The organism is Mesorhizobium sp. M0051 (genome assembly GCF_040323235.1).
Taxonomy (GTDB): domain Bacteria; phylum Pseudomonadota; class Alphaproteobacteria; order Rhizobiales; family Rhizobiaceae; genus Mesorhizobium.
This window is the reverse complement of sequence record NZ_JAMYUT010000001.1, coordinates 339,656-385,468: the sequence shown is the minus strand read 5'-3', so window position 1 is coordinate 385,468 and position 45,813 is coordinate 339,656. Positions and strand designations below refer to the sequence as shown.

Here is a 45,813-nt window from a genome sequence, read left to right as displayed (position 1 = left end):
CCTCGACGCGGGGTGGAGCAGCCCGGTAGCTCGTCAGGCTCATAACCTGAAGGTCACAGGTTCAAATCCTGTCCCCGCAACCAAACTTCAAACGCAAACGGCCCGCTCAACGCGGGCCGTTTGCGTTTTGAAGCCGCGCAGGCCATGGCACCTCGACATCAAAAGCCCGTTGACGTGCTCCCCTGAATATCCTGCAAGAGGCCACTAAAGGCCTCACGCCATGGCGACGCCGCGTGATCGCTTTCTCTCGGCCGCCGCGAGAAGATCGACGAAGGCGCGCACCTTGGCGGGCCGGAACCGGGCCGGTGGAAAGACGGCGTGGATGCCGCCTGTCGGTAAGCTCCAGTCGGCAAACACCGGCACCAGCCGCCCCTCGGCGATATCGTCGTTGACGCTGTAATCCGGAAATATGCCAAGCCCGATGCCGGCCAGCACGCAAGCCAGGGCAGCGGGGCTCTTGTCGCACATGATGATCGGATTGAGTTCGGTCAGCACCGTTTCAGCATCCCTGGAAAACAGCCATTGGCCGATGCCGCGCAACTGGGCGTTGCCGACCCAGGCCAGCGATCTTGACTGGCGCGGCGTCACATCGGGCGGCATGCGCGCTGCGAAACCAGGGCTTGCCACCACGGTCTGCCGTATTGTGCCCAGTCGCCGCGCCTGGTTCGAGGAATCGGCAAGCCAGCCGACGCGAATGCCGAGATCGATCTGCTCGTCCACCAGATTGCTCACCGCGTCGTCGAAGATCGCATCGACGCGCATATGCGGAAAGGCCCTGAGATAGGCCGCCATGACCGGGGCCACCATTTTGGCGCCGTAGTCGAGCGGCGCGGTCAGCCTCAGCGTTCCGCTCGGTTCGATCGCCCCTTGCGAGATTTCGCCATAGGCCGCCTCTGCTTCCCTCAGGATAATCATCGCGCGGTCATAGAACAGGCGGCCTTCTTCGGTCGGCGTGACACGCCGTGTCGTGCGCTGCAGCAGCGTTGCGCCCAATTCCTCCTCGAGCTTGCCGATCTGGTGGCTGACCACGGCCTTGGCGACGCCAAGTCGGTTGGCCGCCGCGGTGAACGAACCGGTTTCCATCACCGTGGTGAAGTAGGCGAGCCGATTGAGGTTCAGAAGTTCGGCCAAGGCGGCAGTCTTTGTATGATTGGATCAGACAGTTTGTATTATTGAGCGCTATTTTTCGCAAGACCTTCGTCTGCCACATGTGAGCCAAGGGGCATTCGCCCGCAGCCGGACCGAGGATGGCGATCATGAGCAATTCAGAAGTGACCTATCTGTTCGATCCGCTTTGCGGTTGGTGCTATGGCGCCACCCCGATGCTGGACAGATTGTCTGCCAGCGGCGTGCGCGTCGAGCTGCTGCCGACCGGCCTGTTCTCTGGCGCCGGCGCGCGTCCGATGGATGAAGGTTTTGCCGCCCATGCCTGGGCGAACGACCAGCGCATCGAGCGCCTGACCGGGCAATCGTTCACGCAGGCCTATCGGCACAATGTCCTCGATATCAGCGGCACGCTGCTGGACTCTCATGCCGCCGCGCTCGGCATCAGCGCCGCCGGCCTGGAGAATCCCAGCCGCCGGCTTGCCGCGCTGAAGACGATCCAGCGGGCGCGCTATGTCGACGGCAGCGATGTCGTGACGACCAGCGGTGTGGCCGAAGTGCTCGCCGCCGCCGGAATGGCGGACGCCGCTGAGATGCTCAAGGCGCCGACCGAAACATTGCTGACGGCCCACCGCGAGCTGGTCGGCCGAGGCCGCTCGCTGTTCCAGCGCCTGCATGCCGATGGCGTGCCTTCCCTCGTGGTCATCCGCAACGATGCGCCCCGGCTCATCGGTTCGAACGCACTGTTCGGCAGCTTCGACAATCTCGTCGCCCATATCGCGGCGGCCTGATCCCCAGAAAACCTCAACAAGGAAACTGAAAAGACATGGCAAAAGTCGCTCTCATTGGTGCATCCGGCGCAGTCGGTTCGCTCCTTCTCAAAGAACTCTCCGATCGCGGCCACACCGTCACCGGTATTGCGCGCAACCCGGAAAAGATCGCCGCACTCCCAGGCGTGATCGCCAGGAAGGGCGATGTCTTCGATAAGGAAGGTCTCGCTGACCTGATCCGCGGCCATGATGTGGTGATCAGTTCGGTGCATTTTCTCGACAGTGATGCCGACACGCTGATTGCGGCGGTGCGTGCCTCCGGAGTGAAGCGCTATCTCATCGTCGGCGGCGCCGGCAGTCTCGAAGTCGCGCCCGGCAAGCGGCTGGTCGATACCCCCGAATTCCCGGCGATCTACAAGGCCGAAGCGCAGAAGGGCGCCGACTTCTTGGACAGATTGAAGACGGTCGGCGACCTCGATTGGACGTTCCTGTCCCCGTCCGCCATGTTTGTCCCGGGCGAGCGTACCGGCACATTCCGCCTCGGCAAGGACACGCTTCTCGCCTCCGACAAGGGCAGCAGTATTTCGTTCGAGGACTATGCCATCGCCGTGGTCGACGAGATCGAGAAGCCGGCCCATATCAGGCAGCGCTTCACCGTCGGCTATTGATCGAACGGGTAGCGGCGGCCGAGTCTCAGTCGAGGCTGGCCGACGCCAGCCGCGTCAGCGCTTCGCGCACCCCGACGCGCCGGTAACTTTCCGTATGACAAGACCGTCCTATCTCGGTTCCTCGCGGCGGCGTTCGACAAAGCGCGTTCCCCACTGATCAGGTCGGGTTCGCGCTTGCGCAGTCATTCCTGATAGGACGGATCGACCTCCTTGGCCGGCTTGGCCGTCGTCGAAATCGAAGCCGGCCGGCTGTCGGTGTAGCGGGCCTACTGAGCTATCCGGCATCCCTGTCTGTCAGCGCGATATGACAGCAGCCGGAGCCGTGGCCCGGTGTCCAGGTGACATTGTCAAAACGAACGCCGGTCGCCTCGAACAGGCCGCGGTCGAAGGCGCCGGCTATGCGACAGAGCGTGGCAAGCCTTTGGTCACCAACTCCGGCTTCGACCCAGGCATCCTTCAGCGGGCAGCGTTTCACCTTGAAGGCGATGCGGTCGTCGCTGCGTTCGACATCGGTCGGATACATGCGGCCGCCGTCTGGACTGACGGCCAGGAAGGCTTCGCCGATCGCGCGCGCGTCATTGGGGCCGAAGCCGGCGAAGGCGGCTGCCGCCACTTCCTTGCCGCGTTGTTCGATGGCGCGGATCATGATCGCTTCGGCTTTGTCGGCGCCCAGTTCTCCACTCAGTTCCTCGAGCAACAGCCGGTAGAGATCGGCTCGGTTGCGAAAAGCGGAATCGAGTTCGCGCGACAGTTTCTCGGCTCTGGCTTCGGGATCGGTCATGTCGGGTCCTGTCGAATGATACGGTTGAGTCTTGGCACCGCGGCCACCAGCGCCTTGCCGATGGCCGATTGCGGCGCGTCGATGACGGTTCGGGCATCGCCGCTCTCGGCAACCTGGCCGGCGTCGAGAAGGACGACGCGGTGGGCGATCGCTCTGATGACGCCGAGATCATGTGAAATGAAGAGATAGGCAATCCGTTCCTGCCGTTGCAGGTCCAGCAAAAGATCGAGGATCTGTCCGCGCACCGAAACGTCGAGCGCCGAGACCGCCTCGTCGAGCACGATCAGCGACGGCTTCGTCGCGATCGCGCGCGCAATGGCTACGCGCTGCCGTTGGCCACCGGAGATCTCATGGATGGCGCGTGTGGCGAGGTCGGCGGTCAGCCCGACACGCTCCAGCAATTCGGCAACGCGGCGCGGGCGTTCGGAGCGTGAGGCGATGCCGTGGATGCGCAAGGGATCATCGAGCACACGCGCCACCGTGGCGCGCGGGTTGAAGGCTGCCAGCGGATCCTGGAATACCATCTGCAGGCGTGCGCGACGCGCTCTCAGCGCAGCCCCGCTCAAAGCCAGGAAATCATTGCCTTCGAAGTCGATGCGGCCAGCGTCCGGCTCGATCAGCCGCAGCACCAGCCGCGCGATGGTCGACTTGCCGCTGCCGGAAGGCCCGGCCAGCGCCAGCGTCTCGCCGGGGTCGATGTGAAAGGAGACATCGTCGATGGCAGCGATGGCCTTTTTGTCGCGACGGTAGCGTTTGGTGAGGTTGGACACCGTCAGCAGGCTCATGTCTGGAGCTCGGCTCGGTTCAGCAATGGCTTGGCGTCGAGCCCGATATGGGCGTCGAGCAGCGCGCGCGTGTAGGCTTGGCTAGGTGCATTGATAATCTGCGCCGTCGTGCCAAGCTCGACCAACCGGCCATGCCGGAAAACGGCGATGCGCTCCGCAAGCTCGGCCGCGAGCGCGATGTCATGGCTGATGAACAGCAGCGTCATGCCGTCCTCGGCCACCAGGCGCCGGATCAAAGCGACGATCTCCGCCTGTACGATGGTGTCGAGCGCGCTGGTCGCCTCGTCGGCGATCAGCAATTTCGGTCCGGCCGCAATGGCGGCGGCGATCGCGACACGCTGCTTCTGGCCACCCGAAAGCTGATGCGGGAAGGCTTGCAAGGCTGAGTCCGGGTCCGGCAGGCGGACGCGTTCGAGCAGGTGTCTTGCCTTCGCGTAGGCCTGTAGCCATGTGAGGCCGAGATGGGTGCGCGCGACTTCGGCGATTTGTTTGCCGATGGTCATAACAGGGTCGAGGCTGGCGGAGGGGTCCTGGAAGACGAAGCCGATGTCGCGACCGGGGAGGGGTATGTAGCTCTGTTTGAAGGGAGACTTTCGGACTTCGCGCTCTACGAGGCCCCCCTCTGTCCTGCCGGACATCTCCCCCTCAAGGGGGGAGATTGTGCCCTTATCTCTGCTTTCGCCAACTACGCTGGCAGTAGGGGAGGAACCGACAGTGGAACTGCCAATCTCCCCCCTTGAGGGGGAGATGTCCGGCAGGACAGAGGGGGGTGCCTTGGCACCAGCGGATTGCGACGATGGCAAAAACCAATCGATGCGGCCTCCAATACTGGCGCTTGCCGGCAACAGCCCCGCAATGGCCAGCGCCAGCGTGCTCTTGCCGGAGCCGCTTTCGCCGATGATGGCGAGGCGTTCGCCAGCGGCGATGTCGAGGCTGATACTCTTCAGCGCCGCCACCTCGCTGCCGTCTCGGCGGTAGGTCACCGTGAGGTCGCGGACCGTAGCCAGGGCGGTCACGAAAGGCCTCTCCTGACTGCTGTCGTCTCGACGATGCCTTCACCGGCGAGATAGACGCCGAGCACGGTCAGAACCAATGCTATGCCTGGGACGATCGACAGGAAGGGCGCGGTGCGCAAAACAGTGCGGCCTTCCGATATCATGCCGCCCCAGGTGACCCGGTTGGGGTCGCCGAGACCGAGGAAGGACAAGGCCGCTTCGGTGAGGATGGCGGCGGCGACGATCACCGACGACATCGCCAGCACCGGAGGCAAGGCATTGGGCAACACCTCGCGAAAGGCGATCGCCATAGGGTGCATGCCGATTACCCTCGCTCCGGCGACGTAGTCGCGTTCACGAATGGAGAGGACTTCCGCGCGGGCAACTCTGGACGGTCCGGTCCAGGTGCCGAGCGCGATGGCAATCACGACGACGCCGAGGGAAGGCCCGACGACGCTGACGAAGGCCAGCGCCAGCAGGAAACTCGGCACGGTCTGGAAGGCGTCGGTGATGCGCATCAGCACCTCGTCGACGAGGCCGCCGGCAAAGCCGGCCAGCGTGCCGATCACCGCGCCGACGACAAGTGCGGCCGCCGCTGCAGCGAGCCCGACGGCCAGCGATGTGCGGGCGCCGTGAAAGAGCTCGGCCAGCACGTTGCGGCCGAGCCGGTCGGTGCCGAGCGGCAACGACCAGTCCTGGAACGGCGGCAGCAGCGCCGGGCCGGCGATGGCCTGCGGATCGCCAGGGAACAGCAGCGACGCCGACAGCGCCATAGCAATCAGCGCCGCGAGGAGGATCGCACCAGCAACCGCCTCAGGCGCGCGCAGAAAGCGGCGGAGCGGGCTCATGCGCGGGCCTCGCTCGCGCCGACGCGCGGATCGAGGAAGGCATAGGCGATGTCGACGAGGAGGTTGATGACGATGACCAGGACGGCGCTGGTGAGGATAATGCCGAGCAGAAGCGGCGTGTCGCGGGAGGCGACCGCCTCTTGCGCCAGCCGGCCGAGGCCGGGCACGGAAAAGACGCTCTCGATGACGACGCTGCCGCCGAGCATCTGCGCCGATTGCAGGCCGAGCATAGTGACCAGCGGCAGTAGTGCGTTGCGGGCGACGTGGGCGAGAACGATGCGCCGGCGGGATAGCCCCTTGGCGCGGGCGGCCAAGACGAAATCCTGCCGCCAGACCTCGGCCATGCCGGCGCGCATCATACGCAGATAAAGCGCCAGATAGATGAAGCCGAGGGCAGAAACCGGCAAGACGAGATGGATAGCGATGTCGGCTGCACGGTCGAGCCCCGTCTTGTCCGAGGCCAGGGTTTCGATGCCGCCGATCGGCAGCCAGCGCAGGTCGACGGCAAAGACGACACTCAGCACCAGGCCGAGCCAGAAACCCGGTACGGCATAGAGCGCCAGCGAGCCGATCGACAGGAAGCGATCGCGGAAACTGCCTGGCCTCGCGCCGGCATAGATGCCGAGTGCCGAGCCCAGCCCGAAGGAAAGTGCGGTGGCGCTGACCATCAGCAGCAAGGTGTTGGGCAGGCGCTCCAGGATCACGTCGCGGATCGGTCGGGAGAACGTCACCGACTGGCCGAGATCGAGATGCAGCAGCGCCCAGAGATAGTTGGCGAGCCGCGTCAGCTCCGACTGGTCGAGGCCCCAGCGATGGCGCAACAGCTCGATCATGCCGGCGTCGCCGCCGGTCGACACGATATAGGCATCGACCGCGTCGCCGGGGGCTGCTTCGAGCAGCAGGAAGGTGCCGACGACGACGATCAGCAGCACGAAGATGCTGCCGATAAGGCGACGGCGGAGGAGGGTGAGGGCGCGGTTCATGGTAAAGACTTAACGCCGGCCTGGCCGTTAGAGGTGTGGTGTCTGGGCACCCCCCTCTGTCCTGCCGGACATCTCCCCCGCAAGGGGGGAGATTGGATGTCGTTGCTGCTTCCGCCAATCTCCGATGCGGTGACGCGGAAAGGGGGGTGCGGTTGGTGACGCTGCTGATCTCCCCCCTTGCGGGGGAGATGTCCGGCAGGACAGAGGGGGGTGTGAAGGAACGCGGCCTTAGGCCATGTCTCGACACCGATTTCCTCGCGAACTCTCATCCGCGCAAATGTGTCACGATTCCAGATAAGTGTCCGCCCAGTTCGACACCGCCCAACGCGGGTTGTTGGCAATATTCCCAACGGTGTCGCGGGCGACGCTGATAAAACTCCATTCGGCGACGTTGATCAGCGGCAGGTCGGCGGCCACCTCTTTCTGGAACTCCTTGTAGAGGTCGGTGCGGGCAGTGGTGTCGAGCGTCTCGGATGCCTTGGCGATGAGGGCATCGAGCGCGTCGTTCTTGTAGCCGCCCTGGTTGGAGAACGGCACGCCATCGGGAATACCGCTCTGCACCAGGATGGTCGTGGAGATCGCCGGGTCGCCACGGAACACCGGCGGGCCGACGGCGAGGTCGAAGGCATGATCGGTGTAGACGGCCTTGATGTGGGCGGCCAAGTCGTTGTTGACCAGCTCCGCGTCGATGCCGATGGCGGCGAGCGCCTGGCGCAGATAGTCGCCGAACTGCTTGGTCTCGTTGAAATAGGGCGCGGGCAAAAGCTTCAGCGAGAAGCGGTTGCCGTCGGCGCCTTTCTTGTAGCCGGCCTCGTCGAGCAGCGCGTTGGCCTTGGCGACGTCGAAGGCATAGGTGGGCACGTCGGCGGTGTAGAACTGCGGATCGTTCTTCGGCACCGGGCCGGTGGCGGCGGCGGCATAGCCGAGGAACACCGTCTTGACGACGAAATCCTTGTCGATGGCATGCGCGATCGCCTGCCGTACTTTCACGTCGGCCAATTCCTTGCGGCGATGGTTGATCTCGACGACGAGCTGATAGGTGAGCCCCTCATAGCCCTTGGAGATCACCTTCAGGCCCGGCACCTTGGAGATGCGGTCGAGATCGGCCAGCGGCACGGCGGAAAACGCTGCGAGCTGGATCTCTCCAGCCTCGAGCGCGCTCGCCGCGGATGTGCGATCCGGCAGCACCTGATAGATGATCTCGTCGAGATAGGGCTCATCCTTGCCCCAGTAATCGGTGTTCTTCGTCAACCGATAGTACTGGCCGGCCTTGTACTCGCCGAATTTGAACGGCCCGGTGCCGATCGGCGCGTTGTTGGCCGGGTTGTCCTCGATCTTGCCGATCTCGTAGATGTGCTTCGGCACAACGCTGCTCAACGCCGGCAGCGCGTTGCGGATCAGCTGGAACGGTGTCGGCTTGGCGAATTTGAACACGGCGGTGAGATCGTCCGGGGTGTCGACGCTGGCCAGATCCTTGAACACGGTACGGCCGAGGTTCTGCAGCGGCTTCCAGATCTGCAGCGCCGAGAAGGCGACGTCGGCCGAGGTGAACGGCTTGCCGTCATGCCATTTGACCCCGTCGCGCAGTTTGAACGTCGCCGAGAGCCCGTCGGCAGACCCTTCCCAGCTCAGCGCCAGCCGAGGAGCAAGCCCGTCCTTGCCGTCGAAGGAGGCCTCGGCCAGCGTTTCGACGATCTTGCTGGAGATGAAGAAGACGCCGTTGGAGGCGACGATCGCCGGGTTGAGGTTGCGCGGCTCGGAATCGGCGGCAAGCACCAGCCGGCCGCCCTTCTTCGGTGTCTGCGCCCAGCCTGATATCGGCATGGCGGTGGAGGCCAGCAGCATTGCCGAACCGGCAAGCATCGTGCGTCTCGAAATCGTGAAATCTGACATGATCGAACTCCGTCCTCTCCGCGACCCGACCGGGTGCGCCAACAACCCCTCAGACCCGGCAAGTCCGCCGGCATCCTTGCGGCGGCGATTATGGGCCTTGCCGAGGGTTTCGCCAGAGACGGAATTGGCGCATCCTCGCTTGGCTTTGAAATTTTCATCCGCTGGACCAGTTTGGTGGAAGGGGCTCAATTCGCTCCATCTGGTAAGACCAGAATGATCTGATATGCGACCAATGGTGGTACGGTGACATCGAACGGTGCTGTTTTTGCCATTTCTGGCTGGACCAGAGTGGGCGGAATGGTGCAGATTTGATGCAGGGCCATGGGATCGGGAGCGGAACAGCCGGCGATCCCGGGCAATTCAGGGAGAGAGAGATGAACATTGCTCCGGGCAAGAATGCCGTCGGCACTGTCCCGTTCGACCAGGCGCGGGTCGACCGGCTGATGGAGGAGGCCGGCATTGATGTGCTGCTCGCCACCTCCAAGCACAACACGCAGTATCTGCTGGGCGGCTACAAATTCATCTTCTTCGCCGCCATGGACGCGATAGGCCACAGTCGTTATCTGCCGATCGTCGTGTACGAAAAGGGCGGGCCGGACCATGCCGCCTATATCGGCAACCGCATGGAGAGTGGCGAGCACCAGAACAACCCGTTCTGGACGCCGACATTGCACGCCGCCTGCTGGGGCACGCTCGACGCCGCCAACCTCGCTGTCGAACATCTGCAGAAGATCGGTAAGGCCGGCGCTCGCATCGGCATCGAGCCGGGCTTCCTGCCGTCGGACGCCTATACACTGATCCGCAAGGCGCTGCCGGACGCCAAGCTGATCGATGCGACCGACATGCTCGAGCGCATGCGCGCTATCAAGACCGATGCCGAGTTGGAGAAGCTGCGCACGGCCTCCGAACTGATCACCGATTCCATGCTGGCGACGATCGCGTGGGCGCGCGAAGGCACGACCAAGAGCGAGATGATCGAGCAGCTGCGGCGCGAGGAGACCAATCGCGGCGCGCATTTCGAATATTGCCTGCTGACACTGGGCTCCAGCCACAATCGCGCCGCCTCGCCGCAAGCGTGGAACAAAGGCGAGGTGCTGTCGATCGATTCCGGCGGCAATTATCACGGCTATATCGGCGACCTCTGCCGCATGGGCATTCTGGGCGAACCGGATGCCGAGCTCGAGGATCTGCTGGCCGAGGTCGAGGCGGTACAGCAGGCGGCCTTCTCAAAGGTCAGAGCGGGCACGCTGGGCGGCGACATGATTTCGCATGCCGAAGGCGTCCTGAAGGCCTCGAAGGTCGCGGCCTACACGGATTTCTTCGCCCATGGCATGGGCCTGATCACGCATGAGGCGCCGTTCGTGATGACCAACCACCCGGTGACCTATGAGGGCACCTATGCGTCCAAGCCGCTGGAGAAGAACATGGTGCTGTCGGTCGAGACGACGATGCTCCATCCGACGCGCGGCTTCATCAAGCTGGAGGACACGTTGGCGGTGACGGATGCTGGTTACGTGATGTTCGGGGATCGGGGCAGGGGGTGGAACAGGGGCGCGACCGCCTAGCTGCTATTGAAGGGCGCTGCCCCCTCACCCGGATTGCCACCCGAATTGCGAAGTGCAATTCGGGGCAATCCGACCTCTCCCCGAGGGGAGAGGAGGGAGCCGGCGATGATGCTCGTCTCTTCTCCCCTCGGGGAGAAGGTGGCCGCGAAGCGGCCGGATGAGGGCGGCCTCCCAGCAAACGCGGGAACGGAAGAAAGATCACTGCCCCGCCGGAATCAGCCTGAAATCCGGCAGTTCGCGCAGAACCAGTTCCGGGCCGGCCGGCGAGTAGACGACAAAAAGCTGCATCGGCCCGTCACCGGTATTGAGCGTCGAATGAAAGCGGCTTTCCGGCACATAGATGGTGCAGCCGGGGCTGACTTTCTCGACCACCGGATTGCCCTTCTCGTCCTCGACCATCTGCTCACCATGGCCTGATATGACGAAGATGATTTCCTCGGCGCCCGGATGATTGTGGCGCGTGTGGCCCTTGCCGGACGGCAGGTCGACGACGCCGCCGGAAAAGCGCGTTGCGCCATTCACCTCGGGCGCCACCGTCAACGACAATTTTCCCCAGTCGAAGCCGAAGGCGCTGACGTCCTTCGGGTAGACAAACATCTTGCTCTTGTCGGTCATCTCATCACCCCTTCTTTTTTCTTCGTATTCCCGTCGCCGCCAAGCGTCACGGCCTTGAAATCCGCCGTCTGTCTTGCGATCGCGGCTTCCGCCGGCAGCCGTTCCATCGAGCTTGCGCCATAGAAACCGTGCAGGCCCTTGCAGCGGTCGAGGATGTAGCGGGCGTCGTCCGGCATCGAGATCGGGCCGCCATGGCAAAGCAGGATGACATCCTTGCGCACCGAACGCGCGGCGTTGGCGATGGCGTCGATCTCGAGCACGCAATCATCAAGCGACTTGGCCGATGTGGCGCCGATCGAGCCGCCTGTGGTCACGCCCATGTGGGCGACGACGATGTCGGCTCCGGCCTTTGTCATGGCGCGGGCCTCGTCGGGATTGAAGACATAGGGCGTGGTCAACAGATCGAGCTTGCGCGCCTCGGCGATCGTGTCGACCTCGAGCCCGAAGCCCATGCCGGTTTGCTCGAAGCTTTGCCGCATCTGGCCGTCGAACAGGCCGATGGTGGGAAAGTTCTGCACGCCGGAAAAGCCCATGGTCTTCAGCTCGGCCAAGAGCAGCGGCATGATGACGAAGGGATCGGTGCCGTTGACGCCGGCCAGCACCGGCGTCTTCTTGACCACAGGCAAAACCTCGTAGGCCATTTCCTTGACGATCTCATTGGCATTGCCATAGGCGAGCAGGCCAGCGGCCGAGCCGCGGCCGGCCATCCGGTAGCGGCCGGAATTGTAGATGATGATGAGATCGATGCCGCCAGCCTCCTCGGCCTTGGCCGACAGGCCGGTGCCGGCGCCGCCGCCGACGATCGGCACGCCCTTGTCGATCATTCCCCTGAATCTCTTCAGTATGTCCTTGCGCGGTATGGCGGGCATGTCTTGAATCTCACTGTCTGGCGATGTCGAGAAAAGCTGCGACCGCGGCCACGGCGAATTCCGGGTCGTTAATGTGGAGTGGAAGGCGCTTCACGCGCCGGGTGCCATTTGGCTTGATGGTGCGCTCGATGGCTTCGAACAGCACGGCGTCGGCTTCCGGATCAAAGAAGGCCCCGCCTTCGATGTCGAGCGCCGAGACGCCCTTTTCAGGGATGAGGAAATGCACCGGCCCCTCGCTGCGGGCGAGCCTGCCGCCGATCCATTCGCCGATCGCGCGGCATTCCTGCGCCGTGGTGCGCATCAGCGTGACGTTAGGATTGTGTTCGTAGAACAGCCGACCGTGATAGTGCTCCGGAATGGTCGAAGGAGCCCAGAAGTTCACCATGTCGAGCGCGCCGACCGAACCGACATAAGGCAGCCTGGTGCGGGCGATCGCTCCGAAACGATCCTCCGTCGCCGGTAAAACACCGCCGAACAAGAGATCGCAGACCTCGGTCGTGGTGATATCGATGACGCCGGACAGCAGGCCACTGTCGGCCAGCTTCTCCATGCTGCGGCCGCCAGTGCCGGTGGCGTGGAAGACCATGCAGTCATAGGCCGAACGGAGTTGGTCGGCGATCGCGGTTACGCAAGGCGTGGTGACGCCGAACATGGTGAGGCCGATCGACGGCTTGCCGTCGGGCGGTGGCGCCGGCGTTGCCGCCATGCCCGATATCGCCTGGGCGGCATTGTGCAGGATGACGCGGGACAGCCGGTTCAGTCCGGCCATGTCGGTCACCGCAGGCATCATGATGATGTCGGAAACGTCGACGTAAGGCGCGGTATCGCCGGAGGCGAGCGTCGAAACCATGATTTTGGGCAGGCCGAGCGGCAGGGCACGCATGCCCGACGTGATGATCGAGGTGCCGCCGCCACCGCCAATGCCGATCATGGCGGCGATATCGTTTCGCGATTGGGCAAAGCGGGCAAAGGCGATGCCCATCGCGGCGACCGCGGCGCCACGGTCATTGCCGCCGAGCACGGCGTCACGGCCGTCGGGATGATGGCCGGCAATTTCCTTTGCGGTGATGTCGACGGGAACTGTTGCTTCGCGTGTTCCGACATCGACGCGGGACACCGCGGCACCGGTGGCGGCGATCGCATCGGCCAGGAAGGCGAGTTCCTCACCTTTGGTGTCGGCGGTGCCCACCACATAGATGCGCTTCATCGCGTTTCCCCGCCGGCTGCTTGCCCGACCTTCCGGCAAGCGAAGGCCATTGCAAATTTTTGAGACGCGCGTATCGTATTGATATGGATGTCTCACGTCAACAATCCACAGCGAGCGACAGCACTGAGCCGGGAAACGGCCAGGCGATAGAGCGCGGGCCGCGCGCGCGCACGAAACGACTGATGCTGGAGACGGCGACGAGGCTGATGCAGGCGGGCGTCACGCCCTCGGTCAGCGAAGTCGCCGAGGCGGCACAGGTTTCCCGTGCCACCGCCTACCGGTATTTCCCGAGCCAGGCAGCACTGGTGCAAGCGGTAGTCGACGAGGGGCTAGGGCCAATCCTCACCTGGCAATCGACCTCCGCGGATGCGGAGCGCCGGGTCGCCGATCTGTTCGACACGGCCATGCCGCGCATCGAGGCCTTCGAGGCGACGTTCAAGGCAGCGCTGAAGCTGTCGCTCGATCAGTGGGCGCGGCGTCAGGCCGGCACGCTGGACGGCGAGCCGGCTTTCACGCGTGGTCACCGCATCGACTTGCTGAAACAGGCGATCGCACCGCTCAAGGGCCGTTTGCCGCCGCGCGAATTCAAGCGGCTGGCGCAGGCGCTGTCGCTGATCTTCGGCGTCGAGGTGCTGATCGTGCTCAAGGATATCTGGGGGTTGGACAGTCGCCGGACGATGTCGGTCGCGCAATGGGCGGCCGGCGCGCTGGTGCGTGCGGCGGTCGCGGAGTCGGAAGGCAGCGACGGCATTAAAGTACAGGTCTTGTCGGTGGGATAGCGTAAATCTGGTTCGACCAGATTTATTTTCCGACGATTCGATATTTCTGTTGGATCCAAATGTAGGTACAAGCTTTCCGAGCCTGTTGAAACGAAAAAGAAGGAAAAATATAGGGATAGGCGAGAAGATGGAAGATTCCGATTGGCGGCTACGCTCAAGAAAAGCGCTTGACGGGCGTCGGGAATTGGTAATACCAGATGAAGAAGAAAGGGCGGATCAGGAATGACAGCCGCAGTCGATTTCGGCAGGGCGAGGAGGATCATACGGATGGCGCGTGTTCCGTCCGCACGAGGTGGCGCATCGTGACGCAGGCGTCGCCTGGTGCCGGCAACGGCATTGCGCTCCGCCTCGACAGGGTTAGCAAGACCTATGGATCCGTGCGGGCCGTCCACGACCTGAGCTTCGCCGTCGACGAAGGCCGCTTCTTCGTCCTTTTCGGGCCGAGTTCGGTCGGCAAAACGACGACGTTGCGCACGATTGCGGGTCTGGTGCCGCCCGACAGCGGGACTGTCGAGATCGGCGGCAAGGACGTGACCCGCGCGCCGATCATGGGCCGCGGCATCTCGATGGTATTCCAGTCCTTTGCGCTCTATCCGCACCTCAACGTCTACGACAATTTCGCCTATCCGCTGCGCGAGGAAAAAACCGCGCGCGGCGAGATCGACAAGCGGGTGAATGAGACCGCCGAGATCCTCAAGCTGACGCACCGGCTGAGGGCCAAGCCGGCGACCCTGTCCGGCGGCGAGCAGCAGCGCGTCGCGCTCGGCCGCTCGCTCATCCGCCGGCCGAAGATTCTCCTCCTTGACGAGCCGCTCACCAACCTCGATGCCAAGCTTCGCCACGAGACGCGCGCCGAGCTGAAGCGGCTGCACCGCCAGTTCGGCATGACCGTGATCTATGCCACGCCCGATGAGCTAGAGGCGCTGTCGATGGGCGAGGAGATCGCGGTGATGCGCGACGGCAGCATCGTCCAGATCGGTACGCCGGACGAACTCTACGAGCGGCCCGTCCATGCCTATGTCGCCAGCAAGATCGGCTCGCCGCATATGAATCTGTTCAAGGCTTCGGTGCGGGCCGACGCCAAATCTTTCGACACGCCGCTCGGCACTCTGGTTCCGGCGGCGCCATGCAAGACCGCCAATGCCGGCGAGGCGGTGCTGATCGGCATTCGCCCGAGCGACATCCGGCTCGCCGCCAAGGGCGAAGCTGCGGTCGCCTCGAAGGTGCATCTGCTCGAGCCGCTCGGCGACATCACCATCGTCTCGGTCGAGGCGGGCGGCGAAATGTTGCGCATGGTGCTGCCGGAAGCGACCGCCGCCAGCATCAGGACTGGCGATTCGGCATCAATCGCCATCGACAGCAGGAAAATCCACGTCTTCGACGCCGCGAGCGGCCAGGCAATGACCTGACGCGAACGGCGAGAAGTAATCCGGTTTACCAAAGGGAGGAAACCCGAATGACCGCGATGACGAAAGTGAAAGGGCTAGCGACAGCCGCCAGCTTCGCTGCCACGCTACTGGTGGGGGGCGTGACCTATGCCTCTGCCGACGAGGTGAAACTGACGATGGTCGGTCCCGATTGGCCGCCAATGCGCATCATGAAGAAGTTCTTCGACGAGCAATACAAGCCAGCTTCCGGCAACAAGGTGACGCTTGATATCGACTTCATTCCGTGGCCGGATTTCTATACCCGTGTCAATGCGTCTCTTACATCTGGTGAACAGAAGTACAATTTCGCTGTGTCGGATTCTCAGTGGCTTGGAGCGTTTATTGAGGGGGGCTATTTCCGCAAGATCAATGATCTGATCGACGCCGACCCGGAACTGAAGGCCACAATGGACTCTATGCATCCGGCGATTGTGAATGCCTATTCAACCTATCCGAACTCGACGCCGAACTACTATGGTTTCCCGCAGTTCCCGGACGTGCTGGTCACCTACGCCCGCAAGGACGTGATCTGCGACGAAGGCGAGCAGGCCGCCTTCAAGGCGAAGTACAATGAGAAGCTGCCCTGCACCGGCGAAGAACTCGACAACATGGACTGGAACACGTTCGCGCATGTTGGCGAATTCTTCCAGCGCAAGAAGGGCGACAAGCTCGCCGGCCAGGTGCTGGATGACGATTTCTACGGCATCGCCTATCAGGCCGGCAAAGGCTATGACTTCTCGACGAGCTCGGTCCACTCGTTTGTCTGGCAGCATGGCGGCGGCATCTGGGATGAAACGAAGGCACCGACGGGACATGCCGAAGGCGTCGTGAACTCGGCGAAGTCCATCGAGGGCATGGACCATTTCATGAGCATGCTCAAGTGGATGCCCCCGGTGGTCAAGACTGGCACCATGGACATCTTCGTCTCCGACCAGTTGTTCCGTGAGGGCAAGGTCGCCATGAACGTCGACTGGATCGGCCTCGGCGAAGCCTCGCTCGATCCCAAGACCTCGAAGGTTGCCGACAAGTTGGTGTTCGGAATGGCGCCGGGCCTGCGCGGCGCCGACGGCAAGATCAATCGTACGTCACAGATCGGCGGACAGCCTTTCGTGCTGACCACCTGGACAACGGACGCGCAGATCAAGGAAGCGGTCGGCTTCGTCAAGTGGTGGCTCTCGCCCGAGATCCAGCACCAGTTCGCCGCGGCTGGCGGTCAGTCGGCTATCACCTCCGTGTACACCGATCCAAAATACGTGACCTACCGTCCGTGGAACCGCGCCTGGGCAAACTCGCTCGACTGGCAGAAGGATATGTGGCACGTGCCGCAGTTCTTCGAGATGCTCACCCAGCAGCAGGACCAGTACGATCTTGCCATCACCGGCAAGCAAGACGCCAAGACCACCATGAATAATGTCGCCAAGTTCCAGGAGGACCTCCTGAAGAACGCCGGCCTGATCCAGTAACTCTCCAACAAATCTGCGGGGAGCGGCAAAGCCGCTCCCCGTCACTGTAACGTCAGACGCTCCACATTCCGGACTCCCATGACCGCTGCTTCACACTCCCTGCCGGCACCACTGTTCACCGCGGTTGTTGCTCACAACTGGAAACTCGCCATCGCCGTCGCCGTCGTCGTCTCGGCCATATCGATCGCGGTCTTGCCGGCGGCACTATCCTTCTGGGTGGTGGGCGTGACGGCGACGTTGGTCGCGGCCGCATTTACCGTCAACGCGTATCGGCGCCACTACTTCGGCGCCCTGCTGGTTGCCCCGGCGATCGCCGTTCTGTTCGTGATGAATATCTTCCCCCTGCTGTGGTCGCTGGGCCTTTCGTTCTTCGCCTATCAGGCCAACCAGCAGACGATCCGATTTATCGGCCTCGGAAATTACGCCCGGATTCTCACCAACGATCTCGCCGCCAACGCGACCTGGAGCGCGCTGATCAATACCGCGATGTTCGTGGTGTTCACCGTCTCCGCGCAGATGATCGTCGGCTTTTTGCTGGCCATCCTGTTCTCCAAGCAATTCCCGCTGCGCAAGTATCTGTTGATCCTGGTGCTGACGCCGATGATGCTTTCGGTTGTCGCCTCCGGCGTGTTCTTCACCTACTACTACGACCCGACCTTCGGCATCCTCAGCTACGTCATCAATTCGATCGCCGGCGACCAGTTCATCCTGATGAGCACCAAGGTCGGTGCGGTGACGGGAATCGTTTTCGCCGACGCGTGGATGTGGTCGCCCTTCGTCATGCTCCTTGTCCTGGCGGGCCTCGTATCGGTGCCGAAATACCTCTATGAGGCGGCCGCCATCGACCGTGTGTCGCGATGGCGGCAGTTCTGGATGATCACCTTCCCCTACATCCGCGGCCTTCTTATGCTGGCCCTGCTGTTCCGCACGATCGAGGCCTTCAAGCTGGCGGATCTGGTCATCCTGCTCACCAAGGGGGGCAACGACACGCTGACGATTTCCTATCACCTGATCCGCATCGCCAACGAGCAGAACAAGACGAGCGAGGGCGCGGCGATCTCCTATCTGATGCTTTTCATGGTGATTGTTCTCACCAACCTCTACCTTTACCTCGCCAACCGCCGCACGCTGGGAGCCTGACCTGTGGCCGAATCGATATGGGGAAAGCTCGGCCTGCGTAGGGCGAGCGGTGTGGACAAAGCCGGCTGGGGGCGGACGCTCGGCGTGGCCGTCGTCGCCTTTATCTATTTTCTGCCGGTGCTGTTCATCATATTCACCGCCTTCAAACCGCAGGGCGACGCGCTCCTCGTCCCGCCGACGCTATCGCCCACCTCGCTGTTCGGTTTGATTCCAGACCATTTTGTCTTCACGCCGACGCTCGAAAATTTCGGGTCCGTGTTCTCGCGCTCGATGACCCCGGGCGGCGCCCCCGAAGCGACGGGGTTCGATCGTTACTTCTTCAATTCGATCTTCATCGCGTCGGTGTCGGTGCTGCTCGCCCTCGCCATCGGCACCCTCGCGGCCTTCGGCTTCTCGCGCTATCCGCTGAAAGGCAACGACACCTACCTGTTCATCATCCTGACCACGCGCATGCTGCCGGCGATCGTGGTGATCATTCCCGTGATCCTGATGTTCCGCGTGGTGGGCCTGTCGGGTTCATATTTCGGCATCATCATGCTCTACACCGCCTTCAATCTTGCCTTCACCATCTGGATGATGAAAAGCTTCTTTGACGAATTGTCGCCCGACGTCGAGGATGCGGCCCGCATCGACGGATCCTCTGGAATCCGGGTGTTCTTCAAGATTGCCCTTCCCCAGGTCATCGCCGGCCTCGCCGCGACGTTTGTGTTTGGCCTGATCCTCACCTGGAACGAGTTCCTGTTCGCCCTGTTGCTGTCGGGACCCGACACGCGGACGGTCCCGGTTGCCATGAACCAGGCCGTGTCTTCGGGCGGACGCGGCACCGATTGGACCTTGCTTGCCGCCATTGAAACCCTGTTTCTCATTCCCGTGTTCCTGGTCACCTTCTTCCTGCAAGACCATCTGTTGCGCGGCGTCACCTTCGGCACGGTGAAGCGCTGACATGTCAACCATCGAACTCCGTAAAGTCACCAAGCGCTTCGGCTCCTTCACGGCGGTCAGGGACGTCGACCTGTCGGTGGCTGCCGGCGAGGTCGTCTGCCTTCTCGGCCCGTCCGGCTGTGGCAAGACGACTACCCTGCGCGTGATCGCCGGGCTCGAAAGCGTCTCAGGCGGCGAGGTCGTCCTCGCCGGCAGGGTGATGAACAACCTGCCGCCCGAAAAGCGCGACATCGCAATGGTGTTCCAATTTTACGCCCTCTACCCGTCGGCGTCGGTCGGAGAGAACATCGCCTTCCCGCTCTACCATGACGGCATTTCCGCGGCTGCCCGCACTGCCCGCGTCAACCGCGTCGCGGCGATCCTGCACCTGGAGCAAGTCCTCGACAGGCTGCCCAGCCAGATATCCGAAGGTGAAAAGCAGCGCGTCGCCATGGCCCGCGCCATCGTCCGCGATCCCAATTGCTTCCTCTTCGATGAGCCGTTGTCGCGTCTTGATGTCGAGCTCCGCCAGACCATGCGTGGCCAGATCAAGGAGGTGCTGCAAGGCCTATCCAAAGCGACCGTGATCGTCACCCACGACCAGCTCGAAGCCCTGACCATGGCCGACCGCATCGCCATCATGAGGGACGGCCTGATCGAGCAAGTGGGCTCACCGCACGAAGTGTTCGCCAAGCCCGCCAATGTTTTTGTGGCGAGCTTCATCGGTACGCCGCAGATGAATCTTCTGGAGGCCGACCTCAAGACGTTCGCCGATGGCATGGCCGACATGACCGTCGCCGGCAATACCCTGGCGATCACCACCGACGCGGCCGTCGAGCACCTGCGGCCCGGAAAGGTAACGATCGGCATCCGCCCCCGTGCCTTCACCGCAACCGACGCGGCAGACCGCGGCACCATCGCCGCCCAGGCCGAACTCATCGAGCCCATGGGCGCCGAAACCCTTATTCATGCCCGCACGGCCATGGGCGGCGACATCCGCGTCGTGGTGCCACGCAGCCAGCGGGTCAAGATCGGCGAGGCTCTGAACCTGCGCCCCGATCCCAGGCAAACCCACGTCTTCGATGATGCCGGAAGGGCGGTGCGGTCATGAGCGACAGTTCTTCCGGCATCAGCCCCGCCGGCGCGTTTCGCCTCGAGGTCTTCATTATCGGCCTCGGTGTCCTGGCGCTGGTGCTGATCTTCCAGCCTTTTTCTATCGGGCTGTACGCGGTCGGCAGCGGTCTCGTGGTGCTCGCCGGACTCGTCAACAACCTGCTGCCGTTGGCCGAGCCAGGCGTCAAGCCACGCAGCGTAGTGAAGGTTGCGCTGGTGGTGGCGATGATCTTCTGCATTGTGCTGCTGGTTTCGATGACGGTAGCCCATCTCTACGGCGCCTTCTTCCTCAAGCCGCCGGACCCCAATACGATCGGCGGCAAGGCGCAGCTCGCCACGCCGCCGTTCTACAAGCAGGTTTTCGTGTGGGAAGTTGCCGCCGCGACAGTGATTCTCGCGGCGATCGTCACGGTTCTCAACAAGACTACGAGATGATCAGCAGCTGACGCTATCCGGCAGGTCGCGTTTGCGCCGGTCCGCGCCGGTCGGTGTGCGTCGCCCTCTCAACTCTCACGCCGTCATCCTCCGGCTTGACCGGAGGACCTGACGCCGAGATCAAGGATCGCGTCGACCGTGCCGCCCGAACGCTGCGGATTGAGCATCTGCTCGACCGCAAGACCGACAAGCTGTCAGGCGGTGAGATGCAGCGCGTATCGATCGGCCGCGCCATCGTGCGCAAGCCACGCGTGTTCTTGATGGACGAGCCGCTGTCGGCGCTTGACGCCAAGCTGCGCGAGGCGCTGCGCACGGAACTGAAGAACCTGCAGATGCAGCTCGGCGCCACGTTCCTGTTCGTCACCCATGACCAGATCGAGGCGATGTCGATGGGCGACAAGGTCGGCGTGCTCAACCATGGCCGCATCGTGCAGACGGGTACGCCGCACGAGATCTACAACAATCCGCGCGATACCTATGTGGCGAGCTTCGTTGGCTCGCCGCCGGCCAGGACCGATGTTGCGATCGAGCAATCGGTGCGTTTCGCCTGGAACCCGGACAAGGTGGTGCTGTTCGATAAGGGCAGCGGCGTCAGCTTGCGGCACGCTGTGTGAACTCCAGCTGGAGCGGGTGTTGGAGGCAGCTCAGCCGGCCTGGCGGATAGCAGTCTGTTCCTCGGCGCGAAGGTGGCCGGGCGCCGAGCCGATGACGCGTTTGAAGGCGCGGCTGAAGGCGGCATCCGATTCGTAACCGAGACGCCCGGCAACGACGGAGATTTTCATCCGGTCGCGGATCAGCCATTGTCTCGCCTGATGCAGCCTGACCTGGGTGACATATTTTGCCGGCGTTCCTCCAACGACGGTGGCGAAGCGCTCGGCAAATCCCGATCGCGAGGCGCCCATCATCCGGGCCAGGGACTCAACCGTCCAGCCGTGGTTCGGCTCGAGATGGATGGCGGCCAGCACGCGGCCGATTTCGCGGTCCCTGACTGCGGCGATCCATCACGGCAGCCGCGTTCGACCCATGAGCGGATCACCGTGGCGGCAAGCACGTCGGCCAGCCGCGCCAGGATGCCGCCGGAGCCGACGTGCTCTTTGGCGGCCTGCTGGTCGACCATGCCGGCGTGGCCACTGCCTTCGCCTATTGCGGCGCGGCGACACTGCTGGCGGCCGTCGTGGTGTTCCTGCGCGGTCCGAAACGCGCCGAATAGCTTCCTATTGCCAGGACCAAGCCTCCCCGACGCCGCGCATCGGCCCGATAACCATCACGGTTTCGAGCCGCTGCCGTTCTGATGGCGGCGGCAAAGCTGCCGTTGACACAAGGCGCCGGCGGCGGGTTCAGACAGCGCGCCCGTCGAAGTCGAATATCGACAGGGTAGAGGGATCGAGATTTGCGACGCAGTTGATGTTGACGTAGGCATTGCGGTCACCGTCTTCACGGACATCCTCTGCAAAGGGATGGATGCCGCAAGTGCGACAGAAGCGGTGCGCGATGGCATGGTTGCCGAATGTGTAGGTGCCGAGATCGTCGCCCCAAGCCAGCACCTGCAAGGTTTCGTGCGGGATGGCGCACAAGAGGGCGCCTTTGCGCGCGCATATCGAGCAATTGCACCGCACGGCCCCGGTCAGTTTGGCCTTGAATTCAAGCGTGACCTTTCCGCAGTGACAGCTACCCTTATAGAGCATCGGTGTCTTCCTTCCGTTCGGCAGGGGTGCAAAACCGTCCGCGCCGGGTTAAGTCTCGGCAAGCCATGCCGCTGCACTAAGGACGTTCGAGGCGTCTGGAGTCCGACACCGAAATGCAATCAGTCCGGGATCATCTGGAAATCATCCTCGCGCGCCTTGCCGCCCGTGCCGGTGAAGAGCGCGTGTTCACCAAGGTTTATGCGGAAGTCGCACGAGCGGCGGCTGACGCCAGCGATGCCCGCAAGCGGGCGGGGGTGAAGCTCGGACCGCTCGACGGCACCATTGTCTCGATCAAGGATCTGTTCGATGTCGCCGGCGAAGCGACCACGGCCGGTTCGCTGATGCGCAAGACCGCCGCGCCTGCACTGCTCGACGCCGCGATCGTCAGCCGGCTGCGGCAGGCCGGCGCTGTCATAATCGGCAAGACCAACATGACCGAATTCGCGTTCACCGCGATCGGTGACAACCAGCATTTTGGCACGCCCGGCAATGCCGTTGACGCCAGCCGCATACCCGGCGGATCCTCCTCGGGCGCCGGCGTTTCCGTCGGTGAGGCGACGAGCGAGATATCGATCGGTTCCGACACCGGTGGTTCGGTACGCATTCCGGCATCGCTCAATGGCGTGGTCGGCTTCAAGCCGACGGCGCGGCGTGTGCCGCTGACCGGTGCCTTCCCGTTGTCCGCCACGTTGGACTCGATCGGGCCGCTTGCCAGAACCGTCGCTCAGTGTGCCGCTGCCGACGCCGTGATGGCCGGCGAGATACCGACCGCGCTGGCGCAGATTGCTCTTAGGGGGCTTCGTATTGGCATCCCGCGCGGCATTCTTTTCGAAGAGACGGAAGGCGAGGTGACGACCGCGTTTGACCACTACCTTGGCAAGATCGAGCAGGCAGGCACGCAGGTCGCAGACCTGCCGATCGACGATCTGCTTGGAGAGATGCGCGCGGCCACCAAGCGCGGTTCGATCGCAGCGATGGAGGGTGCCGAAGTGCATGCCGACTGGTTGGCGACGGGAGCGTCGGTGCCTGTCGACCCGCACGTCAGCGGGCCTCTGTCACGGGCAGCAATGCTGCCGACGCCTGTCTATATCAGGGCGATACGCCGTCGTGCAGCGCTCGCCGCCGCCATGGATGAGCGGCTGGCATCGCTCGATGTGCTGGTCTTGCCGACCACACCTGTGATGGCGCCGACCATCGCTTCGATGGCCGGAGATGCCGAACTGCGCGACCGCATCGAAGGCCTGCTGCTGCGCAACACACAGGTCGCCAACCAGTTCGACCTCTGCGCGATCTCGCTGCCTATGCCGCGCACGGCGCTGCCTGCCGGATTGATGCTTGCGGCGCGCAGCGGCCATGACCGGCGTCTGTTGCGGATTGCTGCTGAAATTGAGTCGCTGCTTGGCTCGTGACCGGAGCTGGACCGACGATCAGTGCGACGAACAGTGCTTGCGTTCACTATCCTTGGCGGTCCGTACGATGCGGGTCGCGACCAGCCAGGGGAGGGTGTATTCCTTGCCGGTGACGGTCTGGGTGCGTTGCTCGATCGATCCCCTGACGACGATCTTTCCGGCATAAAGCGCGTCGGAGAGATCCGTTATCGCCTTGTCGGCCTGCGGCAATCCGCTGGGGTCGATCGCCACGCCCTTGACGATCGTGCCGGTGCCAAGGTCAAGCGCGCTGCTCGATGGGCACGGCGCCTTGAAGCAGCGCAGCCCGTTATCGCAATAGACGTAGCTGCTCTGGGCCTCCGCAAATGACGGCAAGACGCAGAGTGAAGACGCGGCAACGGTCAGACATTTGAGGCGAAGGCCGAACATAGTTCTCAGCGTCTCCGAGAATTGGGGCGAAACCGCGATGCTTCAGCTGTCGGCCGGAAACCGCCGCCGGTAGTGATCGACCACTTCGGGGTTGCGCAGGTTGACCGGCAATTTGCCCGCCAGCACCAGCAAGGCTTCGCCCGCCGCGCCAATGCCCATCCGCATCATCGACTCCTCGGTGATGCCGGCCATATGCGGAGTGATGATGACATTGTCGAAGCTGAAATAAGGATGATTTGACGGCAGCGGCTGCGTCGTAAAGACATCGAGCGCAGCGCCGCCAATCCGGCGCTTCCGCAAGGCTTCGATCAGTGCGTCGTCGTCGACGACCGGTCCGCGCGAGACGTTGATCAGCAACGCATGCGGCTTCATGCGCGCGATCCGCTCGCGGTTGATCAAGCCGCGCGTCTCCGGCGTCAGCGGGCAGCACAGAACGATGATGTCGCTCTGCTCGACCAGGGCATCGATCGACAGGAAGCCGACCTTCTCCGGCGCCGGCTGCATGCTGCGCGTCGTTGCCACCACATTCAGGTCGAAACCGTGCGCCGCAATGTGGCCGACAGCCTGGCCGACGGCACCAAGGCCGACGATGCCGATCGTCTTGCCGGCGAGTTCGCTGTTGGCGTTGGCGTGCTCGCGGCCGGCGAGCCAACCTCTTGCCCGCAGGTCGCGGTCGACGACGCGGAAGTTGCGCAGCAAGGCAAGGGCCACGAACATGACGTGTTCCGCCACCGAGCGCGCGTTGACCGCCGGCACGTTCGCCACCAGCACGCCGGCGGCTGTCGCAGCTTCCATCGGGATCATGTCGAGCCCGGCGCCATGGCGGATCGCCGCCCGCAGCTTCCAGGCGCCCTCGAACAGCGCCGGCGGCAGCGGCGCGCGGACGATGACGATGTCGGCATTCCTCGCCTCGGCGGCCAGCGTGGCTGGATCGATGGCAGAAGCGACGACGAGTTCGCCGGCGCCGGCCAGCATGGCCGAGGCGCGCTGATGTAGCGGGTGTGTCGTGAGGATGCGGGCCATGTCGATCAGGCTTTTTCGAGCGCCGGGCTTTGCGGTTGCTCGCCATGGCCCTCGATCAGCCCCTTCCAATAGCTCTCGGCGCCCTGCAGATGGGCGCTCATCAGCGCCTGGGCGAGATTGCCGTCGCGGCGCAGCAGCGCCTCATAGATCTGGATGTGCTCGGCGTGCGAGCGCACGCTGCGCTCCAGATCGTTGAAATAGATTGGCAGGCGCTGTTCGCCCATCATGTAGTAGACGCTGCAGACATTGTGGAAGACGCTGTTCTTGGTGGCACGCACGATCTCGAGGTGGAATTCGCGGTCCTCCTTGGCGAGGCCTTCGCCCGCCGCGATGCGCTTTTCCGAAGCTTTCAGGATTTCGCGCAGTCGCTCGAAATTCTCCTCGGTGGCGCGCGAACAGGCTAGCTCGGCCGCCTTGATCTCGTGGATCTTGCGCAGTTCGACCGTCTCGTAGATCTGGATCGGGTCGAGCGGCAGGCCGGCGCGCGCAAAAAGCGCCATGGCTTCGACGCTGGCCTGCTTGGTGTCGATATAGATGCCGGACTTGGCGCGGCGCTCGACGATGCGCATGGCCTCGAGGATGGCGAGCGCCTCGCGGATCTGGCCGCGGCTGACGCCGAAATGCTCCGCCAGTTCGCGTTCCGACGGCGTTCGGCCGGTCTCCTTGTCCGAATGGGAGAACAGGTAGGCGGCGAGTTCCGCAAGAAGGTTCTTTTCTTTCATCTTCAATCGCGTTGCGCGTGCGCCTCCAGGAATCGCTCCGAAATCGTGAATCCCAGACCCGGCCTTTCGGGGATCGCTATCATACCGTCCTTGGCTTCGACAGTCTCCTCGATCAGATCGTGGATCATCGGGTTCGCGCCGAGCGAATATTCGACGGTGAAACTCGACGGCGAGGCAGCGCAGACATGCAGCCCGGCGAAGAAGCAGGGCGCACCTGCCCACAGATGCGGCGCAAAGCGCAGGTTGAAGGCACTGGCGATGGTGCCGATCTTCATCGCCTCGCTGATGCCGCCGCAGAAAGCAGGGTCGGGCTGAAAGATGTCGGCGGCCTTGAGCATGGCGAGGTCGCGAAAAGCATAGCGGGTCGCTTCGCTTTCGCCAGTCGCGATCGGAACCGCGCCCGATGCCCGCACTTCAGCCATGCCGGGCTTGTCATCGGCAATAACAGGCTCCTCGAACCAGGCGAGGTCGAGGTCGTTGACGAGGTGGATGAAGCGCTTGGCTTCGGCCACGGTGTAGGTGCCATGTGCGTCGACCATCAACTCGATATCGGGGCCGAGCGCCTGCCGTGCGGCATGGACACGGGCGGCAGACACGTGTGCTGCGCCGTCCATGGCACCAACCCGCATCTTCAGCGCCTTGAAACCGCCTCTGGCGATATACGATTTCAACTGCTCGCCGATGGCGTCGGTCGCCGCCCAGCCGCCTGATGCGTAGGCCGGCATGCGGTCGAGCTTGCGGCCACCCAGCAGCCGCCAAACTGGAACCCCAAGCGATTTGCCCAGAATGTCCCACAGCGCGATGTCGACGGCGCTGATGGCGGCGATGCTCATGCCGCGCCGCGCCAGTTGCGGCATGGCGTGGCCAGCGCGGGCGGCGCTATCGTGGCGCACGCCATTGTAGAGCATTTCCCAGATCACACCGATATCGGCCGGATCGCGGCCGATCAATTGCGGCCCGACCTCACAGTTCAGCATGTGGACCAGGGCGCCATAGCTGCCGGCGCTGCCGGCGGCGTTCTTGCCTTCACCCCAGCCGACCAGTCCGTCATCGGTCTCGATGCGCAGGATGGCGGCGTCGAAGGTCGTCACCTGGCCGAAATCGCTGCGGTGTTGCCGAGCGGCTTCGATCGGGACGCGGACCCACCAGGCTAGGACGGTCTTGATGCGCATATTCTTCCCCAACCCTGCCGCCCGGTCAGGGCGGAAAGGCGAATTTCCCAGAGGTAGTCGGCTACTTGATCAGCGGCAGCAACGTTTCGGCGTTGATGCGCATCTGGTCGGTGTAGAATTTTTCCGTGAGCACGCTCGAGCCGTGATCCTGGATGAACTTCAGCTGTTCCGGCGAGATGTCGACCGGATTGCGCTCGACCATGTCGGGATAAGGGGCAGCCGGCGTGCGGTCGACAGGAGCGACGAATTCGTTGGTCAGCGCGCCGTCGTAGCCGATCTCCCGCAAGGTGGCGACGATCTTCGGCCAGTCGATCTGGCCGAGGCCGGCGGCGAAGCGGTTGTTGTCGGCGACGTGGAAATCGAACAGGCGCTTTCCTGCCTGCCGGATCGCGTCATAGACATTAAATTCCTCCATATGGATGTGGTAGGCATCCAGGCAGACGCCGCACTCGGGACTGACTGCATCGGCCAGCGCCAGCGCCTGGGCGCCGCGATTGAACAGATAGGTTTCAAAGCGGTTGAGCGGCTCGACCGCAATCTTGACGCCGACTTTCTTGGCGTGGGCGAAGCATTCACGAGTGGCGTCGACAACCCACTTCCATTCCTCTTCCTCGGTGCCGTCAGGAACGACCTTGCCGACTGTCGCCGGAACAAGCGTGATGATCTCGCCGTCGAGCTCGCTGACCATCGTCAGCACGTCCTTGACATACTGAACGGAACGCTCGCGCTGGCCCTGGTTCCTGGCAGCGAGATTGCGCTCGCCCAACATCAAGGTCACCGCACCCCAGCAGCGGATGCCATGCTCCTTCAGCAGCGCCCGGGTCTCCTTGGTCTTGTACTGCTCCGGCTCGCCGGAAATCTCGATCGACTCGTAGCCGAATTTCTTGATGCGCTTGAGCGTCGTCTCCAACGGTTCCGCGCGCATCCAGTTGTGCGTCGAAAGATGCATCGTCTGTCCTTCCCAAAAATCGCCTGCGACGTGCGTCGCTAAAGGCGACGCATGGGTTCCTCCCCAGGCCATCCCCAGCCATTTTTCACAAACTGGTTCGACCAATTGGGTCTGAAACGAGGTCTACAGCAATTTCTTCTGGACGGCAAGAAGACTGGCGGTGCTAGCCCATTATTTCGTTGATTACATTGATGTATATGCCCCTGCTTTCCACGTCGGGAGGGCTTCCATAGCGCATTGCGAGACTTGACCAAATTCCCGCTTTTGGTAATACCAGAATTATGGCGTACACAATGCGCCGATGTGAAAAAGACCAAAGTGGCTGGCCCTGCTTCCAATCGGCGCTATGCTCGGTCGCGGGACAAATTGAGGAGATTGCCGATGCCGACGACAATGAAGGGCCCTGGACTGTTTCTGGCACAATTCGCGGGCGATGCCGCGCCGTTCAATTCACTGGCATCGATCACCAAATGGGCGGCCGGTCTCGGCTACAAGGGCGTACAGATCCCCACTTGGGACGCGCGGCTGTTCGATCTCGAGAAGGCGGCCTCATCCAAGACCTATTGCGACGAAGTTAAGGGCATCTGCGCGGACGCCGGCGTCGAGATCACCGAACTATCGACCCATCTGCAGGGGCAATTGGTGGCGGTGCATCCGGCCTATGACGCGCAGTTCGACGGTTTTGCACCGGCTTCGGTGCACAACAATCCCAAAGCGCGGCAGCAGTGGGCGGTCGAGCAGATGACGTTCGGCGCCAAGGCCTCGAAGAATCTCGCCCTTGGGGCTTCGGTGAGCTTCTCCGGAGCATTGGCCTTTCCTTACCTTTACCCTTGGCCGCAACGGCCGGCCGGGCTGATCGAGGAAGCATTCGCCGAACTCGGCAAGCGCTGGAAGCCGATCCTCGATGTCTATGAGGACAATGGCGTCGACGTCGGTTACGAAATTCATCCGGGCGAGGACGTATTCGACGGTGCGACCTTCGAGATGTTCCTCGACGCGGTCGGCGGCCACAGACGCTGCAACATCAATTACGATCCGTCGCACTTCCTGCTCCAGCAACTCGACTATCTCGAATTCATCGACATCTATCACGAGCGCATCAAGGCGTTCCACGTCAAGGACGCCGAGTTCAATCCGACCGGCCGGCAAGGCGTCTATTCCGGCTATCAGAGTTGGACCAACCGAGCCGGCCGCTTCCGTTCGCTGGGCGACGGACAGGTGGATTTCGGCGGCATCTTTTCCAAGCTCACCCAATATGGCTATGATTCCTGGGCGGTGCTGGAGTGGGAGTGCTGCTTGAAACATCCGGAAGATGGCGCGGCCGAGGGCGCCCCCTTCATCCAGCACCACATCATACGGGTGACGGAAAAGGCGTTCGACGATTTCGCTGGCGGCACCACTGACAAGAAGGTGCTGCGGGCCATGATGGGAATTTAAAGGACATACTCTCCCCCTTGAGGGGAGGGTGGCCGAAGGGCCGGGTGGGTCGGTTCATGCCGAGTTCTATGCCCGGCAAACCCACCCGATCCGCGCGCGGATCGACCTCCCTTCAAGGGGGTGAGCAACACGAGGGAGAAAGACATGGTCGCCGCATCGAAGTCGGAAACGGGAGGCGGCCCGATCCGCTATGGCATGGTTGGCGGCGGGCAAGGTGCCTTCATCGGCGCGGTGCACCGGATCGCGGCGCGCCTGGATAATGACTTCGTGTTGGTCGCCGGCGCTTTGTCATCCGACCCGGCGCGTGCAAAAGCCTCTGCCGCCGAACTCGGGCTCGACCCCGATCGCAGTTACGCGTCGTATGCCGAAATGGCCAAGGCCGAGGCCAAGCGGTCCGACGGCATCGAGGCGGTGGCCGTCGTCACGCCCAACAATGTTCATGTGCCGGCGGCCAAGGCCTTCCTGGAGGCCGGTATCCACGTCATATGCGACAAGCCGCTGGCGACGACGCTGGCCGAAGCCAAGAAGCTCGCGGCGATAGTCGAGAAGACTGGCAAGGTGTTCGTGCTGACCCACAACTACACCGCCTATCCGATGGTGCGGCAGGCGCGCGAAATGGTCGCCAAGGGCCTGCTCGGCGACATCCGCATCGTGCAGTCCGAATATCCGCAGGACTGGCTGACCGAGGACCTTGCGGCCACAGGCCAGAAGCAGGCGGCGTGGCGCGGCGATCCGAAACAGGCAGGCGCCGGCGGCGCCCTGGGCGATATCGGCACGCATGCCTACAATCTCGCCCGCTTCGTTTCCGGGTTGGAGCTGGATTCCCTTTCAGCCGATCTCGACGCCTTCGTGCCGGGCCGGCTGCTAGATGACAACGTCAATGTCATGCTGCGCTTCAAACCGGCCGGCAAGACGCACCCGGCCAAGGGCATGATCTGGGCCAGCCAGGTGGCGCCCGGCCATGAGAACGGGCTGAAGCTGCGCATCTATGGCTCCAAGGGCGGGCTGGAATGGGTGCAGGCGGACCCGAACTATCTCTGGTACACGCCGTTTGGCCAGCCCAAGCAGTTGCTCACCCGCAATGGCGCCGGCGCGCTGCCGGTAGCAGGCCGTGTCAGTCGCGTGCCGCCAGGTCATCCCGAGGGCTATCTCGAAGGTTTCGCCAACATCTACCAGGAGGCCGCGCGCGCCATCCGCGCGGCGCGCCGCAAGGGCGGCAAGCCGGCAAAGGATGTCGTCTTTCCAACCGTTCAGGACGGCGTCGAAGGCATGGCCTTCATCGAGGCCTGTGTGAAGTCGTCGAAGAAGAATGGGGCGTGGACGAAGCTATAGCTCCGACCTCGCGGGAGAATTGATGGGGGAGAGGCGTCGATGAAGATCGGCATGTGCATGTTCTTGTGGACGACGGCCGTATCGAAGAAACACGAACCGTTGCTCAAGGATATCAAGGCGACCGGCTTCGATGGCGTCGAAATACCGATCTTCGCCGGCGCGCCCGATGACTATAAGAAACTCGGCGATCTGCTCGACCGTATCGGGCTGGAGCGGACCGCGGTTTCAGCCATCGGCGATCCGGCGATGAATTTGATCTCGGCCGATGCCGCAACGCGCAAGGCCGGTGTCAGCTACATGAAATGGGCGATCGACTGCGCGCAATCGCTTGGCGCGGACACGCTGAGTGGCCCGCTGCATTCGACGCTCGGCGCCTTTTCCGGCTCAGGGCCGACGGCTGCAGAGAAGAAGCGTTCCGTCGCCTCGCAACGCGCGATCGGCGACCATGCCGGCAAGAATGGCGTCACTATCGGTCTTGAGGCGCTCAACCGTTTCGAATGCTATCTGCTCAACACGATGGCGGACCTGTCGGAACATATCGACGCCATCGACCGGCCGCACGTCAAGGCGATGTATGACACCTTCCACGCCAATATCGAGGAGACCGACCCGATCGGCGCCTATGCAAAACACCGCCGGAATGTCGTGCATATCCATATCTCGGAAAACGATCGCGGTGTGCCGGGCCGCGGCAACATTCCCTGGAAGGAAACTTTTTCCGCCATCCGCAAGAGCGGCTATGACGACTGGCTGACGATCGAGGCGTTCGGGCGCTCGCTGAAGGATTTGGCGGCGGCGACCAAGGTATGGCGCGATTTTTCCGAGACGCCGGAGGCGGTCTATCGCGATGGCTACAAGCACATCAGGAACGGGTGGAAACGAGCGGCTTAGGCACCCTGATCTGGCGACAGTCACGCGAAGAAGACCTGCGTCGACGATCCTAGGCGCGAGGCGAGACGATGATTGGGCTTCTGCGTCACAAGGCTACCCCTGCTCGGCCTGGATCCTGTTGTAGTCGTGGATGGTCTGGCTCAGCCGGCGGCGCAGGAAGTTGGAAATGTTGTCGAAGATGAAGACCACGAGCAGGATCAGCAGCACCATGTAGAAGACGTTGGCCCAGTTGGAATTGGTGCGCATCGCTTCCCATAGTTTCAGGCCGATGCCGCCGGCGCCGACGGCGCCGATGATTGTCGCGCCGCGGGTGTTGGATTCCCACTGGTAGAGCGTCTGGCTGATGAAAACCGGCACCACTTCCGGCAACACGCCGTAGCGCTGCACCAAAAGGCCGTTGGCCCCGGTCGAGACGACGCCTTCGCGCGGCTTGTCGTCGATGTTCTCCAGCGCCTCGGAATAGGTTTTGCCGAGCGTGCCGATCTCGGTGAAGAAAACGGCTGCACTGCCCGCCAGTGGTCCCGGCCCGAAGGCGCGGGTGAAGAACAGTGCCCAGATCAGCATGTCGATGGAGCGCATGAAGTCGAAGAAGCGCTTGAGCACCTGGTTGACCAGCCGGCTGGGCGTGATGTTGCGGGCGGCGAAGAAGGCGAGCGGGAAGGCGACGATGCCGCCAAGCAAGGTGCCGAGAAAAGCCATGACGATGGTCTGCAAGAGTTTCGTCCAGACATCGCCATGCTGCCACTGGGCGTTGTTCCAGATGTTGTCGCCGGCCAGCGCCAGGTTGGACGTGCCCGGTTTCAGTTCCGGTCCGGAGACGATCATCGAGGCGACTTCGCCTGCCGACTTGCCGAAGAAAGGCGAGCGGGTGTCGAAGACGAAGTTTGCCCAGCCGAGAAAACGCTTGCGTATCCTGACGCGGTCAGCGGCGACGCGGACCTCGCCGGCGAAGCCCATGTCGGCCACGACCTCATCTTCATGCGCTGTGATCCAGCCGGGAACCGGTCCGGAGATCAGCGGCCTGCCGGTGCTTAGCCCGACCGCAACGGTTTCATCATTGGCAATGATTGTGGCTTGCGTCTTGTTGAAGGTGACCGACTTGGCTGTGCCGTCGATCAGGATCGTTACCGAACCATCGGGATTGGCCTTGACCCAGTCCGGGCTGGGATTCGGGCCGAGCACCGAGAAGCGCGGGTATTTGGCGGTGATCTGCGGTTCATCGAGCCGGAAGATCGGCTGCACATCGTAGCTGATCCATTGAGTCAGGAACAGCGGCAGGCGCTCCCAGTGCGATTCCCGCATGACTTGCGGCAGGTTGAAGAACCACAGTGCGTAGAGGAGATAGAAAAAGGTGCCGCCAAGCAACAGCAGCGGCCCGAAGCGTTTTTGGAATGGCCGCTTGAATACCTGCGGAAAGCGTTCCTCGATCGACCGGATTTCATCGGCGGTCATGGTCGTCGTCATTTACGAACCCACAGCAAAAGCCTGTTCGCCGACCAGCTTGCGACGCAACCAGGCGGAGAACTGGTCGACGATGAAGATCGTCGTGAACAGGAGCAGCACGAGAGCTATCGTCTTGGCGCCGAAGCCTCGCGAGATGGACAGCTTCAGTTCCTCACCGATGCCGCCGCCGCCGACCGCGCCCATAATGGTGGAAATGCGGACGTTTATTTCAACACGCAGCAGCGTGTAGGACATGAAGTTGGGCAGCACCTGCGGCAGGCCGGCAAAGCGCACCCGCTCGAACCAATTGGCGCCGACGGCTCGCAGGCCTTCCTCGGGTCGCATGTCGATGTTCTCGTTTATCTCGTAAAACAGCTTGCCCAGCGCGCCGATCGAATGCAGGCCGATGGCGATGATGGCGGCGATCGGGCCGATCGAGACGATGGCCGCGAACAAGCCGGCGATGACGATCTCCGGGAAGGCGCGCAGCAACTCCATGAAGCGCTTGACGATCAGCCGCAGCACCGGATGCGGCGTCAGATTGCGCGCCGCGATGAAGGAAAACGGCACTGCAAAGAGGAAGCCGACGAAGGTCGAGACCAGCGCCACGTTGAGCGTGGTCAGCATCAGCTCGAAATATTCGGGAATATAGAAGCTGCCCCAGACATAAGCGCGGCCCAGCGGAAAGTTGAATTCCTGTGTGCCGGTGTCATGCGGGGAAGCGATGTCGAACATCGCCCGCCAGACATCGTTCCAGTCCTTGGGAACGAGCCAGCTCAGAAAATCCAGCAAATGCGGCAGCCGGTCGAAGAAATGCCCGGCATTGGCCTCGTCGGCGAACCACATGGTGCCGCCGAGCCCGACAAGAAGCAGGCCGAAGCCGATGGCGGTGTAAAGCCGGCGCAACGATGTCTGGCGACGCCAGGCGTCGGCCATCTGGTGAGTGGCGCCGGAAGGGGCTGTCTCGGAAAGGGTCATGATCGGACATGCAAGAAGGGCGGCGTTTGCTAACGCCGCCCTTCCTGATTTTGCCATTAGCCGCCAATGGCTGCCTTACGGGCTTCGATGATGACTTTGTAGAAGTCTGCCTTCACCGGAACGTAGCCGGTAAAGTCGCCGCCTTCGACGCCTTCGAAGCAGGCCTTGTCCTTCTTGGGCAGCTGCGTGAAGAAGTCGGTGAGCTTGGCGGTCATTTCTTTGCCGAGCGCGGTGCGCACGACCAGCGGGCCGTTCGGGATCAGGCCGGAGCGCCAGACTTCAACGAAGTCGTTGGGATCGACGGCGCCCTTGGCGACTTCCTTGTGGAAGGTGCCGGAGGTGTAGCCGTCCTTGAAGTGGCCAATGCCGGACGAATCGTCCACCGCCACGTCGACCTTGCCGTCACGCACGGCCAGAACGTTGTTCTCGTGGCCGCCATTGAACTGAGTCGAAGCGAAGAAGGTTTCGTTCGAAGCGCCGGTGTCCTTCGGAATTTGGGTCAGCGGGATTAGATAGCCGGAGGTCGAATCCGGATCGGCGTAACCAAGCTTCTTGCCCTTGGCCGACTTGATGTCGGTGATGCCGGAGGATTTCAGGGCGAGGCCGATCGAATAGTAGCCTGTGGCGCCGTCGGTCTGCTGGGTGGTGAGGATCGGGGTGACTGCCTTCGGGTCCTTTAGAGCGACACTGGCATAGCCGGAAGCGCCGAGCTCGGCGAAGTCGAGCGTGCCACCGAGCAGGCCCTGGATCACGCCATCATAATCGGCGGCGGGGAACAGCGAGACCTTTTCGAAGCCGAATTCGGTCTTCAAATGGTCGGCGAGGCACTGGTAGTTGCGCAGCCGGTCGGTTTCGTTTTCGCCGCCGAGAATGCCGACGCGAAATTCCTTCATATCGGCCGCGTGGGCCATGCTGGTCGCCATGGCGAGCACCGAAACGGCGCTAAAAACCATCTTCCTGAACATTGGATATCTCTCCTGTAGGTTCCGGCCCCGCGCCGGCAGCGTTATCGATTTTGACAGGTGCCCTTGACGTGGGCTGGCGATCCCAACCGCTCTCAGTATCCCGGGAATGCGGGCTCGAGCGGTCCGGCGGATGCGGCGATCTTTCGGCTGAAGGCAACGCTGGTCGAGGTGATGGCCTCTGAGATTTCCTGGCCATTGTTGTCTGCGCCGTAGACGAGGCGCACGGCTTCGCGGTTGAGCTCTTCCGGCGGCCCGTCGAAAACGACCTTGCCGGCGGCCATGCCGACAATGCGGTTGCAATAGGTGCGGGCGGTGTCCAGCGTGTGCAGATTGGTGACGACGGTGATGCCTTCGCGCAAATTGATGTCCTGCAGCGAGTCCATCACCACCTTGGCGTTGAGTGGATCGAGCGAAGCGATCGGCTCGTCTGCGAGGATAACCCTGGGCTGCTGCATCATGGCGCGGGCAATGGCGACGCGCTGCTGCTGCCCGCCCGACAAAGTGCCGGCGGGCTGCAGCGCTGTACGGGCAATGTCGAGCCGCTCGAGTGCCGCGACCGCCTCGGCGCATTCGGCGCGAGAGAACATGCCGAACAGGTTTGACATGGTCGAACGGTGGTTCAGCTTGCCGAGCAGCACATTGGTCAGCACGTCGAGGCGCGGCACCAGGTTGAACTGCTGGAAGATCATGGCGCAGTCGCGTTGCCAGCGCCGCAGCGGCGAGCCGCTCAACTGGGAGACCTCGGCGCCGTCAAAAAAAATCGACCCCTGGCTGGGATCGATGAGGCGGTTGATCATGCGAAGAAGGGTTGATTTGCCGGCGCCCGAACGACCGATAATGCCAACCATCTGACCCTGCGGGATCGCGATGTTGATGTCGCTGACGGCGGTGTTCTTGCCAAATCGTCGGGTGACACCGCGGATTTCGAGCGTGGCAGAGGTTACTGACATGGGGCAGGTTCCAGTCCGGACCATATTGATCGTCAGGCACTCGCCTAACGCAGCCACATGAACCTGCCGTGTCGCGATGATGTCAGTTTTGTTACGCTCCACAGGCGTGGAGTTACGGTCGGCCCAAGACCTGCAGTTCCTCGCAGTGGAGGCATCGAACAGGTCCTGCCATGCGGCTGCCATGACGATGATGTGAAGAATTATCCTTCGTATTTTTCCAGGAAGGCCTCGGCCGATAGTTCCCGGAAATCGTCGAGCGAAGCGCGCAGCCTGGCATGATCCCAGTCCCACCAGGCAAGCGCCTGGTAGCGTTCGGCGGTTCGGCGGTCGAAGCGCTCACGGATCGGTTTTGCCGGCACGCCGGCGACGATGGTGTAGGGGGCGACATCCTTCGAGACGACAGCGCCGGCACCGACCGCCGCACCGTCGCCGACTGTGACGCCGGGCAGGATAGTCGAGCCATGGCCGAGCCAGGTGTCGTGGCCGATGGTGACGCGTTTGGCGCGGCGCTGGGCGAAGAACTCGCTCTCGTGTTCGGCGTCGTCCCAATAATCCGAGGCGCGATAGGTGAAGTGATGCAGTGTCGGCCGCCAAGTCGGGTGGTTGGTGGCGTTGATGCGCACGCTTGCCGCGATGTTGGAAAACTTGCCGATCGTGGCGCACCAGACAGCGCAATCCTGCATCATGTAGGAATAGTCGCCGAGTTCGCTCTCCAACACCCGGCTGCGGTCGGCGATCTCGGTCCAGCGGCCGAGCGTCGAGTTCTGCACCTCCGCCGTCGGGTGGACCAGCGGTGTCCCCGATAATTTCCTGGTCATGCGGCGACTTTTCCGGGAGCGAAAGCGGTAACGTCGATGATGCGGTCGGCAACCGCCTCGCGCACGTCGTGGTCATGGAAGATGCCGAGCAGGGCGACATCAGCCGCTTTCTTGGCGGCGATGAGTTCGATCACGACGTCGCGGTTCCTGGCATCGAGCGAGGCGGTCGGCTCGTCGAGCAGCAGGATCGGGTGCTCGGTGATGAAGCCGCGCGCGATGTTGACGCGCTGCTGCTCGCCGCCGGAGAAGGTCGCCGGCGGCAATGCCCAGAGTTTTTCCGGCAGGTTGAGTTGCGCCAGCAAGCCGCGTGCCTTGTCGCGGGCAATCTCGCGGTCCTCGCCGCGCTCGACCAGCGGTTCGGCGACGACATCGAGCGCCGAGACGCGCGGCACGGTGCGCAGGAACTGGCTGACATAGCCGATCGTTTGCCGGCGCACGGCAAGCACGGTGCGCGGGCTGGCGGTGGCAAGGTCGATCAGTCCGTCGTCATGCGTGACGATGATCTGGCCTTCATCGACGGCATAGTTGCCGTAGAGCATCTTCAGGATCGAGCTCTTGCCGGCACCGGACGGGCCGCCGAGCACGGTGCATTCGCCCGCCCTGATCGAGAACGAGACACCGGCGATCACCGGCAGTTTGATGCCGTCGCGCAGATGCATGGTGAAGCTCTTGGCGACGTCCGAGACAACAAGCGGGGTGGCCATCAGAAGGTGCTCCCATCGTCATTCGTTTGCGGGCCAACACCCCCCTCTGGCCAATGCAATTGCACGTGCGGAATAACGGTGAAATCTCGAAGCGGGTGGTTGCGAGGTGTCGGCGCGAGGCACCCCCCTCTGTCCTGCCGGACATCTCCCCCGGAAGGGTGGAGATTGGCAGTTTCACCCGCAGCGCTTTTCTTGCAGCCTTGGTAATTGGTGAAAGCAGCAGGGACAGCCGATCTCCCTCCTTGCGGGGGAGATGGCCGGCAGGCCAGAGGGGGGTGCCTCGCGCTAAGGTTTCGCGAACACGCACTTTGAGACTTCATCGTCAAACCTGTAGAATCGAGGAAACGAGCAACTGGGTGTAGGGCGCGCGCGGGTCGTCGAGCACGCGGTCGGTGAGACCGCTTTCGACGACGCGGCCGTCCTTCATCACCATCATGCGCTGCGACAACAGCCGCGCTACCGCGAGGTCATGGGTGACGACGATTGCCGCCAGGCCGAGATCGGTGACCAGACCGCGCAGCAGGTCGAGCAGGCGTGCCTGAACCGAGACGTCGAGGCCGCCGGTCGGCTCGTCCATGAACACTAGCCGTGGGCCGGTGACGAGGTTGCGAGCGATCTGCAGGCGCTGGCGCATGCCGCCGGAGAAGGCGCGCGGCTCGTCGTCGATGCGGTCCTCGTCGATCTCGACGCGCGACAGCCAGTCGACGGCGGTGGCGCGGATCTTGCCGTAGTGGCGGTCGCCGACAGCCATCAGCCGTTCGCCGACATTGGCGCCGGCCGACACCGTCATGCGCAGGCCGTCGGCAGGGTTCTGATGGACGAAACCCCAGTCGGTGCGCATCAGGAAGCGGCGCTCGGCCTCGCTCATGCGATAAAGCTCGCGGAACTGGCCGTCGCGCATGCGGTAGCTGGCGGTACCGGAACTCGGCAGCAGCCGCGTCGACAGGCAGTTGAGCAATGTCGTCTTGCCGGAGCCGGACTCACCGACGACAGCCAGGACTTCGCCCGGCCACAGGTCGAAGGAGACGTTGTCGCAGCCGACGCGCGAGCCGTAGAATTTGGACAGCGCCGAGACGCGCAGCAGCGGTTCGTCGGTCATTGCTTCTCCTTACCCTCCCCCTTGTGGGGAGGGTCGGCGCGCAGCGCCGGGGTGGGGGCTGAGTGGAGTGTGGATTGGTCAAGCCCCCCACCCGCGCCTTCGGCGCGACCTCCCCACAAGGGGGAGGTAGGGGCGTTGCGCCGCTTCTCGCAGTGGTCGGTGTCGGAGCAGACGAACATGTGGCCGCCATGGTCGTCGAGGATGACCTCGTCGAGATAGACATTCTCGGCCGCGCACAGCGCGCAGGGCTGGTCGAAGGTCTGCACCTCGAACGGATGATCCTCGAAGTCGAGGCTGACCACTTCGGTGAAGGGCGGCACCGCATAGATGCGCTTTTCGCGGCCGGCGCCGAACAGCTGCAGGGCCGGCGAGCGGTGCATCTTGGGATTGTCGAACTTAGGCGTCGGCGACGGGTCCATCACATAGCGGCCCTCGACCTTGACCGGATAGGCATAGGTGGTGGCGATGCGGCCGTGCTTGGCGATGTCCTCGTAGAGCTTGACATGCATGAGGCCGTATTCCTCCAGCGCATGCATCTTGCGCGTTTCGGTCTCTCGCGGTTCAAGGAAGCGCAGCGGCTCGGGGATAGGCACCTGGTAGACAAGCACCTGGCCCGCAGTCAGCGGATGCTCGGGGATGCGGTGACGGGTCTGGATGATGGTGGCGCTGGCTGTGTCGGTGGTCACCGCGACATTGGCGACCTTCTTGAAGAAGGCGCGGATCGAGACGGCATTGGTGGTGTCGTCGGCGCCCTGGTCGATCACCTTCAGCACATCGTCGGGGCCGATGATCGAGGCGGTGACCTGCACGCCGCCGGTGCCCCAGCCATAGGGCATCGGCATTTCGCGCGAGGCGAACGGCACCTGATAGCCTGGGATGGCGATGCCCTTGAGGATGGCGCGGCGGATCATCCGCTTGGTCTGTTCGTCGAGATAGGCGAAGTTGTAGGTTGCGATGTCGGTCATTGCGCGACTTCCAGTCCCTTGGCGTAGCGTGCCAGCCGCTCCGCGAGCGTGCCTGTGTGCAGTTCGAACATGTGGTTGTCGTCGTCGTAGAAATAGATCGAGCGGCCTTCATCCTCGACGCGTGGGCGCGGCGGGCGCATGTCGAGGCCAAGCGTTTTGACGCGCTCGGCGTAGCGGTCGAAATCGGCGTCATCGATCTTGAAGGCGATGTGGTTGTAGCTGCGTTCCGGCAAGGGCTCGCCCTCCATAATGGCGATCCAGATGTCGCCGATCAGGAAGAACTTTTCGCGCGACAGCGAGAACTGTTCGGCGCCGCTGGCATAGACCTCTCGGGCGTCGAGTATGCCCTCGAGGATCTCGGTCATCCGGTCGAGATCGCGGACGATGAAGGTCATGTGGGAGAGGCCTTCGATCATTCCGCGGCCTCCCGCTTCTCTTCGGCCTTGGCGGGGTTTTCGCGGGCGTCGTATTCGGCGCGCATGCGGCGCACGAGGTCGAGTTCGGCCTGAAAGTCGACATAGTGCGGCAGCTTCAGATGTTCGACGAAGCCGGTCGCCTGGACGTTGTCGGAATGCGAGATGACGAACTCCTCATCCTGGGCAGCGGCGACGACATCCTCGCCCAACTCGCTGGCGCGCAGCGCGCGGTCGCAGAGCGCCATCGCCATCGCCTTGCGCTCGCTCTGGCCGAAGACCAGGCCGTAGCCGCGGGTGAATTGCGGCGGCGCTTTCGCCGACCCTTTGAACTGGTTGACCATCTGGCATTCGGTGATGCGCACCGTGCCGAGCGGGACAGCAAAAGGCAATTCGGGCACATCTAGCTCCAGCTCGACCTCGCCGATGCGGATTTCGCCGACAAAGGGATGGTTGCGGGCATAGCCGCGCTGCGTGGAATAGCCGAGCGCCAGCAGGAAGCCCTCGTCGCCGCGCGACAGCGCCTGCAGGCGAATGTCGCGCGCCATCGGGAACTCCAGCGGCTCGCGGGTGATGTCGCCGGGGACGTGATCCTGCGGCATGTCGCCATCCGGCTCGATCAGGCCTTCGCGGGCAAGGATGGCCGAGACGCGCGGCATGGCTTGCGCCTCGGTCTCGCGCTGCAGCGGCTCGGCGACGTCGGCGCCGGCGGCAAGCTCGGGATCGAGCAGCCGGTGGGTGTAATCGAAAGTAGGCCCAAGCAACTGGCCGCCGGGCAGGTCCTTATAGGTCGCCGATACCCGCCGCTCGACCAGCATGGCGGCGGTGTCGATGGGCTTGGTGTAGCCGAAGCGCGGCAGCGTGGTGCGATAGGCGCGTACCAGGAAGATTGCCTCGATCATGTCGCCGCGCGCCTGGACGATGGCGAGTGCAGCCAATTCCCGGTCGTAGAGCGAGCCTTCACTCATCACCCGGTCGACGCCGAGCGCCAGCTGCTCGACGATCTGATCGAGACGAAGCGCCGGCACCGAACGGTCGCCGCGCCGGCGGTCGGCAAGCAGGCTGTGGGCATTGGCAATTGCGGCTTCGCCGCCTTTTACCGCGACATACATATTACGTCTCCATCGTCTTGACGCGCGTCGTGCGCGGCAGGCAGGCTATGCCATCAGCGGCGGCGAGGATGATGTCGACGCCGCGCGGGAAGCGCTTGATGTTCTGCTTCCACTGTTCGACGAAATGGCGCGGCATCTGCGCCGGCGCGATCGTGGCGCTGGTTTCGATGCCGGGACCTTCGAGCAACAATGGCGTGCCGGAGACGAGATCGCTGACGTGCAGGATCAGCGTGGTCGAACGGTCGGGATAATCCTGCGTGCCTTGCGAAAAGCCGTCGAGCGCCATCATCTCGGCCGGCGTGGCGATCAACGCAAAATGCGCATCGGCCGGCGTGTTGGCCAATGGTGCGCCGGTGTGGAAACCAAGCCAGGATTTGATGGCGGTGGAAGCCTGTAAAGCCGGGTCGAGCCACAGCGGAGTGTCGTTGTCGCAAAGCGCCAGCGCAATGGCACCGGCGGTCGCCGAGAGCGGCGCCGGCGGGCGGGCGAAGGCCGGCAGCGGCTGCATGCTGCCCGGCCGCGCCATTGCGTCCATGACCGCGCGGAACACAGTCTGGGCATTGAAGACCGGATCGGCGAAACCGCCTTCGATCGATTGCGCTGCGATGTCCATCAGTCTTCTCCGCGAACCATGGTGAAGAAATCCACCTTCGTGGCCGCCGTCTCGGCGCGGCGGCGTTCATGCGTCGTGGTCAGGGCCGACCGCAGAGGCGCTATCAGCCCGGTCTCGACCTCGGCGCGGCAGGCCGGGTCCTGCCACAATGCGTCGGCGATGGCCGCCAGCTTCGCCTTCTGCTTGTCGCGGCCAAGCGCATAGCAATGGCCGACCTGTCCGGACGGCAGCCGGACGGTGGCGCGGGTGACCGTCGCCTCGCCGACATTGAAGGGCGCGCCGCCACCGCCGATGCGGCCGCGCACGGTGACTAGGCCGGTTTCGGGGCCGCGCAGCAACTCTGCGTCCGAAGGCAGTCCGGCCTCGTTCCAGAGCCGAACGATGTCGTCGCCGCTGGATTGCGCCAGGGTTGCCATGACAGCCTTGCGTTCGGCCTGGTCGCGGGCTTCCTGTCCTCGCATCAGCAACATTCCTCTTCGCCAAATTTGTCTATTGATATAGACAATTATACAAATTATACCTATTATCTAGCGCGAGTCCATGACGGGTGGATGACAAGCACTTGAAGACTGGGGGCAATCAATGGTCGGGCGGCTGGCAGCGGACAGCATCGAGCGGCGCAGCGGCGTCTCGCTGTGGCGGCAGATCGCCGAGAAGATCCTGCAGGCGATCGCCGTCGGCGATTTCGCAGAAAGCGCCGCGCTGCCGCCGGAGATGGCACTGGCTGAGCGCTATGGCGTCAACCGCCACACCGTGCGCAGCGCCATATCGGCCCTTGTGCAGGAAGGGGTGCTGCGGGCCGAGCAGGGGCGCGGCACCTTCGTGCTGTCGCGCAGGCGGCTGTCCTATCCCATCGGTGCGCGCACACGCTTTTCAACGGGCCTGCAAGGGCAGACATCGGAACGGCATATCGTCCTGCTGGCGTCCTCGGTCGAGCCGGCCAGCCAGCGCGTCGCCGAGGGGCTGGGGCTCGCCAAGGGAGCCGATGTGATCCGCCTGGAAACGCGCGGCGAAGCCGACGGACGGCCTGTGTCGCGCGCTGCCGGCTGGTTCGATGCCCGGCGCTTTGCCGGTATCGATGCTGCAATGGCGGAGACCGGCTCGATCACCGCATCGCTCGCCCGGTTCGGTATCGACGACTATCTCAGGCAATCGACAGTGCTATCGGCGCGCCACGCCGATGCGGCGGACCTTGCCGACCTCGACCTGCAACCGGGCGCCATCGTGCTGGTTACGGTCGCTATCAACGTCACGCCGGACGGCCAGCCGATCCAGTTTTCGGAGTCCCGGTTTCCGGCGGAACGGGTGGAGTTGAAGCTGTCGGCACTGTAGGGAGTGGCGGCCTCATACGAGACCGTGACTTCTGACTCGCGCTGATCGGTCGCGCGCTCCCCTGTCAGCGGCTTGGCGTTTGAGGACCGCCTTCCCCCACTCCGTCTCGGCTTCGCCGAGCCACCTCTCCCCCCTCCGGAGGGAGAGGAAGGGAGCCCGCTGGCGGGAGAGGGAGGGAGTCTGGTTGAGGAGCGTTGGCTGCAATAGGCTCGCACCTTCCTCTACCCCGTCGATCGGGGGAGAGGTGGCTCGGCGAAGCCGAGACGGAGTGGGGGTCGATCTGCGCGGGGCCGCGTCAATTCGGGCCGGGTTCACCGCCTGCTAAGTTATGCTCCCACCTCGATCACAGCCTTGATCAGGCCGGATTTCTCATGCGCCCAGCGGGCGAGATCGCGCGGCGTGGCCGCGAGCGTGGTGCGGTGGGTGACGAGTTTTGCCAGCGGAACGGCGCCGTTGCTGATCGAAGCGGCAACATGATCGAAGTCGGCGCGCAATGCGTTGCGGCTGCCGATCAGCGTCATCTCGCGTTTGTGGAATTCGGGATCGGAAAAGCTGATGTCGTCCTTGACGACGCTGACCAGCACCAGTGTCCCGCCATGCGCGACATGGGCGAAGGCCGACTGCACGGACTGGGCGTTGCCGGTGGCGTCGAAGACCACATCGAAACCTTCGCCTGATGTCGCCTCCTTGACCATGTCGGGCACCGCGCCGCGCGAACCGTCGAGGGTCTGGAACCCAAGCTCATTCTCGGCGAAGGCGAGCCTTTCACTGCTCATGTCGAGCAGTGCCACGTGGAGGCCGGCGATGCGGGCGAAGATGGCGGTGCCGAGCCCGATCGGGCCGGCGCCGATGACCAGCGTGCGTCCACCCGGATCGGCCCGTGCACGCCGCACGGCATGCGCGCCGATGGCCAGGAATTCGACGGCAGCGGCGTCGGCCAGCGACAGGCCGTTGGCCGGATAGAGATTTTGTGCCGGAACCAGGATGCGTTCGCACATGGCGCCGTCGCGATGCACGCCGAGCACCTCGATGCTGACGCAGCAATTCGGCTTGCCGTGCCGGCAGGCTATGCACTTGCCGCAAGAAAGATAGGGGTTGATGACGACCGGTTCGCCAACGGCCAGTTCGACACCTTCCCCGGGCTCCACCACGGTACCCGATACTTCATGGCCCATGATGCGGGGATAGGCGAGGAACGGGTGCTTGCCCTCGAAGATGTGATAGTCGGTGCCGCAGATGCCGACATGGCTGACGGACACCAGCGCCCAGCCGGGAGGCGGCGCGCCGGGGGCCGGACGGTCTTCCAGGATAAGATCGCCGGGCGAACGGCAGACGACGGCCTTCATGCTTCAATCCAGTCTGTAATGAATCGCCGGCCCGTCGATCGTGACGGGCCGGCAATTGATCGAGGGGTTTACTTGCCGCGGCGGCGCAGCCCGTCGAAGTAGACGATGATGATGATGAGCGCGCCGGTGATGATGCGCTGCCAGAACGAGTTGACGTTGAGCAGGTTGGCGCCATTGTTGATGGTGGCCAGGATGAAAGCACCGAGCAGCGGTCCGTGCACCGAGCCGACGGCACCGAACAGCGAGGTGCCGCCGATGACCGACGAGGCGATCGCCTGCAACTCCCAGCCCTCAGCCTGGGTCGGATTGCCGATGCCGATGCGGGCGGCCAGCAGCACGCCGACGAAAGCCGCGCAGAGGCCGGACAGCGTGTAGGCCATGTAGATGGTGCGCTGGACATTGACGCCGGACAGGCGCGAGGCCTCGGCGTTGGAGCCGACCGAGAACAGATACCGGCCCCAGCGGCTGTGATGCAGGAAGATATAGGCCGGAATGCCGACCAGGATCACCATCCAGAACAGGTTGGGGATGCCGATGAAGGAACTGCGCGAGAACGCGGTGAAGGTGTCGCTGTTGATGTTGATCGAATTGCCGTTGGTCATCAAAAGGCCGATGCCGCGCAGCGAGGTCAGCGTCGCCAACGTGATGATGAACGGCGGCAAGCCCATCTTGACGATGCCGAAGCCGTGAAACATGCCGATGGCAACACCGACCAGCAGCGTCACCAGAATGGCGAGCCAGATCGGGAAGCCGGCATTGATCATCATGGCGGCGACGACGGTGGCGAAGCCGACCACGGCGCCGACGGACAGGTCGATGCCGCCGGTGATGATGACGAAAGTCTGGCCGACCGCCATGATGGCGATCATCGAACCCTGCCGCAGCAGGTTGGCGATGTTATTGGAAGAGGCGAAGCTCGGCGTCGCGACCGACAGGACGATCCAGAGCAGAACCAGCAACGCCAGAAGCGTCAGCCCGAACAGGACATTGTAGTTCCGTTTCGGCTTTTCGACAGCAATCGCCTCGGTGCTCATATCTGTCCTCCCTGCTTTTCTTGTTTCTCGGCGAGCGCCTGCGTGAGAATGTCCTCGTGGCTGGCGCCGCGAAAACCATGAGTCGCCACCAGTTTGCCGCGCCGGAACACATGCAGCGTGTCGGCCAGTTCGTAGACTTCCGGCAGATAGGACGAGATCAGGATGATGCCGGCGCCTTTCGACAGCAGCGCGCCGAACAATCGGTAGATCTCGGCCTTGGTGCCGACATCGACGCCGACAGTCGGTTCGTCGAAGATGAACAGCTTGGCGCCGTGCGCCAGCCATTTGCCGATGACGATCTTCTGCTGGTTGCCGCCCGACAGGCTGGACGCCAGAGCGCCGCGCGTCGGTGTCTTGATGCGCAGATCGGCGATCTGGCGATCGGCCTGCGTCTTTTCCTGCGCACTCGAGATCAGCAGATTGTTCGAGATGCGCTTGTAGATCGGCAGGTTGAGATTGAGGCCAACCGGCAGGTTGAGGCAGAGGCCCTGGTCGCGGCGGCTTTCCGGCGCCAGCGCCATGCCGAGCTTGATCGCGTCATGCTCGGATTTGACCTGAACCTCCTTGCCTGCCCAGAGAATCTGGCCGGCCGATTTGCGGTGGCGGCCATAAAGTGTCGTGACGAACTCGCTGCGCCCGGCGCCGATCAGGC

General features: G+C 63.3%; 46 protein-coding genes, 1 tRNA gene and 3 pseudogenes (1 of these 50 running past the window's edge). 18 read left to right on the top strand and 32 right to left on the bottom strand.

Features of this window, described 5'->3' with window-relative positions:
- Positions 1-6 precede the first annotated feature (6 nt).
- Positions 7-83, top strand: a tRNA-Met gene (locus NKJ90_RS01860).
- A gap of 130 nt (positions 84-213) precedes the next feature.
- On the opposite strand, the gene NKJ90_RS01855 is transcribed toward NKJ90_RS01860, so the two are convergent.
- Positions 214-1,131 carry a LysR family transcriptional regulator gene (locus NKJ90_RS01855; protein ID WP_023760848.1) on the bottom strand — a complete coding sequence of 306 codons (918 nt, stop codon included), beginning with the start codon at positions 1,129-1,131 and terminating at the stop codon, positions 214-216.
- A gap of 125 nt (positions 1,132-1,256) precedes the next feature.
- Here NKJ90_RS01855 and NKJ90_RS01850 point away from each other — a divergent pair, with 125 nt between their 5' ends.
- Positions 1,257-1,895, top strand: a complete 639-nt coding sequence (locus tag NKJ90_RS01850; RefSeq protein ID WP_023760847.1) for a DsbA family protein — start codon at positions 1,257-1,259, stop codon at positions 1,893-1,895.
- A 35-nt stretch (positions 1,896-1,930) separates the two neighbouring features.
- Positions 1,931-2,542 carry an NAD(P)-dependent oxidoreductase gene (locus NKJ90_RS01845; RefSeq protein ID WP_023760846.1) on the top strand — a complete coding sequence of 204 codons (612 nt, stop codon included), beginning with the start codon at positions 1,931-1,933 and terminating at the stop codon, positions 2,540-2,542.
- 274 nt (positions 2,543-2,816) lie between these two features.
- Here the strand turns inward: NKJ90_RS01845 and NKJ90_RS01840 are convergent, their stop codons facing one another.
- From NKJ90_RS01840 to NKJ90_RS01815, 6 genes are all read right to left on the bottom strand, one after another.
- Positions 2,817-3,323 (bottom strand): L-2-amino-thiazoline-4-carboxylic acid hydrolase, encoded by a 507-nt coding sequence (locus tag NKJ90_RS01840; protein WP_023760845.1) that lies wholly within the window; start codon positions 3,321-3,323, stop codon positions 2,817-2,819.
- Positions 3,320-4,108 (bottom strand): ABC transporter ATP-binding protein, encoded by a 789-nt coding sequence (locus NKJ90_RS01835; RefSeq protein WP_023760844.1) that lies wholly within the window; start codon positions 4,106-4,108, stop codon positions 3,320-3,322. The genes NKJ90_RS01840 and NKJ90_RS01835 overlap by 4 nt, the downstream gene beginning before the upstream one ends.
- Positions 4,105-5,124 (bottom strand): ABC transporter ATP-binding protein, encoded by a 1,020-nt coding sequence (locus NKJ90_RS01830; protein ID WP_031260688.1) that lies wholly within the window; start codon positions 5,122-5,124, stop codon positions 4,105-4,107. Before NKJ90_RS01830 ends, NKJ90_RS01835 begins: the two co-directional genes overlap by 4 nt.
- Positions 5,121-5,951, bottom strand: coding sequence for an ABC transporter permease (locus NKJ90_RS01825; RefSeq protein ID WP_023760842.1), 831 nt, complete (start codon positions 5,949-5,951; stop codon positions 5,121-5,123). Before NKJ90_RS01825 ends, NKJ90_RS01830 begins: the two co-directional genes overlap by 4 nt.
- Complete coding sequence (locus NKJ90_RS01820) at positions 5,948-6,934, bottom strand: ABC transporter permease (protein ID WP_023760841.1); 987 nt, start codon at positions 6,932-6,934, stop codon at positions 5,948-5,950. The genes NKJ90_RS01825 and NKJ90_RS01820 overlap by 4 nt, the downstream gene beginning before the upstream one ends.
- A gap of 282 nt (positions 6,935-7,216) precedes the next feature.
- Positions 7,217-8,827, bottom strand: coding sequence for an ABC transporter substrate-binding protein (locus NKJ90_RS01815; RefSeq protein WP_023760840.1), 1,611 nt, complete (start codon positions 8,825-8,827; stop codon positions 7,217-7,219).
- 374 nt (positions 8,828-9,201) lie between these two features.
- Here NKJ90_RS01815 and NKJ90_RS01810 point away from each other — a divergent pair, with 374 nt between their 5' ends.
- On the top strand, positions 9,202-10,392 hold the full coding sequence (locus NKJ90_RS01810) for a M24 family metallopeptidase (RefSeq protein ID WP_023760839.1): 1,191 nt from the start codon (positions 9,202-9,204) through the stop codon (positions 10,390-10,392).
- A 198-nt stretch (positions 10,393-10,590) separates the two neighbouring features.
- On the opposite strand, the gene NKJ90_RS01805 is transcribed toward NKJ90_RS01810, so the two are convergent.
- The 3 genes from NKJ90_RS01805 to NKJ90_RS01795 are packed head-to-tail and all read right to left on the bottom strand — an operon-like array spanning position 10,591 to position 13,083.
- On the bottom strand, positions 10,591-11,007 hold the full coding sequence (locus NKJ90_RS01805; RefSeq protein WP_023760838.1) for a cupin domain-containing protein: 417 nt from the start codon (positions 11,005-11,007) through the stop codon (positions 10,591-10,593).
- Positions 11,004-11,876 (bottom strand): phosphoenolpyruvate hydrolase family protein, encoded by an 873-nt coding sequence (locus tag NKJ90_RS01800; RefSeq protein WP_352485581.1) that lies wholly within the window; start codon positions 11,874-11,876, stop codon positions 11,004-11,006. Before NKJ90_RS01800 ends, NKJ90_RS01805 begins: the two co-directional genes overlap by 4 nt.
- 10 nt (positions 11,877-11,886) lie before the next feature.
- A complete protein-coding gene (locus NKJ90_RS01795; RefSeq protein ID WP_023760836.1) occupies positions 11,887-13,083 on the bottom strand; it encodes a Tm-1-like ATP-binding domain-containing protein in 1,197 nt (398 codons plus the stop codon).
- Between the two features lie 83 nt (positions 13,084-13,166).
- On the opposite strand from NKJ90_RS01795, the gene NKJ90_RS01790 reads away from it, so the two are divergent.
- The 8 genes and pseudogenes from NKJ90_RS01790 to NKJ90_RS01755 form a co-directional block, all read left to right on the top strand.
- Complete coding sequence (locus tag NKJ90_RS01790; RefSeq protein ID WP_023760835.1) at positions 13,167-13,862, top strand: TetR/AcrR family transcriptional regulator; 696 nt, start codon at positions 13,167-13,169, stop codon at positions 13,860-13,862.
- Positions 13,863-14,164: 302 nt separating this feature from the next.
- On the top strand, positions 14,165-15,271 hold the full coding sequence (locus tag NKJ90_RS01785) for an ABC transporter ATP-binding protein (protein ID WP_050589569.1): 1,107 nt from the start codon (positions 14,165-14,167) through the stop codon (positions 15,269-15,271).
- Between the two features lie 47 nt (positions 15,272-15,318).
- Positions 15,319-16,752 carry an ABC transporter substrate-binding protein gene (locus tag NKJ90_RS01780; protein WP_023760833.1) on the top strand — a complete coding sequence of 478 codons (1,434 nt, stop codon included), beginning with the start codon at positions 15,319-15,321 and terminating at the stop codon, positions 16,750-16,752.
- Positions 16,753-16,830: 78 nt separating this feature from the next.
- A complete protein-coding gene (locus NKJ90_RS01775; protein WP_031260686.1) occupies positions 16,831-17,892 on the top strand; it encodes a carbohydrate ABC transporter permease in 1,062 nt (353 codons plus the stop codon).
- 3 nt (positions 17,893-17,895) lie between these two features.
- Entirely contained in the window at positions 17,896-18,834 is a 939-nt protein-coding gene (locus tag NKJ90_RS01770; RefSeq protein WP_050589568.1) for a carbohydrate ABC transporter permease, read from the top strand.
- Position 18,835: 1 nt separating this feature from the next.
- Complete coding sequence (locus tag NKJ90_RS01765) at positions 18,836-19,924, top strand: ABC transporter ATP-binding protein (RefSeq protein ID WP_023760830.1); 1,089 nt, start codon at positions 18,836-18,838, stop codon at positions 19,922-19,924.
- Positions 19,921-20,361, top strand: a complete 441-nt coding sequence (locus NKJ90_RS01760) for a hypothetical protein (RefSeq protein WP_023760829.1) — start codon at positions 19,921-19,923, stop codon at positions 20,359-20,361. The genes NKJ90_RS01765 and NKJ90_RS01760 overlap by 4 nt, the downstream gene beginning before the upstream one ends.
- 80 nt (positions 20,362-20,441) lie before the next feature.
- Positions 20,442-20,975, top strand: a pseudogene (locus NKJ90_RS01755) (ABC transporter ATP-binding protein); the annotation flags it as partial.
- A 30-nt stretch (positions 20,976-21,005) separates the two neighbouring features.
- Here the strand turns inward: NKJ90_RS01755 and NKJ90_RS01750 are convergent.
- Positions 21,006-21,451: pseudogene (locus tag NKJ90_RS01750) on the bottom strand (helix-turn-helix transcriptional regulator); the annotation flags it as partial.
- On the opposite strand from NKJ90_RS01750, the gene NKJ90_RS01745 reads away from it, so the two are divergent.
- Positions 21,449-21,571, top strand: a complete 123-nt coding sequence (locus NKJ90_RS01745; protein WP_023760826.1) for a hypothetical protein — start codon at positions 21,449-21,451, stop codon at positions 21,569-21,571. The pseudogene NKJ90_RS01750 and the gene NKJ90_RS01745 overlap by 3 nt on opposite strands.
- 127 nt (positions 21,572-21,698) lie before the next feature.
- Here NKJ90_RS01745 and NKJ90_RS01740 read toward each other — a convergent pair whose 3' ends face one another.
- Positions 21,699-22,046 (bottom strand): GFA family protein, encoded by a 348-nt coding sequence (locus NKJ90_RS01740; protein WP_023760825.1) that lies wholly within the window; start codon positions 22,044-22,046, stop codon positions 21,699-21,701.
- Positions 22,047-22,159: 113 nt separating this feature from the next.
- On the opposite strand from NKJ90_RS01740, the gene NKJ90_RS01735 reads away from it, so the two are divergent.
- On the top strand, positions 22,160-23,455 hold the full coding sequence (locus tag NKJ90_RS01735) for an amidase (protein WP_352485579.1): 1,296 nt from the start codon (positions 22,160-22,162) through the stop codon (positions 23,453-23,455).
- Between the two features lie 18 nt (positions 23,456-23,473).
- Here the strand turns inward: NKJ90_RS01735 and NKJ90_RS01730 are convergent, their stop codons facing one another.
- From NKJ90_RS01730 to NKJ90_RS01710, 5 genes are all read right to left on the bottom strand, one after another.
- Entirely contained in the window at positions 23,474-23,863 is a 390-nt protein-coding gene (locus NKJ90_RS01730; RefSeq protein WP_023760824.1) for a hypothetical protein, read from the bottom strand.
- Positions 23,864-23,905: 42 nt separating this feature from the next.
- The gene (locus NKJ90_RS01725; RefSeq protein ID WP_023760823.1) at positions 23,906-24,886 is read right to left on the bottom strand and encodes a hydroxyacid dehydrogenase; all 981 of its coding nucleotides are present in this window, start codon (positions 24,884-24,886) and stop codon (positions 23,906-23,908) included.
- Between the two features lie 5 nt (positions 24,887-24,891).
- On the bottom strand, positions 24,892-25,608 hold the full coding sequence (locus NKJ90_RS01720) for a FadR/GntR family transcriptional regulator (protein WP_023760822.1): 717 nt from the start codon (positions 25,606-25,608) through the stop codon (positions 24,892-24,894).
- Positions 25,609-25,610: 2 nt separating this feature from the next.
- Positions 25,611-26,780, bottom strand: coding sequence for a mandelate racemase/muconate lactonizing enzyme family protein (locus tag NKJ90_RS01715; RefSeq protein ID WP_023760821.1), 1,170 nt, complete (start codon positions 26,778-26,780; stop codon positions 25,611-25,613).
- Between the two features lie 61 nt (positions 26,781-26,841).
- Positions 26,842-27,729, bottom strand: a complete 888-nt coding sequence (locus NKJ90_RS01710; RefSeq protein ID WP_023760820.1) for a sugar phosphate isomerase/epimerase family protein — start codon at positions 27,727-27,729, stop codon at positions 26,842-26,844.
- 381 nt (positions 27,730-28,110) lie between these two features.
- Here NKJ90_RS01710 and NKJ90_RS01705 point away from each other — a divergent pair, with 381 nt between their 5' ends.
- The 3 genes from NKJ90_RS01705 (at position 28,111) to NKJ90_RS01695 (ending at position 31,389) form a co-directional block, all read left to right on the top strand.
- A complete protein-coding gene (locus NKJ90_RS01705) occupies positions 28,111-29,166 on the top strand; it encodes a sugar phosphate isomerase/epimerase family protein (RefSeq protein ID WP_023760819.1) in 1,056 nt (351 codons plus the stop codon).
- A 144-nt stretch (positions 29,167-29,310) separates the two neighbouring features.
- A complete protein-coding gene (locus tag NKJ90_RS01700; RefSeq protein WP_352485576.1) occupies positions 29,311-30,498 on the top strand; it encodes a Gfo/Idh/MocA family protein in 1,188 nt (395 codons plus the stop codon).
- Between the two features lie 39 nt (positions 30,499-30,537).
- Positions 30,538-31,389, top strand: coding sequence for a sugar phosphate isomerase/epimerase family protein (locus NKJ90_RS01695; RefSeq protein WP_023760818.1), 852 nt, complete (start codon positions 30,538-30,540; stop codon positions 31,387-31,389).
- 93 nt (positions 31,390-31,482) lie between these two features.
- On the opposite strand, the gene phnE (NKJ90_RS01690) is transcribed toward NKJ90_RS01695, so the two are convergent.
- The 12 genes and pseudogenes from phnE (NKJ90_RS01690) to phnG all read right to left on the bottom strand — a co-directional run bounded on the left by phnE (NKJ90_RS01690) (position 31,483) and on the right by phnG (position 41,910).
- Positions 31,483-32,853: a phosphonate ABC transporter, permease protein PhnE gene (gene phnE, locus NKJ90_RS01690; RefSeq protein WP_023760817.1), complete on the bottom strand. Its 1,371-nt coding sequence runs from the start codon at positions 32,851-32,853 to the stop codon at positions 31,483-31,485.
- Complete coding sequence (gene phnE / locus NKJ90_RS01685) at positions 32,854-33,810, bottom strand: phosphonate ABC transporter, permease protein PhnE (RefSeq protein ID WP_023760816.1); 957 nt, start codon at positions 33,808-33,810, stop codon at positions 32,854-32,856.
- A 56-nt stretch (positions 33,811-33,866) separates the two neighbouring features.
- Positions 33,867-34,775: a phosphonate ABC transporter substrate-binding protein gene (gene phnD, locus NKJ90_RS01680; RefSeq protein ID WP_023760815.1), complete on the bottom strand. Its 909-nt coding sequence runs from the start codon at positions 34,773-34,775 to the stop codon at positions 33,867-33,869.
- A gap of 92 nt (positions 34,776-34,867) precedes the next feature.
- Positions 34,868-35,725, bottom strand: a complete 858-nt coding sequence (gene phnC, locus NKJ90_RS01675; RefSeq protein WP_023760814.1) for a phosphonate ABC transporter ATP-binding protein — start codon at positions 35,723-35,725, stop codon at positions 34,868-34,870.
- Between the two features lie 200 nt (positions 35,726-35,925).
- Complete coding sequence (locus NKJ90_RS01670; RefSeq protein WP_023760813.1) at positions 35,926-36,543, bottom strand: DapH/DapD/GlmU-related protein; 618 nt, start codon at positions 36,541-36,543, stop codon at positions 35,926-35,928.
- Entirely contained in the window at positions 36,540-37,247 is a 708-nt protein-coding gene (gene phnL / locus NKJ90_RS01665; protein ID WP_023760812.1) for a phosphonate C-P lyase system protein PhnL, read from the bottom strand. Before phnL ends, NKJ90_RS01670 begins: the two co-directional genes overlap by 4 nt.
- 322 nt (positions 37,248-37,569) lie before the next feature.
- Complete coding sequence (phnK, locus tag NKJ90_RS01660) at positions 37,570-38,346, bottom strand: phosphonate C-P lyase system protein PhnK (protein WP_023760811.1); 777 nt, start codon at positions 38,344-38,346, stop codon at positions 37,570-37,572.
- A 137-nt stretch (positions 38,347-38,483) separates the two neighbouring features.
- Positions 38,484-39,311, bottom strand: a pseudogene (locus tag NKJ90_RS01655) (alpha-D-ribose 1-methylphosphonate 5-phosphate C-P-lyase PhnJ); the annotation flags it as partial.
- Entirely contained in the window at positions 39,308-39,727 is a 420-nt protein-coding gene (gene fosX, locus NKJ90_RS01650; protein WP_023760809.1) for a FosX/FosE/FosI family fosfomycin resistance hydrolase, read from the bottom strand. The gene fosX and the pseudogene NKJ90_RS01655, both read right to left, overlap by 4 nt.
- Positions 39,724-40,836 (bottom strand): carbon-phosphorus lyase complex subunit, encoded by a 1,113-nt coding sequence (locus NKJ90_RS01645; RefSeq protein WP_023760808.1) that lies wholly within the window; start codon positions 40,834-40,836, stop codon positions 39,724-39,726. The genes fosX and NKJ90_RS01645 overlap by 4 nt, the downstream gene beginning before the upstream one ends.
- Before the next feature lies 1 nt (position 40,837).
- A complete protein-coding gene (gene phnH / locus NKJ90_RS01640) occupies positions 40,838-41,449 on the bottom strand; it encodes a phosphonate C-P lyase system protein PhnH (RefSeq protein ID WP_023760807.1) in 612 nt (203 codons plus the stop codon).
- Positions 41,449-41,910, bottom strand: coding sequence for a phosphonate C-P lyase system protein PhnG (gene phnG, locus NKJ90_RS01635; protein ID WP_023760806.1), 462 nt, complete (start codon positions 41,908-41,910; stop codon positions 41,449-41,451). The genes phnH and phnG overlap by 1 nt, the downstream gene beginning before the upstream one ends.
- A 121-nt stretch (positions 41,911-42,031) precedes the next feature.
- On the opposite strand from phnG, the gene phnF reads away from it, so the two are divergent.
- A complete protein-coding gene (gene phnF / locus NKJ90_RS01630; RefSeq protein ID WP_023760805.1) occupies positions 42,032-42,781 on the top strand; it encodes a phosphonate metabolism transcriptional regulator PhnF in 750 nt (249 codons plus the stop codon).
- A 326-nt stretch (positions 42,782-43,107) separates the two neighbouring features.
- On the opposite strand, the gene NKJ90_RS01625 is transcribed toward phnF, so the two are convergent.
- The 3 genes from NKJ90_RS01625 to NKJ90_RS01615 all read right to left on the bottom strand — a co-directional run.
- The gene (locus NKJ90_RS01625; RefSeq protein ID WP_023760804.1) at positions 43,108-44,127 is read right to left on the bottom strand and encodes a zinc-binding alcohol dehydrogenase family protein; all 1,020 of its coding nucleotides are present in this window, start codon (positions 44,125-44,127) and stop codon (positions 43,108-43,110) included.
- Between the two features lie 68 nt (positions 44,128-44,195).
- Positions 44,196-45,161, bottom strand: a complete 966-nt coding sequence (locus NKJ90_RS01620; protein WP_023760803.1) for an ABC transporter permease — start codon at positions 45,159-45,161, stop codon at positions 44,196-44,198.
- On the bottom strand, positions 45,158-45,813 hold the end of the coding sequence (locus tag NKJ90_RS01615; RefSeq protein WP_023760802.1) for a sugar ABC transporter ATP-binding protein. Its footprint extends 898 nt past the window's final position; 656 of the gene's 1,554 nt are visible here — the last part of the coding sequence; the start codon falls outside the window, past its right edge; the stop codon is at positions 45,158-45,160. The genes NKJ90_RS01620 and NKJ90_RS01615 overlap by 4 nt, the downstream gene beginning before the upstream one ends.

Excerpts from the sequence above, each read along its gene's own strand:
- NKJ90_RS01810 (WP_023760839.1), top strand. The coding sequence starts at position 9,202 with ATGAACATTGCTCCGGGCAAGAATGCCGTCGGCACTGTCCCGTTCGAC.
- NKJ90_RS01850 (WP_023760847.1), top strand. The coding sequence starts at position 1,257 with ATGAGCAATTCAGAAGTGACCTATCTGTTCGATCCGCTTTGCGGTTGG.
- NKJ90_RS01775 (WP_031260686.1), top strand. The coding sequence starts at position 16,831 with ATGACCGCTGCTTCACACTCCCTGCCGGCACCACTGTTCACCGCGGTT.
- NKJ90_RS01670 (WP_023760813.1), bottom strand. The coding sequence starts at position 36,543 with ATGACCAGGAAATTATCGGGGACACCGCTGGTCCACCCGACGGCGGAG.
- phnF (WP_023760805.1), top strand. The coding sequence starts at position 42,032 with ATGGTCGGGCGGCTGGCAGCGGACAGCATCGAGCGGCGCAGCGGCGTC.
- NKJ90_RS01710 (WP_023760820.1), bottom strand. The coding sequence starts at position 27,729 with ATGCATCTTTCGACGCACAACTGGATGCGCGCGGAACCGTTGGAGACG.
- NKJ90_RS01800 (WP_352485581.1), bottom strand. The coding sequence starts at position 11,876 with ATGCCCGCCATACCGCGCAAGGACATACTGAAGAGATTCAGGGGAATG.
- NKJ90_RS01705 (WP_023760819.1), top strand. The coding sequence starts at position 28,111 with ATGCCGACGACAATGAAGGGCCCTGGACTGTTTCTGGCACAATTCGCG.
- phnG (WP_023760806.1), bottom strand. The coding sequence starts at position 41,910 with ATGCGAGGACAGGAAGCCCGCGACCAGGCCGAACGCAAGGCTGTCATG.
- phnH (WP_023760807.1), bottom strand. The coding sequence starts at position 41,449 with ATGGACATCGCAGCGCAATCGATCGAAGGCGGTTTCGCCGATCCGGTC.
- phnK (WP_023760811.1), bottom strand. The coding sequence starts at position 38,346 with ATGACCGACGAACCGCTGCTGCGCGTCTCGGCGCTGTCCAAATTCTAC.
- phnD (WP_023760815.1), bottom strand. The coding sequence starts at position 34,775 with ATGTTCAGGAAGATGGTTTTTAGCGCCGTTTCGGTGCTCGCCATGGCG.
- phnE (WP_023760817.1), bottom strand. The coding sequence starts at position 32,853 with ATGACGACGACCATGACCGCCGATGAAATCCGGTCGATCGAGGAACGC.
- NKJ90_RS01815 (WP_023760840.1), bottom strand. The coding sequence starts at position 8,827 with ATGTCAGATTTCACGATTTCGAGACGCACGATGCTTGCCGGTTCGGCA.
- NKJ90_RS01760 (WP_023760829.1), top strand. The coding sequence starts at position 19,921 with ATGAGCGACAGTTCTTCCGGCATCAGCCCCGCCGGCGCGTTTCGCCTC.
- phnE (WP_023760816.1), bottom strand. The coding sequence starts at position 33,810 with ATGACCCTTTCCGAGACAGCCCCTTCCGGCGCCACTCACCAGATGGCC.
- NKJ90_RS01805 (WP_023760838.1), bottom strand. The coding sequence starts at position 11,007 with ATGACCGACAAGAGCAAGATGTTTGTCTACCCGAAGGACGTCAGCGCC.
- fosX (WP_023760809.1), bottom strand. The coding sequence starts at position 39,727 with ATGATCGAAGGCCTCTCCCACATGACCTTCATCGTCCGCGATCTCGAC.
- NKJ90_RS01840 (WP_023760845.1), bottom strand. The coding sequence starts at position 3,323 with ATGACCGATCCCGAAGCCAGAGCCGAGAAACTGTCGCGCGAACTCGAT.
- NKJ90_RS01780 (WP_023760833.1), top strand. The coding sequence starts at position 15,319 with ATGACCGCGATGACGAAAGTGAAAGGGCTAGCGACAGCCGCCAGCTTC.
- phnL (WP_023760812.1), bottom strand. The coding sequence starts at position 37,247 with ATGGCCACCCCGCTTGTTGTCTCGGACGTCGCCAAGAGCTTCACCATG.
- NKJ90_RS01825 (WP_023760842.1), bottom strand. The coding sequence starts at position 5,951 with ATGAGCCCGCTCCGCCGCTTTCTGCGCGCGCCTGAGGCGGTTGCTGGT.
- NKJ90_RS01730 (WP_023760824.1), bottom strand. The coding sequence starts at position 23,863 with ATGTTCGGCCTTCGCCTCAAATGTCTGACCGTTGCCGCGTCTTCACTC.
- phnC (WP_023760814.1), bottom strand. The coding sequence starts at position 35,725 with ATGTCAGTAACCTCTGCCACGCTCGAAATCCGCGGTGTCACCCGACGA.
- NKJ90_RS01700 (WP_352485576.1), top strand. The coding sequence starts at position 29,311 with ATGGTCGCCGCATCGAAGTCGGAAACGGGAGGCGGCCCGATCCGCTAT.
- NKJ90_RS01795 (WP_023760836.1), bottom strand. The coding sequence starts at position 13,083 with ATGAAGCGCATCTATGTGGTGGGCACCGCCGACACCAAAGGTGAGGAA.
- NKJ90_RS01645 (WP_023760808.1), bottom strand. The coding sequence starts at position 40,836 with ATGTATGTCGCGGTAAAAGGCGGCGAAGCCGCAATTGCCAATGCCCAC.
- NKJ90_RS01735 (WP_352485579.1), top strand. The coding sequence starts at position 22,160 with ATGCAATCAGTCCGGGATCATCTGGAAATCATCCTCGCGCGCCTTGCC.
- NKJ90_RS01720 (WP_023760822.1), bottom strand. The coding sequence starts at position 25,608 with ATGAAAGAAAAGAACCTTCTTGCGGAACTCGCCGCCTACCTGTTCTCC.
- NKJ90_RS01765 (WP_023760830.1), top strand. The coding sequence starts at position 18,836 with ATGTCAACCATCGAACTCCGTAAAGTCACCAAGCGCTTCGGCTCCTTC.
- NKJ90_RS01620 (WP_023760803.1), bottom strand. The coding sequence starts at position 45,161 with ATGAGCACCGAGGCGATTGCTGTCGAAAAGCCGAAACGGAACTACAAT.
- NKJ90_RS01625 (WP_023760804.1), bottom strand. The coding sequence starts at position 44,127 with ATGAAGGCCGTCGTCTGCCGTTCGCCCGGCGATCTTATCCTGGAAGAC.
- NKJ90_RS01820 (WP_023760841.1), bottom strand. The coding sequence starts at position 6,934 with ATGAACCGCGCCCTCACCCTCCTCCGCCGTCGCCTTATCGGCAGCATC.
- NKJ90_RS01790 (WP_023760835.1), top strand. The coding sequence starts at position 13,167 with ATGGATGTCTCACGTCAACAATCCACAGCGAGCGACAGCACTGAGCCG.
- NKJ90_RS01845 (WP_023760846.1), top strand. The coding sequence starts at position 1,931 with ATGGCAAAAGTCGCTCTCATTGGTGCATCCGGCGCAGTCGGTTCGCTC.
- NKJ90_RS01740 (WP_023760825.1), bottom strand. The coding sequence starts at position 22,046 with ATGCTCTATAAGGGTAGCTGTCACTGCGGAAAGGTCACGCTTGAATTC.
- NKJ90_RS01695 (WP_023760818.1), top strand. The coding sequence starts at position 30,538 with ATGAAGATCGGCATGTGCATGTTCTTGTGGACGACGGCCGTATCGAAG.
- NKJ90_RS01725 (WP_023760823.1), bottom strand. The coding sequence starts at position 24,886 with ATGGCCCGCATCCTCACGACACACCCGCTACATCAGCGCGCCTCGGCC.
- NKJ90_RS01835 (WP_023760844.1), bottom strand. The coding sequence starts at position 4,108 with ATGAGCCTGCTGACGGTGTCCAACCTCACCAAACGCTACCGTCGCGAC.
- NKJ90_RS01715 (WP_023760821.1), bottom strand. The coding sequence starts at position 26,780 with ATGCGCATCAAGACCGTCCTAGCCTGGTGGGTCCGCGTCCCGATCGAA.